Origin of the sequence: Thalassolituus alkanivorans (assembly GCF_020447205.1) — a bacterium.
Taxonomy (GTDB): Bacteria; Pseudomonadota; Gammaproteobacteria; order Pseudomonadales; family Oceanobacteraceae; genus Venatoribacter; species Venatoribacter alkanivorans.
This window is the reverse complement of the sequence record NZ_JAJAEL010000006.1, coordinates 129,865-187,535: the sequence shown is the minus strand read 5'-3', so window position 1 is coordinate 187,535 and position 57,671 is coordinate 129,865. Positions and strand designations below refer to the sequence as shown.

Here is a 57,671-nt window from a genome sequence, read left to right as displayed (position 1 = left end):
CACATTCCTGCAGGAATTGCCGCCTCAGCAGCAACTCCTGCAACCGTCGCAGACGGCTCAGAACGGGGAATAAAAAAAGCGGATAAAAACTTATCCGCGAAACTCACTATTGCTATAGGAGTGGAGGAATAACGGTGATCAGTGATGACGATAACTGCATAGCATTTTCGTCGTCGCTGAAGGTTGGGCTCTGCTCTTCATTCCAGACAAGAACGTCGTAATAACGGCGGATATTCTGTACGTAATCAACCGGCTCCTGACCACGGGCAAAACCGTGGCGGGTGTGACGGTAGTAACGTTTCTGGCTCAGCAGTGGCAGGGCTTCTTTAACGTCCAGCCATAAATTCGGGTTACCGCCCATCTGTTCGGTAATTTTACGCGCATCGGTCAGGTGACCAAAACCGACGTTATAAGCGGCCAGTGCCAGCCAGGTGCGGTCTGGCTCCTGCACATCGCTGCCCAGACGCTCACGCAGTTTGGCCAGATAGCGGCTGCCGCCAAAAATACTCTGCTTAGGATCGAGGCGGTTTTTTACACCCAGTTCGCGGGCGGTGTTACGGGTCAGCATCATCAGGCCACGTACGCCAGTAAAGCTCTTGGCGGTTGGGTTCCAGTGGCTTTCCTGATAACCGACGGCAGCCAGCAGGCGCCAGTCGAAACCGTGATCAGCACCGGCTTTTTCAAAATGCGGCTTGTAGGTATCGAGTTTATTGCTGGTCTGACGCAGGAAGCGCTTGGCGCCAACATAGTCGAGCTTATCCAGATGGCCGTAGTAGCGTTCTTCAAGACCGGCCAGCAGTGCGGCATTTTCTTTATTGCCGAAAAATTCATTCGCGGCCTGATGCAGGCTGTCATCACGGCTGTGGCTGAAAGCCCAGGCAATGTTTTGCTGTTCGCTTAAATCGAAGGCAATGGCCAGATTGGGGAAATAAGCCTGCAGCACATCAAATTCGTTGGAATCGACCACGGTAAAATCGATATTGCCGCTGGCCACCATCTGCAGCATATCGGCGACTTCCAGATCGGGCGTTTCACTCCAGGTGAGTTCCGGAATCTGGCTGTGCTGCAGAGTGCGCAGGCGTTCTGCGTGGCTTGAACCGGAAGCGACCACTAACTGACCACTGGCCAGGTCGTTAATCTGCTGCGGGCGCAGGGCGCCACGGCGGTAGATAACCTGTTCGGTAACCTGCATATAAGGCTGTGAGAAGCGGAACCAGCGTTCACGCTCGGCGGTATGAGTGAGACCGGCGGCCGCGAAGGCCGCCTTTCCTGTCTCTAGGGTGCTGAAAATGTCATTCAGATTATCGGCCACCACAACGTTAAGGGTAACGCCAAGGTGGTCGGCAAAGGCGCGGGCCAGTTCAAATTCGTAGCCGGCCGGGCCACTGCGGTCTTCATAAAAGCTGGTCGGGCTGTTACGCGTTACCATCACAATCTCACCATGCATCCGCACCTGCTCCAGGTTGTTCGGACGCACGCTGCCGGTCAGTGCGGTTAAGCACAGGGCCGCCATCGCGGTAGTTGATAGTAGACGAGTTATGCCAGATCGCATGCAAATTTTCCGTAAATGCGCACCAATATGGTGCATTTTCTGAAATCTGGGGTCATTGTAGCGTGCTGATCGCTTAAAAAACAACCGAAAGGCGGGCTATGTTTGCAAAATGATGACTATTTCGTGTCGTTATAGTGACCTAACCTGTTGAAACGCTTCTGTTTTTTCTGTAGGCCTCAGGAATCCGGGTGGGTCAGCAACGCACTGTTGCTGATTTTGCAACGATAAGCGCTTTTTCGTGGCCGCTGATATGTTTACAGCAACCCGTTTGCCCGGCAGCCGCGTGGTGCCTTTGCCCGGCGTGCCACTCTGGCCTGTCGGCCGCACAAATCTGGTGTGAGCAGGCACTCTCCGGTATCATTCGCGCTCATTTTGACCCACCTCCTTACGTTGGAGTTTTCCCCCGATGCTCGAGCTGCGTGGCGCACCGGCGCTTTCCGAATTCCGTCAGAACAAAGTCCTGAACAAACTGCAGCAAGTGCTGCCACAGGTCAGCGGCGTGTATGCCGAATTTATGCACTTTGCCGAGCTGCACGAAGCTCTGGCCGATAACGAGCTGGCGGTACTGCAGCGTATCCTGCGTTACGGCCCGAAAGCCGAGGTTAAAGAAGGTAAGGGCGAACTCTTTCTGGTGGTGCCGCGTTTCGGCACCATCTCGCCGTGGTCTTCCAAGGCTACCGACATCGCGCATAACTGCGGCCTGAACAAGGTTCAGCGTCTGGAGCGTGGTATTGCTTACTATGTAGAGGGCATCAGTGCGGCTGAGCGTGCAGCGGCTGCGGCTGTGCTGCACGACCGCATGGTCGAAGTGGTGCTGGATAACAGCTCGGCTGCGGCTGACCTGTTCTCCCACGCAGAACCTGCGCCGCTGAGCAGCGTCGATATTCTGGGCGGTGGTCGTGATGCGCTGATCGAAGCCGATAAGAATCTGGGTCTGGCACTGGCCGACGACGAAGTGGATTATCTGGTCGAGAACTACAACATTCTGGGCCGTAACCCGACCGACGTAGAGCTGATGATGTTCGCTCAGGCGAACTCCGAGCATTGCCGCCACAAAATCTTTAACGCCACCTGGACCCTGGATGGTGAGGATCAGGACAAGTCCCTGTTCCAGATGATCAAAAACACCTACGAGTGTTACAACGAAAACATTCTGTCGGCTTATAAAGACAACGCCTCGGTGATTGTTGGCCATAAAGCCGGTCGTTTCTTCCCGAATCCTGACAGCCGTGCCTACACCTACCATCAGGAAGATATGCACATCCTGATGAAGGTCGAAACCCACAACCACCCGACCGCCATTGCTCCACACTCTGGTGCGGCGACCGGTTCCGGTGGTGAGATCCGTGACGAAGGCGCAACCGGCCGTGGTTCCAAGCCAAAAGCCGGCTTAACCGGTTTTACCGTATCCGACCTGAAAATTCCGGGCTTCGAACAGCCATGGGAAAGCCAGTACGGCAAGCCAGACCGCATTGTGTCGGCCCTCGACATCATGATCGACGGCCCGCTGGGCGGCGCTGCCTTTAACAACGAATTCGGCCGTCCGAACCTGTGCGGTTACTTCCGTACTTTCGAACTGCAGCACGACGGTGAAGTCCGCGGTTACCACAAGCCAATCATGATTGCCGGTGGTTACGGCAACATCCGTGGCGAACACGTACAGAAGGGCGAAATCCCGGTGGGCGCCAGCCTGATCGTTCTGGGTGGCCCGGCCATGCAGATTGGTCTGGGTGGTGGTGCGGCATCTTCTATGGCCTCTGGTCAGTCGAATGCCGACCTCGACTTTGCTTCTGTACAGCGTGAAAACCCGGAAATGGAACGCCGCTGTCAGGAAGTGATCGACCGCTGCTGGCAGCTGGGCGATAAAAACCCGATTGCCTTTATTCACGACGTCGGCGCGGGCGGTATTTCCAACGCCTTCCCGGAACTGGTGAACGATGGCGGCCGTGGCGGTAAGTTTGAACTGCGCAACGTACCGAACGACGAGCCGGGCATGAGCCCGCTGGCGATCTGGTCAAACGAATCCCAGGAACGTTATGTACTGGCGGTGGCGCAGGAAGATATGGCGGCCTTTGATGCCATCTGTGCCCGCGAGCGCGCACCTTATGCGGTAGTGGGTTACGCCACCGAAGAGCCGCATTTAACCGTCACCGACAGCCACTTCGATAATAAGCCGGTTGATCTGCCGTTGCAGGTACTGCTCGGCAAGCCACCGCGTATGCACCGTGAAGCCAGCCGCCGCAACGCCGCAGGCGATGCCTTTAATGGTGCCGGTGTCGATCTGGCCGATGCCGCTGCGCGCGTACTCAAGCTGCCAACCGTGGCGAGCAAATCTTTCCTGATCACCATCGGCGACCGTTCTATTACCGGTACCGTGGCGCGTGATCAGTTTGTTGGCCCATGGCAGGTGCCGGTGGCTGACGTTGCCGTAACCACCTCTTCTTATGACACCTACGCCGGCGAAGCCATGGCGATGGGTGAGCGTACGCCGGTCGCCTTGCTGGATGCTCCGGCCTCCGGTCGTCTGGCTGTGGCCGAAGCCATTACCAACCTGGCGGCGGCGCCGATTGCAAAACTGGCTGACATTAAACTGTCGGCTAACTGGATGTGTGCGGCAGGCCACGACGGTGAAGACGAAAAACTCTACGCCACGGTAAAAGCCGTGGGTATGGAACTCTGCCCTGAGCTGCAGGTGACCATTCCGGTAGGTAAAGACTCGATGTCGATGAAAACCCGCTGGAACGATGCCGGTACCGATAAAGCTGTTACCTCACCGATGTCGCTGATTATTACCGGCTTTGCTCCGGTAACCGATGCCCGTGGTGTACTGACGCCGCAGCTGAAACTGGATAGTGGTGAAACAGACCTGATTCTGGTTGACCTTGGCCGTGGCCAGAACCGTATCGGTGCTTCCTGTTTTGCTCAGGTATTCGGCAAAGTGGCTGATGTACCGGCTGACCTCGACGACGCCGAAGACCTGAAAGCCTTCTTCGCCGTGGTGCAGGGCTTAAACAGCGACAATAAACTGCTGGCCTACCACGACCGTGCCGACGGTGGTCTGTTCGCCACCCTGACCGAAATGGCCTTTGCTGCGCATTGCGGTGTGGATATCTCCATGGATCTGCTGGCCGATGACGAAGCCGGTCTGGCCGCTGCACTGTTCGCCGAAGAACTGGGTGCGGTGCTGCAGGTTCGCCGCGACGATCTGGAAGAAGTGCTGACCCAGTTTGAAGCCGCCGGTCTGGGCGATTGCACCGCCGTGATCGGTAAGCCGAACTTCGACGACCAGATTACCTTCAGCTTCCAGGACGAAGAATTCCTCAGCGAAAGCCGTGTGAACTGGCAGCGCCTGTGGAGCCAGACCAGCTACGAAATGCAGGCGCTGCGTGACAACGCCGACTGCGCCAAGCAGGAATTCGACACCCTGCTGGACGCTGAAAACCCTGGCCTGCACGCTGAGCTGACCTTCGATATTAATGATGACATCACAGCCGATTTACCGGCTTCCGGTTCTGAAAACAGCCCGAAAGTCGCGATTCTGCGTGAGCAGGGTGTGAATGGCCAGATCGAAATGGCCGCCGCCTTTGACCGCGCCGGTTTCACCTCGGTTGACGTGCATATGAGCGATATTCTGTCGGGCAGCGTAACCCTGGAAGGCTTCCGCGGTTTAGTCGCCTGTGGTGGTTTCTCCTACGGTGACGTACTGGGCGCCGGTGAAGGCTGGGCCAAGTCCATCCTGTTTAACGACCAGGCGCGCAGCCAGTTTGAAGCCTTCTTTAAACGTGAAGATACCTTCGCCCTCGGTGTGTGTAACGGTTGTCAGATGCTGTCAAACCTGCACGAACTGATTCCGGGTGCCGAACACTGGCCGCACTTTGTGCGTAACATGAGCGAGCAGTTTGAAGCCCGTGTTGCCATGGTCGAAGTGCAGGAATCCGACTCGGTATTCCTCGCCGGTATGGCCGGATCACGTATGCCGATTGCCATCGCCCACGGCGAAGGCCGCGCCGAATTTGCCGACGACAGCGCCATTGACGAACTGGCTGGCCAGATCGCCCTGCGTTACGTCGACAACTACGGCAATGTTACCGAACAATACCCGGCTAACCCGAACGGTTCGCCACAGGGTATTACTGGCCTGACCGCCAATGATGGTCGTGTGACCATTATGATGCCGCACCCTGAGCGGGTATTCCGCGCGATTCAGAATTCCTATGTGCCAGCTGGTCCTGAAGGGGAGAGCTGGGATGAAGATGGCGCGTGGATGCGGATGTTCCGTAATGCGCGGGTGTGGTGTGAAGAGAACAACTGAAAACTAACTGCATTGCCAGAGCTGTGTTGAAAAGCGGGGCGAAGTGCTCATTTAGCGGGCTAAACTCCGCCTTCTTGCCCCGCTTTTAGCCTTGCTCTGCCTGCTTCGTTAACGTTTCAGGTGAGTGCTTTGCATTGTAGGGTGGGCACTGCCCACCTGACTATCGCGGACCAATAGAGAAGCCGCTGCTCAGCAATGAGCAGCGGCTTTTTTTTGGATGTTGTTTGCGGTTAAGCGTAGAGGGGGCTGAATTCATTGCTTTTCATTAATGTTCGCGTCAAGGATAACTGCTGTGTTTTAGTCAATGGGGTTATCCGTTGTGTCTCTCCTCTTGAATCTAAGTGAGAAAGCGTGGATTAATTACGGAACTCGGAAATCTAAGCAGTATGCTTGGCAGAAAATCTAATAGAGTTGGATGGCTATGAATATATATCAGTACACTGATTTGAATGCAGCTAAAAATATTTTGAGTACTGGACGTTTGTGGGCAACCCACTATCGATATCTTAATGATAAATCTGAAGTCGTACATGGAGTCGAAATACTTGTTGATAGTGTCGCTGATGAGAAAAAACTTTCTGAAGTAGGTCGACGATGTATGAAAGAAAACGCACTCAGTCGGTTAGATGAACTGAATATATTCGTATCATCTTTATGTTTGGCTGGTGACGAATTGACCATGTGGCGGACTTACGGGAAATGTGCAATTGTCTTTGATATGAGTCTGATTACATTGGCTATAACCTGTGATGGCTCATTTAGGCAGAACTCTGTAATGTCGTGTATTTATCCTAAAAGCCCTGGCGATGTTGCATTGTCTTCGCCTGGCTTTTTATCGCTACCATTGTTGTATGAAGAATATTTTCTGGGGTTATTTAAAGAACGATTTATAAGCTCTCTAGTGTATTCCTCAATTGCAATAAAACACCCTTCATTTTATACGGAGCAAGAACATAGAGTAGTCGTCTCTCTTGAAAATGCCGACAATACACCTATTTTTTATCGTGATCGGAATGGCATTAAAGTGCCTTATATCGAATTGGTTTTGCCACAATCTTGCATTCGGGCTGTAGTGATTGGTCCTGGCGAGGATCAGGATGATTTAGCTTTGGACATGGATCAATTTTTAGCATCCAATAGATTTGATCATCTAAAGGTTTATAAATCATCTATACCATTTACAGGTTGAGCCAACGAACTACTTAGACACCCACCTCAATAAATCGCTGGATCTGTTGCGGCACAGAAGTCAGCATCTTTCATTTCGTTGAATTTAAGCAATTAGCTGCGACAGGAGTTGAATATGCAGGGATTTAGCAACATCTGACGAATAACAGATATGTCAAACGTCAGGTCAAGCCTGATTAAGTACGGAGATTCAGGTTCATCAGCCGAACGCTGGGCGTCCAAAGACGACGCGCACCATAAACCCTTGGAGCTACCAGACACCCATATCTATAAATCGCTGATTAATTTCAGAATGGAGCATAAAATGGAGCATAACGTGTATTAATTGAATCAATAGCGGGTGTCAGCTCTAGGGGTTAGTGGGTAGATAAATAAATTCGACGCTCCCTTGATTTTATAAATTACCAGAAACTTTAAAGGCCGCTTTAACCTCATTCGTCTCCTTAAGGAATTCAGGGACGCTGTCGTAGTTGTTCGTTTTTAAGTGCGTTGTGGTTTTGTTTGACATTGTATGACTCAATACATTGCCATAAGGATCTAGAGCAACCGTGAAGGTTATGTGGTCGTAGGTCATGGAGACAAAATTCTTCTCGTCTATGGATAATTTCAGATCGAAAGGGTGTATAAAAACAAATAAGATTCGATCCAAAGAATCTTCTTTTGGGGATTTGTCGTAGATCTGACCAGGATAATAAATGTCGGTAATTCGGCTATTTAATACGGTGTTGCCGTAGGTGTGTAACAACTTTTGCCAGGCACGAGCCTGCATCTTTGTCTGATCGAACTGAAATAGAGGCTTGGGCTGAGTTGATGTTTGAGTCGCACACCCTGAGGTTAAGAGAATAATAGCAAGAACAGCTAATCGGATAGCTTGATACATGATCGGTTTGTTTCCTGATTTTTCCTGATGATGGGTATATTTAACTCAGGCTATTAAGAAGTCAATGGTGATGTAAGCCTTGATGTTCAGTTTGTATGGTATTGATATTGGTAGTCTTTTGTCTGACGATCTTCAGAGATATATGGCTTTAATTTTCTGTTGATATTCATGTGTTTAGTTATTATTCTGCTTCCGTATTGTATATTTCAGGTATGCGAAGGAATATATCTGACAGGGACCTTCATGAAACCTAAATCACTTCTGATAAGCACCTTGCTGGTGGCTTCTTCACACACACTTGGTGACTCGTCGGCTTATCGGCACGTAGCGTTGCTTGTCGATCAGGTTAAGCCAGAACTGGCAAATGAAGAGGGCATTGGCCCGGTAGTGCGTACGCTGGCATATACCATAAGCAGGGCAGATGCTATAAGCAACCGGCTTTCAAAGCACTGGCAGTTAGGCATTGGCTATTCTTATGCCGAAGATCGTGACCCGGTCAATGTTATCTATGAAAACGGTATTGGTGAAGAATCCAGTATCGAAGGCGGACGCTTGTGGGGCACTTATGGTGTTGGTAAGTTCTGGTCAAATGGTGCTTATCTGCGAGCCGGAGCAGGAGCTGCCTATTTTCTGCTAAATCGGGATGTCAAAGATTGTGCTGATTGTGAGCGCGAACGGATGAACATCAACCTCGAACCCTATGCTGCATTCAGTGCAGGTGCGTGTGATGATGGTGGTTGTCTGGAGCTGGAATACCGTCGTTTTTTCAGTGACGCATTGACGAGTGGGGTGGCGCTCTCTCTCGGTGTGGTGCGAAGTTTCTGATTTGGTTTCAGAAACAGGTTTTAGTCACATGAAACTGGGCTCGGATAAGATCAAAGTCAGCCAGAAATAAGAATAAAAAAATATAATTTATTTGGAGTCATCTGCGCGAAAATTGTTAAGCTTTTGCTTGTGGTTTCGTCTTCGGTTTTAGCATCCTGTGCCAATATTGAACTTGGCGGATCTGATCCTGAGGATATTGTAAGAAATAAGGCTGCTTTTATCCTCTATTACCCTAAAGAAAACATCAGAACACATTGCATTTATGAAGTAGGTCTTATATTCAAGGACTGTATTGAATACAAATCTTAGGTTGGGTGTCTCAATAGACATCACTCTCCGCATCTTGATGGACTGCCCAATTACTAACAAGACACCCATGATAAGAATTTAGTATCGCAATGGGTGTCTGGTTTTTACTGGCAGCACTTCCACTCTGATTTTCACTGCTTTCTTCTCTCATCCTGCTGCTTTTCAGCGACCGTGACGACTGACTGATAACCAGGCCTTCGTCGGTCGTAATGCTTAACAGCACTTCTACGGCAGCGACACGTTTGCCATCGGCGATGGCTGTGATAAGGTGGATTTCCGAATAGATGCTGTTTGTCTGGTGGCAATAAGATGAACAGCAGTTTTTAGAGTCTACATCGCGAATCAGAAGATGGAATTTCATAAGACGTTGACAGCCGACGAAGCACAGTCCCTTTATAAAACTGACAAAAGATTTCGGAGAAAGGCTTACTTTAAATGGTGGGTTAAGCATATTGCAGCCATAGCTATACTTGTTTCTCTCTTTTTGGCAGGTTTGTTTATTGGCCAAATGCTGAGCGATTACTATGATCACATTATTTGGGTGGCTATAGCTCCGTTATCACTCTGTATTGCTGTGTATGTAAACTACAAAATTGTAAATCCTTTTATCTGTACGGCATGCGGCAGTGATTCGGTTCAAATAGGTAAATGTACAATTTACTGCCGTCATTGCGGCATGTCATATCTTTTCTCATGTCTGGCTAAGAAAATGTATAAAAAGGAAGAGGAAAGAAAGAATGTCTGGAAAAAACTTGAAGAAAGGAAAAAGCCAGCAACTCAATTAGAAATAACTGAATGGGAGTCTTTCTTTAGTGTTGCAATGCCAGAAGAGCTGAAAGACATTCTGCTTCAGGAGAATGGGATTGTAGCACCTAATATCAATAGCTCTGATATCATAATGTTATTCAGTGCAGAGATGGCCTTGGCTATGTATGACGCACATAAATTTCGGGAGTATTGCTCAAACGCAATTCCTGTAGCAATGCACTTAAGTGGAGATTTAATTGTATACAAGGCTCTTGTCGGGAAGGTGGAGAATACTTACCTGATGAAGGCAGCCAACCCTGGCTGGAGCAGCTCGACCCGAATTAATATCGACTTTTCGCTGTTAAATTTACGGGCATAATATGACATGCATAGAGACTCCCCCGGTGTCATAGACTAGCTATGCCTTGATTTCGGGGCGTTTATATGTCCAATAAGTAGGACGCCTACCCTTAGACTCTCTGATTTGAAGGCTGGATTTCAGATATACCTATTTCTCAGGCTTGCCTGATCAGCTGTTGAAATAAGGACGCAGCTCTGGCCTGAGGCTGCTTTGCAGCGATTAAGGCTGGGTAGTCGTTGGCAGTCCATTCTTTTGTATGCTGACCGAGACTTATCTTCTTTACCAGCAACGGTGCTGAAACATTGCTCAATCTGGGGTTTATGGTGAGCGCCAGATCTGCTCAATATGTTAGAATTGGTACTTCGTTCGCCATTAAAAAATAACATATAAGCCACAAGGAACGTTTTGATGCTTGCCAGATTAATCTTGTCGGTGTTCTGTTTTATCAGCGGTTCACTGCATGCCCTTGAGCCGATCGCCGATGACAGCCTGAGTGGGACTACCGGAACTGGGGGAGTTACCATTGAGTCTAAAGTCGAGGTCTGTCAGCGTACGCTGTCTTTGGGTCTTGGTTTCTCCAGTCCGGATATTACGCTGTCCGTGCCACCTGATTTTCAGGGGGGGCGCTATGTCACGTTAGATAAAGAAGGTGAAGGGGCTGTTGAATTCACATTGACAGCAGATGGGCAAGTAACGAATCCGGTGACTTATAAATCGATTGGTGATGACAATACAGATCAGCTTTTGCTTACCCTGGTCAAGGGGATGAATGTGAAGTATATCGGTGCAGAAGCCGACCGGGCTGAGAAGTATACGGTTTTTGTGCATATCTCGTTTAAGGATGATTGTCAGCAATATTGACGGTTTTCAGTGTATAAAGATGAGTATTGTAGAGGCTGGTTACAATATGACTACTCTGTGGTTGAAATTTAAACGCGGTCGCTCATTAGGTTTTAAAAAACAGATATATGATTGCAATGGAATTTCATGAAAAAATTAATAAATCTTATCCTGTTATCTACAGCGCTGATTTCATTCTCAGCAGTATCTGATGAAGAAAAACCTGTTGAAAATCCTGATTTCGACAGGAAGCAGCTGCTTAAGATTCTTCTCCATCACTACCAATCAATGACAGTTGCCTGGTTTATAAATAGTCAGTGTTTCATCTTGTCTTACGAAGAAACAAGAGAATATTAGTTCTATGTGGGAGAGCTGAATAAGGTTGCACAAAAAGAACAAATTGATCCTCTCGCACACCTCTATACCATGCAAAGAAATGGTGAGCAGGTCTCAAAAATGGAAAAGTACAGGAGTTGTGGTAAGGATGCTGAAAGCGTAGTGAAAGGGAACTTTTTAATCACTAAACGATTATATGGCGATATTGTTGGTAGTCGGAAGGGTAAGGGGTGATGGTGCTTAATCTTGGGAGTTCTCAGACCAGTGCTGGACCCGCGAAAATTTCTCATGTGTTCATACTATGATTAATAGATGATTCTGACTGATAGAATGTGGCTTGTTCAATATTGAATAGGTTGGAAATTCTTGTGCAGGAGGTATTGTATGATGGATCTTGCAGTTGTGGTGTTTTTTGTAGAAGTTATTGCTCTTTCTCTGTATATACGGATAGTAAATGATCTTACTTATCGTGAGACATTTCTGGTTGCTACTGGTTTTCTCAGGTGTAAACGTAACTGGAAGATAAATGTTGGTAATTTTCTGGTTTTTGTAATTCCTTCAGCCATTATTTTTTATGAAATAGAAAGTCGGAAATTTTAAATATCCAGAATCATTGTGATTAATTGATTTTTATAAAGAGATACACAGGATTCCCAGTCTAAAAGGACTAATAGAACACCCACTCCCGGAGTATCTGATAATGCTCCTGCCTGATCAGCGGCTTAACATTTTGCGATGTTATGCATCGCTGCCGCTGCTGCGTTTACCTTTGGAATAATTCTGTTACTGCATGCCTGTTCTGCTTAGCGCCGACGGGAAGTGCTGCGCATTCAGCGGCGCTTAAATTGCAGTAACTGGCGTAGCTGGGGGACGGCATAATCTAGGAAATAGCGGACTTTAACCGGTAAGTGGCGGCGCGAGGTGTAAAGGATACTGACCGGCACAGGTTCAGGTTCAGCGCCGGCCAGCAGGATGTTCAGCTGGCCGGCGGCGACAGCATCGGCCACCTGATAATGCAGCAGACGTACGACACCGGTTCCCAGACAGGCCGCCGCCAGTGCCGCCTCGGTTGTGCTGACCCTGAGTCTCGGGGATGGTTGGATTTCGCGGTAACTGCCATCGCCAGCGATAAATACCGGCCAGGAAGGAGACTGAAACGGGGATTCGACCAGTATTGCCGGCAGCTTTTCCAGTGCTTCTGCTGTCTGCGGAACACCGGTCTGTTGCAGTAATGCCGGACTGGCGCAGATGACCGTGCGCATAACCCCGACCTGAGTGGCAATCATGGAGCTGTCCGGCAGTTTGCCGATGCGGATAGCGAGATCGGCATGTTCATCCACCAGATCAATGTTGCGGTCAGACAGCAGCAGACGGACGGTGATGGCCGGATGTTGCTGCAGAAATGCAGACACCAGCGGGGTGATATGGCGGCTGCCAAACATCACCGGTGCAGCAATCACCAGTTCACCACGTGGTTCAGCATTTTCACCGGCTGCCAGGCGCTCGGCACTGTCGACCTGTTCCAGAATCCGGCAGGCGGAATCCAGATACGTCTGCCCGCTGTCGGTCAGCGTCAGCTTACGGGTGGTACGTACCAGCAGACGCGTACCCAGGTGATTCTCAAGATCGGATACCTTACGGCTGACTGTGGCCAGCGGTACCTTAAGTGCACGGCTCGCAGCCGAAAAGCTGCCGCATTCGGCCACTTTGATAAACAGGGCCATGGCTTCCAGGCGATCCATATACTCTTCCAGTTTCTGAGAGGGTGTTAGTCAATATTGTCTGGTTATTGTCTGTATTGGAAGACCTTAGACTGGTTCTGGTCCGTATCCCAACGGGCCCGATGAACTTAACTGAGGAAAATGCTATGTCCCTTATTGATATTCCCACTCTGGAAAATTCCGCTGCCGATTCCCGCCCTGTGCTGGAGGCTGTTAACCGGCAACTGGGTTCGGTGCCTAACCTGTTCCGTCTGATCGGTGTCAGCCCCGCAGCACTGCAGGCTTACAGCGGTTTTAACGCGGCACTGTCCGGCACTCTGGACGTTAAAACCCGTGAACGTATTGCCCTGGCGGTTGCTCAGGTTAACCGCTGTGATTACTGCCTGTCGGCGCACGCTTATCTGGGGCTGAATCTGGCGAAGCTGAGTCAGGAAGAGATATCCCGTAATCGTCTGGGCACGTCAGATGACAGCAAGGCCGCGGCTGCTGTGTCTTTTGCGGCACTGGTGGCCGGGGAGCGCGGGCATGTGAATCCGTCTCATCTGGAGGCTGTCCGGGCGGCTGGTTTCAGCGATGCACAGATCATCGAAATCGTGGCGCTGGTTGCCGAAAATACTTTTACCAATTATCTGAATGAGGTAGCCAGAACCGATATCGATTTTCCGGTAGTACGCGCCGCTGATGCGTTCTGACGGACTCCCGGAACAGGGCTGGCCCTGTTCCGGGGGCTCTAATAGGACATCCACCTCAGTGCCACCTCAGTGATCCTGTAAATGAGTCAAACGGCTGCGTCGCTTGGCTTCGAACCATAAGAGTCAGGCAACTGAACCAGCCTGGATGATTAAATCGAGAGAGTTTTAGCGGCCTTTTCTGCCATAGCTTGCCGCGCGCTTATTTTGGCGCAGCGGCAGCGATTTGCAGAAATTTAATAAAACGTGCTTCGCTGTAACCTTTTTTGGTGTGACCGTTGGCAACAAAAAAGGGAACGTTGGCTTTGCTCGGGTTGTATTTTTCACCCAGTAAAGCCTTTTGCCGTTGCAGTGCTGCCGCATCCTGCTCGACGTTGTACTCAATATACGAGATGCCTTCTTTATCCATAAAGGCCCGCGCTTGATTGCAGTAAGGGCACCAGTCGGTGGCATACAGCTCAACCTGAACATTACGGTAGGCACCGGGCTCGATATACACCCTGCCGGACGCCGCTGATGGCGTTGTTGCGGAAGATGAAGGGTTGAACACGTAGTAAGCAGCGCCAGCGGCGATCAGAAGAAGCAGAATCCTTTGCATAGTAAACTCCTGTAAATGTGCGGGAGTCGAGAATATCGTATTTTTCTTTTTTTGGCTGCAATGTTTGCGGGAGCCTGGCTGATTCTTCAGTCTGAATAACGAACAATAAAAACGGGCCTTAAGGCCCGTTTTTATTGTCTGGGTGTATGCCGTTAATCAGGCATAAGCCTCTTCTTTACTATTGTCATCCATCAGGCTGAGTTCCAGCCCGGATGCTGCAGGAGCAGCGGCTTTTTGGGCTGTTTGTTTTATTGCTGCTGGCTTGGATTCTGGTTTGTTGTCTCCCAGTTTAATACGCAGGCGCAGGTTGTTTTCTGAGTCGGCGTTTTTCAGTGCCTGTTCAAGAGTAATCTTGCCCTGTTTATACAGATGGTAGAGTGCGCCATCAAAGGTTTGCATGCCGAGGTTTTCGGACTTGTTCATAATCTCTTTGATGGATGGGAAATCGCCTTTAATAATCAGATCTTCTACAGTTTTATTACCCAACAGTACTTCCACTGCGGCAGCGCGTTTACCATCAACAGTGGGAATAAGACGCTGGGAAATAATCGCGCGTACATTCTGGCCAAGGCCTAATAAAATCTGATTGCGGCGCTCTTCCGGAAACATATTCACAATACGCTCAAAGGCCTGGTTGGCATTGTTAGCATGCAGAGTGGAAATGGCCAAATGACCGGTTTCGGCAAAGGCGAGGGCATGTTCCATTGTTTCGGCGTCGCGGATTTCACCAATAAGAATGACATCCGGTGCCTGACGCAGGGTATTTTTTAATGCTGCGGCATAGCTCTTGGTGTCGGTGCCCACTTCGCGCTGGTTAATCACGCTCTTTTTGTGCTTGTGCACAAATTCAATCGGATCTTCGATGGTAATAATATGGCCGTAGGTAGTGGCGTTACGGTGATCAATCAGTGCCGCCAGCGAGGTGGATTTACCAGAACCGGTACCGCCAACAAACAGAATTAAGCCACGCTTGGCAGTAATAACGTCTTTCAGAACCGGTGGCAGATTCAGCTGGGCAATATCGGGAATTTCAGTGTTGATATTGCGTGCCACCAGTGACACTTCGTGCTGCTGTTTGAATATGTTAATACGGAAGCGGCCGGATGAATTGGACATAGCCATATTCAGTTCCATTTCTTCTTCAAATTCCTGCCGTTGTGCCTCCGACATAATGGAATAGGCAATTTTTTCAATGTCGCCTGGCCCCAGCACGTCACGGCTGATGGGTTTTAACTGTCCCTGAAATTTCGCGCAAGGTGGAGCACCTTTGCTCAGGTAGAGGTCAGAGCCATCGTGTTTTGCCAGAAGGTGAAGCCAGTTTTCGATGCTCATGAGCACTCCTTATTTGCAACGCTTTGTATCTTTTGTTTACGGATTTTTACCCGGGTACGGATCTTCCGGAATTATCCGCCGATGGGAAAATACTAGCAGCTTGGCTGAACTGTCATTCAGCTATTATTGCGGCCTTGCTCACAGAATTACGTTGTAACAATGACAAAGGCTTCACAGAAAGGACCATTATTCCAGTGCAGGGCGGCAGGGGGATGTACGGCTGTGCTGTTTGGGCGTGTTGCAAGAGAACTCTGACAGTGGATTCTACCTCTGTAGCGCGCTCTGGTGTGTGGCTGCATGCCGCCGCGCAGGTGCTCAGACCTGCTTTTTCAGATGGCCGGGTGTGTTTGCAGTTTGTTTATTTGTTGGCTTCTGGCGATGCGACAGTGCAGATTCATTATTGCAGCCTGAAATGTTTGAACAGCGCCTGCCGCACTTCCATATAGTTAATATTTCCATTCGGCGCGGGCATACCATAAAAGCGGTGATCACTACCGCGGTATGCCACTAGTACATCACATATTTTTATTGGTGGGCCGCTGGGAGCGCCGCTTTTGCTTTTGGCTCTTACCCATTCGCAGTCGATCACCGAGATATGTTCATGGCTTATTTTTTCATATGAAAGCCCGGCGGTACTTTCAAACCAGATAAACAGGGTTAACAGCACCAGCAGCGGCAAACACAGGTAAGCATGGTGCAATACGGCTTTGCTATAACGAAAAGCCAGCCAGGGAACGGCGACCATATTGCCAACAAGCAGCACAAATAACACCGTATCGCCCAGCATCAAAAATAAGCGTGTGTCGCTGACTGCCATCAACAGCATGGGAGCAATAAGCAGAACTTCCAGAATGACGGCGCAGCTGACACGGGTACCGGGGTTGCGTGCAAAAAGAGCGAGCAGAACAAGGCTGATGCAGAGATACGCCAGTGATAAAAACACCGGTATCGCCAGCGGTGAGATAATGACCAGGAAAATATTTTCGCGGGCAATATCCAGTGCCGGAATATTGGCAATAATCAGCGCACAGAGATAAAGGCTGAGCAGAGTGATCAGGCTGGCCCACGGAGCATTAAGCATGGCCATAAAAATCCTGCCCAGCACCCGGTTGCAAAATCCGGTGATATAACTGACCGGTGGGAGCATGCGCAAATCGGTGCCGTTCTGGTCTTGCGGATGATTCTGTGGCTCAGGGGCTTTACTGTTCATTGTTGTGTTCTTGGCTGGATGTTAGTCGTATTATCCGAACGCCGTTTAAACCGGATCTGGATATACAGGAAACTACGGAAAATCCGGTTTGCTGTCAGGTTGGCTTAATGGGTATTAACAGGCCTGCGTGATTATGCCAGCAGGTGCCGATAGTAAGTGCGACGGCCATCGCAAACTGCATGGTGATTGCAGCGTTTACCTGATCTTACCTTTACCTTTATCAGTTGCAACCTTTAAACTCCGGGCGAACTTATCAATACGGGATAGCAAATGTTCAGGCTTGCTGAGATTGCATTAATTGCTCTGGTTATCCTTTTAACCGGCTGTGACAGCGATTTTGCTGAACTTAAATTCGGCAGCCCGGTGGTGGCCGATAAGGTCGATTACAGTAACGGCAGCTGGATCAAACCGGTATACCGCCAGGAGATTGAGAGTATTCTCACCGCAGCCGGCGCCGATCCGGATCTGGTAAAAATACACCACGATAAAGATGATTACCGTGGTCAGACCATATTGCTCAGCACACCGATGTTTGGTGGTATTACAACAGAGCAGAAAACAGCCATTAAAACCGCGCTGGATAGCGTAGTCGCGGGCAGAAGCAACAGCCTTAATGCACGCTTTATCCTGCATCCGCAAGCGCCGGACAGTGAGATAGCGGACACAGAAAACGAGAGCTACCGTGAGGCTGTCGCCACGCTGGAGGCAGAATATAATACTGAGCTGACACTGGATGATGTGATCATTGGTATCGCATATAGCCTGAGTGATACCTATATGGCCGCGCTGCAGGGCAACAGAGAAAGCAGCGGTGAGGCATTGTGTACCGTCAGTATGACGCTGTCGCCATTACTGCCTTTTCGCGATATTAAGGTTGTGTCGCAGGATGATCAGGTTACCGGATTTGCTTTGGTTAAGCCGATGAATCGTGGCTTTGCCAGCTACGATATTCCGGCGGATATCCATGTGGATTATCCGCTGTTACAGACAAAACTCGATGATAAAGAAGCCCTTATTTCCACTGAACTGACCAATAGTGATCAGTCGCCGTTAAACCGTGGTGAAATTAAAACGCTGGAAATTCAGGTAGGGCCGATAAAAGAAGTGAAACATCAGCTTGGCAAAATGAATAATATGTCGATTTTTGCTCTTAAAGACACATGCCGGAAAATGGCTGCAGAGAAGCTGGGGCGGCCCTTTACCTACAGTATGGGAGAGTCGTTTGACCGCCTTGAGTCAGTCCGCTTTTTGTAACGGACGATAAGCTTTCAGGAAACAAGGTGCCCTGATTTTTCGCGGTTAAAAACACCTTAACGAAGCCAACAATCTGCCTGTCAATCTGTGGTAGAGTTTTGTCAGTGATTCTCTAACGGTGGAAATAAACATGGTCAGACTAGGTGTAATGATGCTGGCTCTGCTGCTGCCTTTAAGTGGTTATGCGGCAGATAAAATCAGAGTTCTGGCAGAGGGGGAGGAAGCATCCTGTAAGCTGGTATCCCAGCAGGTGTGTTCAACCACCAGTATGAATCCGGCCGAAGAATGTCTGGCCTGGCATACAAAGCAGGCAGCCGATGCCGGTGCTGATGCTCTGCTGATTCGTGGGTCAGAAGACTCGCGCCGTAATAAGCCTTCACTGACTGGTATGAAAACCGTGGTTACCACCAAAGTGTCGGCAGATTATTACCGTTGTACTGCAGCGGTCAGTGTTGCGGAAACTGTAGTAAAAGACTCTGAGGGCTGGAGCACTGTAGAGAAGCGTTTACTGGTGCTGGAATCGCTGAAATCCAAAGGCCTGATTTCGGATACGGAATACCAGTTAAAGCGTCAGGATATTCTGAAAGATTTATAATTTCTAACGCCAGTTCGCCGTGTTAACAGGGGGTGACACGGCGGATTAATTATGGCTCATTTTATTTTCGGCAATACGCTGCCCATTCCTCCAATGCTGTCAGCACCAGCGGAAAGGGCAGGGTCGCCGGGGTCAGATTGTCGCCCGGATATAAACACTCCAGCAAAAAGCCTTCCGGGCAGCATTCAAACTCATAGCCGTTACCACAGCCGGAAAATTCTTCAATTTTTCCTGTGGTATAGCGCCGGATACCAGTAATCAGTTCTTCTGCCTGTGTGGCTGAATACTGTACGTCCAGAACCAGAAACCCCTGTAATGCCTGATGCGCGGGGCTGGCGTCATAGCTGCTCCAGCGAAAATTTTCTGTACTCACGGATAAGTATTTGTCGTGTAGATCGGGAAGCCCGTGTTGATTTTGCTGCTGTCGTCCGGCAGAACCGCTGTGGCAATTTCAAAGTGCTTAGCCGGAAATCCTTTGCAGTATTTATTTTCGCTATCGTTATCCGGTGCGTTCGGGCCGCATTTTGCCCAGCTCGGATTGGCGCAGTTGCCGCGGGCGTTTTGCTGTGCAAATACGATAGAAGCATTGACCTGAGCCTGGGTGCAGTGATCCGGGAACATGGAGCTGAAAGATTTAATGTGAGTACTTTTATTAAAACTCAGGGCAATTTTTTTAAGGGTGTAGATGCCGGAGGCATTCGGGGAGTCCCCTTTTTGTGAGCTGAGGTAGTCACTGGGCGGCTGGTTTTGCGGCATGGAATGAAAGCCTTTGGCATTACCGCTTTTTGCTGGTTCACCACAAAAAATATGATGCTGGTTAACCTGCATGCCTTCTATTGGAGTACTCCACTCGCTGAGATTACTGCAGTTTATGCCGTCAGCAAGGGACAAGGCCGGGAGTATCAGGGCTGATATAAATAAGAGTGTTTTCATGGATCCTTCCTTTGTACTCGGGATTATTTCATTGCTCACAGAGCGGGAGTCGGGCGTCCGTCAGACTCCAGAGGGGCGCTTTATAGCAGAATATTGGCGAGATACAAGAAAAATGGCCGATATTAACCTGCTTAACTGGCTGCGCCGCCAGTTAAAGGAGGGGGAGTATCCTGTTGGTTGTGGGCTTATTTGCCGGAATATTGCGCGGAATTGTCTTATTTCATCCGCTGAGGTGTCTAATTCGCCAGAATTGGTCGGAATATTGAAACAGTTTGGCTACAAAACCTCTGTTTACACTGAACACATTACCGTTAGACTGCTACGATTTTCGTAGTATTTTCTGGGTCTGACATGTCTAAACAACAAAAACTAAGCGTGTTACTGGTCATTCTGCTGCTGGCCGGTGGTTATTGGTGGTGGTGGCATCAGGGCCGTGAAGATACCGATAACGCCTATGTAAAAGCCGATATCGTGCCGGTCATGAGCCGTATTCAGGGGACGGTAACGGCGACTCCTGCACCGGCCAACCGCCTGGTAGCCGAAGGTGATGTGCTGCTGCAGCTCGACCCGGCGCTGTATCAGGCGAAGCTGGCTGAGGCAGAGGCTGTGCAGGCCGAGGCGGAAGCGCGTCTGGTGCATCTGGCCGACCGTGAGAACGCCCAGCAATCGCAGATTGTCGCCGCCCGTGCCAGCGTGGCTGCCGCCGATGCCGAATGGCGCCGTACGGTGCAGCAGGCTGATCGCCTGTTGCAGTTAATGGGCAAACAATATGTGTCGCAGGATGATCTGGATGCGGCCGAACTGAATAAGGCAGCGGCGCAGGCGCGCCTCAATCAGGCCAAGGCTCAGCTGGCTGCACAGCAGGCCAACCTGGTGACGCTGAGTGGTGAAAAGCCACAGTTGGCTGCCGAGGTGGCCAAGGCTGCGGCGGCGGTACAGCGGGCGCAGCTGGAGCTGGATTACACCACCATCCGTGCGCCGCGTGCGGGGATTGTGACCAGTCGTCAGGTGCAGGTGGGGCAGAGTGTTGAGCCGGGTATCCGTCTGCTCAGTCTGGTGACTGAACCGATCTGGGTGTACGCCAATTTTAAAGAAACCCAGGTTGCCGCTATGGTGGTCGGTCAGGCCGTCGATATTCATGTGGATGCGTTGGGCGGCAAAGTACTGAAGGGCCATATCGACAGTTTCTTTGCTGCCACCGGCTCTGAATTTGCGTTGCTGCCACCACAGAATGCGACCGGCAATTTCACCAAGGTGATTCAGCGTTTACCGGTAAAAATTCTGTTTGATGACGATCAGGATCTGAGCGCGGTGCGTCCGGGCATGTCGCTGGAAGTGACGGTTTTTACTGAATGAGCGAGCGCTTTCCCAAGCACTGGCTGGCCATCAGTGGCGCTCTGTTGGGCGCTTTTATGGCCATTCTCGATATCCAGATTACCAATTCATCGCTGAAGGATATTCAGGCAGCGCTGGGTGCGACGCTGGAAGAATCTTCCTGGATTGCGACCTCGTATCTGGTCGCCGAGATGATTGCTATTCCGCTCTGTGGTTTCTTTGCTGCCTGGCTATCGCCGCGGCGTTATCTGCTGTGGAACGGTACGATATTTATTCTCGCCTCGCTGGCCTGTTCATTTGCCTGGAATCTGGAGTCGATGATTGTCTTCCGTGCCGTGCAGGGGTTCAGTGGCGGTGCGCTGATTCCGATGGCCTTTACCCTGATTATTACCCTGCTGCCGCTGGATAAGCGTCCTCTGGGAATGGCGTTGTTTGGTGTTACAGCGACCTTCGCGCCAACCATTGGCCCGACGCTGGGCGGCTGGCTGACCGAAGCCTTCAGCTGGCATTACATCTTCTATCTGAATGTTATTCCCGGTATCGCCGTATTAATGTTACTGGCGGCGGGTCTGGATAAAGAAGAAGGTGATCCGGAACAGCTTAAAAAAATCGATCTTTTCGGTATGCTGACCATGGCTCTCGGCCTGGGCTGTCTGGAGATCATGCTGGAAGAAGGCGCGCGCGACGATTGGTTCGACGCCGAATATATCCGCTGGCTGGGGCTGGTTTCGGCCATGAGCCTGTTTCTGTTTGTGCGCAAGCAGCTGACTACGGAACATCCGCTGGTGGATCTGCGCCTGTTCCGCAGCCTCGATTTCTCTCTCGCCTGTGTGGCGTACTTTGTTCTTGGTGCAGGTTTATTCGGCTCGGTGTATCTGGTGCCGTTATATCTGGCATCGGTACATGACTATACGGCGCTGGATATTGGCCTGGTATTAATGTGGGTCGGCTTTCCACAGTTGCCTTTCTTTCCGCTGATTCCCCGTCTGCTGAAATTTATTGACGCCAAATATCTGGTGGCTTTTGGTTTCTTTGTGGTCGGCGGCAGTATGTGGATGAATATGCATATGAGCATCGATTACAACGGCTCTTATCTTATTCCGGCACTGCTGGTTCGTGCTCTGGGGCAGCCATTTATTATGGTGCCGCTGTCGATTATGTCGTCGCAGAATCTCGACCCCAAAGACGCTCCCTCGGCTTCTACGCTGTTTAATGTGATGCGTAATCTGGGCGGCGCTGTGGGGATTGCTCTGCTGGCAACCCTGCTGTCGGAACGCACCGATTACCATCTGGCCGAGCTTAAACAGACGCTGGTCAGTGGCAGTCAGAATCTGGCGGAATACCTGCGCCTGCTCGGAGGCGCTCTGGAGAGCGGCGGGGGCAGTGCCGATCAGAGCTATGGTGTCTTGATGAAGGAAGTAACTCAGCAGGCCATGGTGATGTCTTATAACGAGGCTTTCTTTGTGCTCGGGCTGACCCTGATGGTTGCTGCCCTGGCATCGCTGGCGATCCGTTCGGCTGATAAGCAGGCAGCAGGGGCTGAAGCCGCTGTTCATTAATATTGCCGGTTGTTATTAAAGCCGCAGGCGGAGTTTTCCGGCTGCGGCTTTTTTGTTGCCGATTCTGCAACTGGCCGGTAAACCTGCCCGCTTCCGAAAGTTTCCTGCGGCCCGTTTTGCGTCAATTATCCATCCCGAATTTGTTTATATAATTCTTTATTATTAGATTTATAAATTTGTTAACAACGTCTGAGATATTGCGCAGCTGTCCTGATTGGTGAGTAATATTGTCCGGATGCGTGATTGCATTCCGGATGCTATTTGTCCTCAGTAAAAAATTGTCGGATAAGTTGCATTAATTCTTATTTTTTCTGTTCCTGTCTCTGGCCTTAAGGGAATGCTCTGGGTAATATCCGCGGCCGTTCCGGGCATTGTTACAACGATTATTCTAAAGCCGCTGATGGCAAACGATGTGCCAGTTTTTTTTAGCAAGGCTAAAAGGATTTTATCGTGTCATTCTCACTGCGTTATCCGTGGCTGGTTATTGTTGCCGCCATGATACTAATAATAAGTCTGACAACAGGGGCGACAAAGCTGTCATTTGTGTCAGACTTCCGGGTTTATTTCAGTGCTGATAATCCGCAGCTGCTGAGCTTTGAGCAGCTTGAAAAGGATTTTAATAAACAGGATACGCTGACGTTTCTGTTGCAGCCGGCATCGTCAGCCACTGTGCTTGATCCCCGTGCGCTGAATGAAATTGCGCAACTCACCCAGGCCGCCTGGGAAATTCCCTACGCCCGTCGGGTAGATTCTCTTACCAATTATCAGCGTATTCAGTCTGCTGATGACAATATTAATATCGATGATTTCTATCGGCCCGAGCAAGCGTCTGCTTGGGATATTGCGGGTGAGTTGGAATATATCCGGACTCAGCCCGATCTGCTGAATCGTCTGGTCAATAAAGACGGCGATCTGGCATTAATTATTGTCAGCCTTTCATTACCGGACGGTGACGAAAAAGCAACCGCCGAACTGGTCGCCTATACCCGTGAATTACTCGCCGCCACAGAATTGCAGTATCTGGATGTGCAGCTGTTTGGTACGGCGATTATTAATCTGGCGCTGGCTGAAGCCGTAGAGCGCGATATGGAAGCCTTGATTCCGGCCAGTTATCTGCTGATTTTCGCCGGTATCTTTTTTCTGACCCGCTCTCTGGCCGGTACTTTTCTGGCATTAACCCTGACGCTGCTGAGTGTAATGGCGACCTTTGGTGCTCTGGGGTGGGCCGGTGCGCTGGGACTGACAACGGCACGCCTGACTCCGGTGGTGGGTGTTGTGCCATCGATGATTATGATTATCGTAATTGCTGACTGTCTGCATATTCTGGCGACCTATCAGCATGGGCTGCGTGCCGGTATGAGCAAAGTACCTGCACTGGCGGAAGCGGTTAAATCCAATATCCGTCCGGTGTGGATTACTTCGATTACTACTGCGCTTGGTTTGTTGTGCCTGAATTTCAGTGAGTCTCCGCCATATCGCGACCTGGGCAATTTAGTCGCTTTTGCCGCGCTGTTAGCTGCGGTGCTGAGTCTGACTCTGTTTATTGCTGCATTGCGTGTTTTACCACAGCCAAAAATACAGCCGGGCCGGACGCTGGCGCATCCCGGACAATGGCTCAGTGGTTTATTGCTGACATTCTGGCAGCGGGTATTGCAGCCGCATCCGCGGGCGTTACTGCTGGGGGCGGTCATTGTGTCAGCGATGCTGGCAGCAGGTGTCAGTCAGCTGAAATTCAATGAGCAGTGGCATCAGTATTACGACGAATCCTTTGCGGTTCGCCAGGCACTGGATCTGCAGAACGATAAACTTAACGGCGTTAATTTTATTCAGTACCGCATCGCGGCACAGGATGGTGGCTCGCTGTACCGTACCGAACCTATGCAACAGTTGCAGCAACTGGCTGAGCATCTGGAAACCTTTGCCGAAGTCGGTTTTGTTGACAGTCTGCATCAGCCATTACTGACACTGAATCAGGCACTGCATGATGGCGATAAAGATTACTACCGCATTCCCGCTTCCGATGAGCAGGTCGCTCAGGCAATGCTGTTGTACGAAATGTCTCTGCCTTTTGGCATGGGCCTGAATGAGCGCCTTACTATTGATCAGACCGCCAGCCGTTTTACCGTGCATTTATTCAAGCGTACATCGCGTGAATTAGTGGCCTTTGATCAGGCTCTGCTCGACTGGGCGGCAGAACATACTCCGGCGCTGAGTATCGCTCCGGGCAGTGGTCTGGATATGGTGTTTGCCCAGATTTCTGACCGTAACAGCATCAGCCTGTTTCAGGGCACATTACTGGCGCTGGTATTAATTTCGGCGGTCATGATGCTGGTACTGCGTTCGGTTCGCCTCGGGTTGATCAGTCTGGTGCCGAATTTACTGCCGGCACTGCTGGCCTACGGTATCTGGGGTTATATCAGTGGTCATGTTGATCTGGGGCTGAGCATTGTTGCCTGCATGAGTCTTGGTCTGGTGGTTGATGACACCGTGCACTTTCTTGCCAAGTACCGCAACGCCAGGGCCAGAGGTGAAAGCACCGAAGCGGCCATCGAATACGCATTTTCTACCGTTGGCGTGGCCATGATTATTACCAGCCTGGTACTGGCCGCCGGTTTTGCACTGTTGCTGTTGTCACCTTTTTCGCCCACCTGGGGCATGGGTGGGCTGATGGCTCTGACGGTTATCGTTGCCTTACTGGCCGATCTTATTCTTTTACCTTTGTTGCTGATGCTGTTGGATCGCGACTGAATTTTTCTGATTTATTCAATTAATGAGACCTCTCTATGACTAACTCTGCTGTTATTGCCGGCGAGCCGTTGCTGCGCCGTATCCGCGCCTGGATGGACGAACGTTTTCCGTTCGCCAATGCCTTGCTGTTTTTTATTCTTTATCTGGTCACCGCCAGTGTTGTTCGTGCCAGTCAGGGCGAATGGTTTTTTAACTGGAGCGATATCGTTTCCTGCCTGATTACCTGGTCGTTGTTTTTAACCATCCGTATTTTCGATGAACATAAAGATTACGAGCTGGATGTTAAAAACCACCCGCAACGTGTATTGCAGAGTGGCCGCATTACTCTGACGCACCTGAAAGGTCTGGGTATTATTGCGGTCATTGCCCAGCTGCTGTGGAGCCTGTTTCTGGGTACCGATACCCTGATCGTCTGGGCCGTGATGTTTGTTTACCTGTGTTTAATGGGTGCTGAGTTTTTTTGTGGCGCCTGGCTGGAAAAACGTCTGCTGCTGTATGCCCTGAGCCATATGGCGATTATGCCGCTGATCGTGCTCTGGCTGGCGGCGATGGCACAACCACAACTGCCGGTAATGCAGTTACTGAATTCTGCGCCTTTAATGGCGATGATGAGCCTGGCGTTTATCAGTGGCTTCTGTTTTGAAATTACCCGTAAGACCCGTGGCCCGGAAGAAGAGCGCGAAACGGTCGATTCTTACTCGCGCATCCTTGGCGTGCAGGGTGCCGCTAATCTGGTCATTGCGCTGGTCTGCGCCATGGTGGTGAACCAGCTGGTATTACTGTGGCTGCTGGATGTCGCAGTATTAGTGGTTTATGCCGTATTGCTGGTACTGGTTCTGGTACTGGCTCTTAAAGCTGTTTTCAAATTCAAACAATCCCCCCATGAAAGCGGCCGTGAAAATAACGAGAAAGCCGTCGCCCTGACGATGTTGCTGGGCTATCTGGTGGTGATTATCGCCGCTGCATTAAACATTCACCTGCTGGGAGCTGCCGTATGAAAAAGGCCCGCGTTTATACTACTCAAGCCCGTTATGAATTCAGCCCTGAACAGAACGCCAGCGTACGTCTGCAGTGCGGTGATAACTGGCGCAATGCCGAAGCCGTGGATGTTTCCAAAAGCCATTTATGCGTGCTGGCCGAGCCCTGCGAACAATGGCAGCTGGATGCTGCCTTTACCACGGTGACTCTGGTTCTGGCCGATAAAGAATATGTGCTGCGCGATTTAATCATCAGCAAACTGGAAGTCGCGCAGAATTCTAAATTATGGCGTCTGGTATTGCGTAACGATACCGATGGTGAAAACACCGCCGAAAACAGCCGTCAGCTGTGGCAGATCAGTTATGCCCTGCGTCAGCGTGCGGCAGAAGATGATGGTCGTTTATACGACGAACTGACGTTGCCGAAAGTACCGGCGCGTGGTTTATACACCGAAGAGGCCCGTCAGGAGCGTCTGGGTTTTGTCCGCGCAGAAACCGGTGCGGCGATGGAGCGGGTAGCGGACATTACTCTCGATCCGAAAGCGCTGGTCAGTAATATCGAAGCGTTAATCGGTACTGTCGAAATTCCGGTGGGTGTGGCCGGGCCATTGCATATCCGTGGCGAACACGCGAACGGTTTATTTTATGCACCTATGGCAACTTCTGAAGGTGCACTGGTGGCATCGGCTACCCGTGGTGCCACAGCGATTTCCCGTGCCGGTGGTGTGAATGTGCGGGTACTGGGTCAGCGTATGCTGCGTGTACCGGTGTTCGTATTAAGCGATTTATCTTCGGCGTTATTTTTTGCCGAATGGGTAAAAGACCATCAGAACGAAATTGCCGCCCAAACCCGTAAGTATTCGAACTATGCCAATCTGGTGGAGGTGCATACCGAATTAATGGGCCGCACGGTGCACGTACAGTTTGTGTATGAAACCGGTGATGCTGCGGGTCAGAATATGACCACCACCTGCACCTGGCAGGCGTGTCAGTGGATTCTGGCCGAAATGCGTGCTTTCGAAGGCATAGAGTTTGAAAACTTTATGGTTGAGGCCAACCTTTCCAACGATAAAAAAGTTACCTATAACTCTTTCCTGCGTGGTCGTGGTGTGCGCGTACTGGCAGAAGCCGTACTCAGCGATGATGTCTGCCGTAAAGTATTAAAAGTCAGCGCGCGCGAACTGTTCACCGCCTATAACCATTTTGTTGGCGGCAGTATTGCGGCTGGTATGGTCGGTCTGAATATTAATATCGCCAACGTGATCGGTGCGATGTTTACTGCCACCGGTCAGGACATTGCCTGTGTACACGAGTCGGCCATCGGCCAGCTGCATATGGAAATGACCGATGATAATGCGATTTACGCCACGCTGCGCCTGCCAAGTCTGGTGGTCGGTACGGTCGGCGGCGGCACCAGTCTGCCGCAGCAGAAGGAATGCCTGCAGATGATTGGCTGTGCGGGCCCCGGCTGTGCGCATAAACTGGCCGAAGTGATTGCCGGTTACTGTCTGGCGCTTGATTTATCCACGCTGTCGGCCATTGCCAGCGATCAGTTTGCCCGCGCTCACGAAAAACTTGGCCGTAACCGCCCGGTAGAATGGTTAAAACTCGGTGATTTAAATCCGGAGTTTTTCAGCCGTGCATTATCACAGGGTTTAAACCGCAACGTGCAGGTCAGTGCGCAGCAGAGTCTGAGCCTGTCGGGTAAAGGCAGCAGTATTATTACCGAACTGACAGCGCATAAAATTAATAAGCTGGTTGGCCATTATCCGTTCCGCCTGACACTTGACGATGCCGATCAGACGCTGGATGTGATGGTCAAAGTAAAGCCGCTGGATGACGAAGTTATCCTGATGCTTAACTCTATGGCGTCTATGTGTGATGCCCGTCTGGCGCATGCCTATAACGAATTCCGCAAGCATGTTGGTTTCCGTGGCTGTCATGTGCGTGAGCTGGAAGTGATGGCGCAGCAGGATGAACGTTTCCGCCGCGTTGCTCCGACCACCTATATGGCCTGGGCGGATGCCTCACGTGAAGCCTATGTTCTGGTGCAGGAATATCTCGATGGTCTGGAATTAATGGATTCCGCTGACGACACTTCCGGCTGGACGACCGAACACTTTAATGCCGCCGTTGATGGCATTGCTCAGGTGCACAGTATCTGGCTGAACCGCGAAGACGAACTGCTGACTCAGGACTGGATCTGCGACGCACCGAATACCGCCAATATGCTGGAAAAAACCCGCCTGTGGGAAATGCTTGGTGCCCACGCCCAGCAGGAATTCCCGGAATGGTTCAGTGCTGGTGATATGGAGCGCTTCCGCGATCGCGTGTACAGCATGGAGCAGTGGTATCCGCAGCTGGATGCCTTACCGAAAACCCTGATCCATAACGATTTTAATCCGCGCAATATTGCCTTCCGTCGTCAGGGCAGTGAACTGACACTCTGCGCTTACGACTGGGAACTGGCGACCGTTCAGGCACCACAACACGATCTGGCTGAATTGCTGGTATTTACCCTGAATCCGGATTTTGATCCGCAGCTGGTGGAAGCTTTAATTGAGCGTCACCGCGTGCAACTGGAACAGGCCGCTGGCGTTACGCTGGATGCTGAACAATGGCGTTATGGCTTTACCCTGACACTGTGGGATCTGGTTGTTAACCGTGTACCTATGTATGTAATGGCACATACCTTCCGTCATTATCCGTTTATGGAGCGGGTGGTGCGTACCTTCCGTCGTCTGCTGGATCTGGAAATTCAGCGTCTGGAAAACGGAGATCAAAGCTTGTGAAAAAAGACACTGTAAACAGCCCGGCTAATTATTGTCTGGATGCGCTGCAGGCCGCAGCGCTGAGTGCTGATCAGGTGGGTGGCAAAGCCTTTAATCTGGCATTTTTAAGCCGCCAGACTCTGGCCATTAATAGTCTTCAGGTGCCGCAATGGTGGGTGGTACCCGTTGCGGCTTTCCGTGCACAGTTACGCTCGCTAAATCTTGAACAGTGGATCGAAACCGAACTGGCGTCACTGGGCGATAAGCCCGACAGCAGCGCGCTGGAACAGGTCGCCCAGGGGATTCAGCAGAAAATCCGCGATGGCGGTTTATTAATTGCCATTGCCGACGACGTGCGCACAGCCATTGGCAGCGATGCATTGGCACATGGCTGGTGGGCGGTGCGCTCATCGGTGGTGGGTGAAGATGCTGAAGGTGCGTCTTTTGCCGGACAGATGGACAGCTGTTTATATCAGCGTGGTGAAGAGCAGATTGCCGCGGCCATTATTACCGTGATGCAGAGTGCCTTTAATGCCCGCGCTCTGGCTTATCGCATCCAGAAAGGTCTGGGCCTGACCGATATTAATGCTGCAGTGATTATTCAGCGCATGATTGATGCCGATGTTGCCGGTGTGATGTTCACCGCCAACCCGGTTAATGGTGATCGTGGCGAAGCCTTTATTTCGGCTACCTGGGGTTGTGGCGAAGGTCTGGTTTCCGGCCACTGCAATGCCGATGAAATCAGTGTGCGTTTAAACAGCAATGAACTCAGCGTGCAGGTCAACGATAAAGACCTGTGTCTGGTGCAGGATGCTGAGCAGGGTGGTACCCGTGAACAGGAAGTGGCCGCCGATAAACGTGCGGTTGCCTGTTTAACCGACACGCAGATTTTTGCCCTGCGTGATCTGGGACGCAGCATTGCGGAAGCCTATTGCGCACCGCAGGATATTGAATGGTGCCTGAAAGACGGTGCGTTTTATATTCTGCAGGCGCGTCCGGTGACGCGTTTACCGGAACAGAACCCCGATACCGACCGTTTGCAGGTCTGGGATAATTCCAATATTCAGGAATCCTATTGTGGTGTAACCACACCGCTGACCTTCAGCTTTGCCAACCGCGCTTATAAAACTGTATACGAGCAGACCCTGCGTTTATTGGGTGTGCGTGAAAATGTCGTACAGCAGCATCAGGATATGCTGGAAAATATGCTCGGCCTGATTCGTGGCCGGGTGTATTACAACATTAATAACTGGTATCGCGGTTTATTATTCCTGCCATCTTTCCGTACCAATAAAGCCGATATGGAACGAATGATGGGCCTGACCGATCCGGTAGATCTGATTCAGGATCGCGAACTGAGTGGCCGCGAAAAGCTGGCACGCCTGCCGCAGATGTTGCGCGCATTGTTTGCCATGCTCAGCCGTTTCCGCCGTATGGATGATCTGGTGGCTGAATTCCGCGCGCACTTTGCCGCTGAATATGCCCGGGTCGAGCGCAATAAACTGCACAGCCTGAGCATGGATGCATTAATCAGCCTCAGCCGTACGCTGGATAAAACCCTGCTGAATAACTGGACCACGCCCATCGTTAACGATTTTTACGTGATGATGATGAACGGCAAGGTGCACCGCTGGCTGGAAAAACTCGGCGTAGAAAATCCGGCGCTGGTACAGAACAACCTGCTGTCCGGTGAAGAAGGCATCGAAAGTACTGAACCTACCAAATTCCTGCTGCGTTTATGTGATGAAGCGCGTACGCAGCCGGAATTGCTGGCGTGCTTAAAAGATCAGCCAAACGATCAGCTTCTGGTTTTGCTGCAATTAAAATTCCCGGATTTCCACAGCCGCTGTCTGCAGTACATTGAACTGTACGGCGACCGCACCATGGGCGAGCTGAAACTGGAGTCGGTAACGCTGCGTCAGGACGCTTCTTTTATGTTTGCGGTGCTGAAAAACTTTTTAAGCCGTGACGATCTGACCCTGGCGACGCTGGCCGAAAACGAAGCCCGTTTCCGTGCCGAAGCAGAGCAGGCCGTATTACCAGCATTGCAGAAGCAATTTGGTCGCCGTGGCTTAAAAAAATTCCAGCGTGATTTAAGCCGCCTGCGCGATGCCATCCGCAACCGCGAGAATATGCGTCTGGCGCGTACCCGGATGTTTGGTCTGTACCGCGATATTTTCCGTCAGCTCGGTGAGCAGCTGGCGTTTTATTCGCAACTTGAGCAGGCCGAAGATATTTTTTATCTGACTCTGGAAGAAATCTACGCCTATGCCGACGGCCGCTCGGTGACTGCTGATTTAAAACCGCTGGTGGCAATCCGTCGTGCGGAGTTCGCGTCTTACGAAGCGGATGAACCGCCGCATCATTTCCACACCCGTGGGCCACTGTACTGCAATAACCGCTTTGAATATCCGCATGCTCAGGAAGAAACCGCAGCCGCCGATGGCAGTCTGCAGGGCACCGGTTGTTATCCGGGTATTGTTGAGCAAAAAGTACGGCTGATTTTCTCGCCGGACGATGAGCTGAATTTAAATGGTCAGATTCTCTGCACCGTACGTACCGATCCGGGCTGGGCACCGTTATTTCCGACTGCCGGCGGTATTCTGGTGGAGCGTGGCTCAACCCTCAGTCACTCGGCGGTGGTGGCCCGTGAGCTGGGAATTCCTGCGGTGGTGGGTATTCCGGGGTTAACCAAATTACTGGCCGACCAGGAGCTGGTGCGCATGGATGGTTCCAGTGGCCGTGTAGAACGGCTGGAATTTAATGCCGCTGATACGATGGCTGCGGCCGAGGAGTCGGTGGCATGAACAGCATCCCGGAACTGAGTGATGATTTTTTTCGTATTGCCCGTGAGCGTTACAGCGACGATGCCTTCTGGCTGGGTGAAGATGAAGCCACAGTGCGCCGTCAGTTCAGTACGGCAAATGATTATTTCCGCACTGGCCGTGCCTGGGCAGAAACCGCAGAAGGTTGTCGTTTAGCCGGTTTTTTTAATCCCGAGCAGCGTATTAATGATGAAGCCGTTGCCTATTTCGGTTTCTGGGAAAACAGCGGCGACAACGACAGGGTACTGAATGCGCAGCGGGATTTATTCGCCCGCTTTGAGCGCTGGGCCGCCGAGCAGGGAGCGGAGCGTATTTACGGGCCGATTAATTTTAATACCTACGGCCCGTACCGTTTGCGCTTAGCCGATGAGCAGGGCGGTATGCCGGGGCCGGTATTTGCCGGCGAACCCTATAATCCGCTCAGTTATGGCGAGCAATTACAGGCGCTGGGTTACGATATTCATTACCGCTATTACACCCGCATTAATAATAATTTACCGGCACTGGCGCTACAGATGGAAAAACCACTGGCGCAGGCGTTACAGCAATTGCAGGGTGAATTTATTGTCAGCCGTCTGGATGGCGACACCTGGATGAATAATCTGCCGGAGCTGTATCCGTTAATCGACCGTATGTTCCGCCAGAACTTTGCCTACAGCCCGATCAGCGAAGCACAGTTTGTCGCCGCCTGTGGTGAGCCTTTTGCGCGCAAGCTCTGCCCGCAGTCGTCGGTACTGGTACGGCATAAGAGCGGCGCCATTGCCGGATTTTTCCTGTGTTATCCGGATTACAGTCCGCTGCAAGTTGCTGGCCCATTGATGAAGGCTGCGGATATCAGCTACGCCCAGCATGCGGCACTGTTGCCTGAGCCGCGTCTGGCGCTGGCGAAAACAGGGGCTATTCATCCCGATTATCGTCAGGCCGGTCTGTTCACCCTGATGTCGATGCAGCTGACCTGCTGGGCGGCACCTCACTATCAGCGCGTGGCTGCGGCTCTGGTGCGTGAAGATAATCCGTCACTGCGTTATGCCCACAACGGCGAAGAAGTGCGGGTGTATGGTCTGTTTACCAAACAGCTGGCCAGCGCGGCTGCTCAGGAAGGCTGATATGAGCGGGCTGAATTTCTGCCGTCATGTGCTTGAGGAGGCACGGCGTAATCCGCAGCGGTTGGCGCTGGATATTCCATTAATGCAGGGGCGTCGTTGTCTGGGCGCTGAGCAATGTACCTATGGTGAGCTGATGCAGCGTGTGAGTGCGTTGCAGTTACTGTGGCAGCAGCAGGGATTGCAGCCCGGCGAGCGGGTGGTGGTGATCGCCCGGCCGTCGGTTGACCTGTATGCGGTGGTGCTGAGTTTGCTGGCCTCCGGTCTGGTGGCGGTGTTTATCGATACCGGCATGGGCCGCAAGAAAATCCGTATGGCACTGGCCGATGCCCGCCCGGTGGCGATTGTCAGTATGCAGGCGCTGTTGCGCTGGTTCTGGCTGATTCCTGAGCTCTGGTCTTTAAAGCGCTTCAGTATTGACCGGACAACGTTAGGAAGTCGTTCGCTGAGTAAAGCGCTGGCGGCGTTTAAGGGCAAGCTGGCGTCTGTTGATAGCGGCACATGGCCGCAGCTGGCGGTGCCTCCCACAGGCGATCACGGTCTTATTTCTTTTACCTCCGGCAGTACCGGCCGGCCGAAAGGCGCCGACCGGACTCATGCCAGTCTGGATGCCCAGCATGCCGCGATTCGCCATCACTGGCCGGATGCCGATGGCGAGCGTGACAGCCCGTGTTTCCCGGTGATGGTGCTGCATAACCTCAGTTGCGGCATGAGCAGCTGTTTGCCAGAGGTGGATCTGGCCGCTCCGGCACAGGTGGATGCGGCAGCGGTTCTGACACGCTGGCAGCAGCAGGGTGTTACCCGCATCAGTGGTGCGCCGGCCTATTTCCGCGCCCTTTGTGATGAGCTGTTACTGCGTAAGACGACCTTACCGCAGATCACCAGTCTGGTAATTGGCGGTGCGCCGGTCAGTCAGCTGCTGGCGCGCGATCTGTTGCAGGTCTTCCCCAATGCCTATGCGCGTATTGCCTATGGTTCCACCGAAGCTGAGCCCATCGCCTCATTGCTGCTACAGGATTATCTGCACAGTGACGGGCAGCCCGGTGTGGCCGCTTTGCTGGTGGGCGATATTGCCGAAGACACCGATGTGCTGATCTGCAATCTGCCTGCAAACAGCGATGCCCTTCTCAATGAAAGTCTGGTTAACGAAAGCCCTGTTAATGAACATCATGTGCGGGATGGCCGTTGTGATGTGGGCGAAGAGGGCGAAATTCTGGTCGCCGGCCGTCATGTGCTGCGTGGTTATTACCACAACCCTCAGGCCGATGCAGAAAACAAAATCCCGCGCGCCGATAGCCTGGTCTGGCACCGTACCGGCGATACCGGCTGGCTCGATGAACAGGGCAGGTTGTGGCTCAGTGGCCGGGTAAAAGATGCGGTGCAGCTTGGCAGCCAGCGCCGTTTGCAGCCGCTCTGGCTGGAGCAACAGCTGGATGCGCTGGCCGGTGTACAGCGCAGCGCGCTGATTGGCTATGAACAGCAGAGCTGGCTGTTCCTGTGTTGTGACGAGCCTCTGGAAAACCTGAAAAGTGCGTTGCTGGCTTTGCTGCCGGCCGGTGAATGGCAGGTTGCCAGACTGAAGTACATGCCGGTGGATGGTCGCCACAACAGCAAGATTGACCGTCCGCTGCTGCGTCAGATGGCGGCTGCAGGCCGTACCGACATGGTGGTTACCTGGAACAAAACGGAGAGTACATCAATATGAGCAGTTTACCGGCCGGTGGCTGGATTATCCGCCTGAACCGGGTTGATCTGATCACCCTGAGCAGTGTTCCGCTGACCTTGCTGGCCTTGTTTTTTACCTTGCAACAGGAGCTGCTGACGGCGCTGGCGTTGCTGTTTCTGGCGATGACCGCCGATGCGCTGGATGGCTTGCTGGCCCGGCGCTGGGGGCTGACCCGTGAGTTTGGTCGTTACCTCGATGGTTTTATGGACGTGCTGATTTATCTGGTCAGTCCGGCGCTGATTTTACTGCAGTGGGGTTTTGATGGTGCTTATGCCGTGGCGCTGGTGACTATGGTCGCCGCGGGTTGTATCCGTCTGTCGGTATTCAATCAGACCGGCAATATTGAGGATGCGAGTAAGGGCAGCGCCCGTCCGGCCTATCTGGGCATGCCGGTATTCTGGAGTCTGCTGATTATTGCGCCATTGGTATTGCTGGAGCATTGGCTGGGTTGGACTGCCTTTATTAAAGGCCTGCTGGCGCTGGTGCTGCTGTGGTTTTCGGTACAGATGCTGCGCGCCCGGCCGTTCTTTAAGTTCACCTCACTGGCACAGATGCTGTGGATTACGCTGGGTGGTTTCTCGCTGCTGTGCGCCACCACGCTGGCGGCTAAGGGCACACAGGCGCCGTTGCATCCGCTGCTGATGGCGCTGTACCTGCAGGTGCCGGTGGTGATTGGCGGTGTGGCGCATATGTGGTGTGTCAGCAATGACGTGCTGCCTTCTCTTGCCCGGCCGGTGTGGAAATCGGCCTTTGGTGCCAACAAAACCTGGCGCGGCGTTTTATTGGTGCCGCTGCTGACGGCGCTGGGCGCGCTCTGTCTGTGGCCACTGGAACTGATATTTCAGGCGCTGGGCTGGCCGACCGTGTGGAGTGGTTACTCACTGCTGCTGGCCGGTGCGGTTGCCGGCGCTGGCTATATTCTCGGCGAATTGCCCAATTCCTGGTTTAAGCGCCGGCTGGGCATTGCGCCGGGGCAGGTGCCGGAAGAACAGCGTTACTGGTTTATCGCCCTTGATCAGATCGACTCGGCTGTTGGCGTTGCTCTGATACTTGGCTGGTGGCTGGATCTGAGCTGGACGGTGGTGGCCCTGTACATTCTGACCTTCCCGCTGACCGCGCTGCTGGTTAAACAATGGCTGTACCGTAACAAACTCAAAGACAGTGCTGTCTGAGGCGTGAATGAATGCTTGTGGCAGCAGGGCAGATTTTATACACTACGCGCCCTTTTATTAGGTCTCGTCTGGCTGGATGCCATGTTTGCGTGCATAACATGCCGCTGTAATGGTGTTGGGGCAGATGAGTTGATGAACGGCAGGCGATCCCAAAACCTGTCCCTTGATAAACGATCGGAGTGATCTGAAACTATGGTAGTAATCCGTTTGGCCCGTGGTGGCTCTAAAAAACGTCCTTTTTATCACATTAACGTAGCTGACGCGCGTAGCCCTCGCGACGGTCGCTTTATCGAGCGCGTTGGGTTCTTTAACCCTGTTGCTCGCGGCCAGGAAGTTGCTTTCCGCATCGATGCGGAACGCGTTGAATACTGGTTGGCCAAAGGTGCTCAGCCAACTGATCGCGTAGCTAGCTTACTGAAGCAAGCCAAAAAAGCTCAGGCTTAATTGGCGACGACCGGAGTTCTGATGTTGAACGACCAGATTGCGGGTGAGGAAATCACCGTCCTCGGTAAAGTAACCACCGCATTTGGTATTAAAGGCTGGGTGAAGGTGTATTCGTACACAGATCCCATGACCAACATCCTGGATTACCCGACCTGGCTGTTACGTATTAACGGACAGTGGCGCGAATTCAAGGTGACCGACAGCAAACTCCAGCCAAAAGGGTTGGCTGTAGCTCTGGCAGGAATTACCGACCGGGATGCCGCTCTGGCGTTATCCCAGATTGAAATCGGTGTACCTACTTCGGAGTTACCGGAACTCGAAGAAGACGAACATTATTGGTTCCAGCTCGAAGGCTTGAAGGTGGTTAACACCGACGGCGTGTGGCTGGGCCAGGTGAAAGAACTGTTTGATTCCGGCGGCGGTAATCAGGTGATGAGCGTAAAAGGTTGCGAAGGCAGCATTGATAAGCGCGAACGTCTGATTCCATACGCAGAAACAATCGTTCTTGAAGTTGATCTGGATAACGGTGAAATCCAGGTTGACTGGGACCCGGATTTTTAAGCCCGGTGTTGTAATTATGTGGTTTGGGGTTATTTCCCTCTTTCCTGACATGTTCCGCGCACTCACCGACCATGGTGTCAGCGGGCGGGCAGTCAAACAGGAAAAAGTGAGTATCGAATGCTGGAATCCGCGTGATTTCGCCTACGATAACTACCAGACCGTGGACGATCGTCCATACGGCGGCGGCCCCGGCATGCTGATGAAAATTCAGCCTCTGCAGGATGCCATCCACGCAGCCAGAACGGCCGCGGGGGAAGGCGCTAAGGTGATTTATTTATCACCTCAGGGACGCAAGCTGGATCAGGCCGGCGTGTTAGAGCTTGCTCAGCGCGACAAACTGATTCTGGTGGCCGGACGGTACGAAGGTATTGATGAGCGTTTGATTGAGCGCGAAGTCGACGAAGAGTGGTCTCTTGGCGATTTTGTTCTCAGTGGTGGCGAACTGGCTGCCATGACGCTGATGGATGCCGTGATCCGATTGGTACCCGGCGTGCTGGGGCATGACCAGTCGGCACAGCAGGACTCCTTTATGGAAGGCTTGCTGGATTGTCCACATTACACCCGCCCGGAAGTTTACGAAGGGCAGGCCGTACCGGACGTGTTGCTGAGTGGCAACCACGAAAAGATCCGCCAGTGGCGCCTTAAGCAGTCACTGGGCAGAACCTGGCAGCGCAGACCGGATTTACTGGAAGCGCTGGAACTGACAAACGAGCAACAAAGGTTATTGACAGAGTATCTGCAAGAGCTAGAACAGAACTCAGCAGACTGTTAAGGAGCGAACAATGAGCAACAAGAACCCAATCATTCAGCAGATTGAAAATGCGCAGCTGAAAGACAACATCCCTGCATTCAGCACCGGTGATACCGTTGTTGTGCAGGTTAAAGTAAAAGAAGGTAACCGTGAGCGTCTGCAGGCGTTCGAAGGCGTAGTTATCGGTAAGCGTAACCGTGGCCTGAACTCTGCATTCACTGTACGTAAAATCTCCCACGGTGTGGGCGTTGAGCGTACTTTCCAGACTCACAGCCCGATGATTGACAGCCTGGCTGTTAAACGTCGCGGTGACGTGCGTCAGGCGAAACTGTACTACCTGCGTGAGCGTAGCGGTAAGTCTGCACGTATCAAAGAAAAGGTTTAATCCTTCTCTTGCAGAAAAAACGGGCCTCTGGCCCGTTTTTTTATGCCCGTTTTTATGTTTGTTGTTATATCTGTGCAGTGTTTGTCATCAGAAAAGCACGTACGGCTGATATACTGCTGTCTGGTTTGACACTTACTTTCTTGACACTGGCAGGCGCATTTGAAAGGGTAGGGCCCGGAACAAACAAGGGCTCTGGGCCTCCAAGCCTGAATGATGACGTAAAGGTTGCAGTAATGAAGAAAACACTTTTAGCCGCCGCGCTGGGCCTGAGCCTGACGTTACCGGCAATGGGCGCCGCCGCTGACAAAGCGCTGCCGCTCGACAAGCAGGTCGAAGCCAAACTGGTGCAGGCTTTCGGTCCGCGTCTGCAGGTACGTGAAGTTGCGCCTTTGGCTGGCAACCAGATTTTGGAAGTGGTCCTGATTGACGGTTCTGTTATGCACATGACACCGGATCTGAGTCACTTTATTTACCGTGATGAGCTGTATGAGCTGAGTGCCGAAGGTCCGCAGAACATCACCCAGAACCGTAACAATCCGAAGCGTGCTGAGCGCCTGGCGGCCGTCACTGACAGTCAGACGGTTGTATTCAAAGCCAAGGGTGAACAGAAAGCCCTGATCAACGTCTTTACCGATATTGACTGTGGCTATTGCCAGAAGCTGCATCAGGAAATCCCACGCCTGAACGAGCTGGGTATTACTGTGCGTTATCTGGCTTATCCACGTGCCGGTATCAAAGATCCGCGCAATGGCGAGCTGACCGATTCCTATCGCAAGATTAACTATGTCTGGTGTCAGGCTGATCGCAAGTCCGCAATGACCAGCATGAAGAACACTCAGCGTGACATGAATATGCTGGGTCAGCGTCTGCGCCAGTCTGGTGGTTCAGCAGAACTGGAAGACCAGTACCGTGCCCTGCAGGGACAGGTTGTGGCGATGATGGACAAGAGCAAAGACTGTGGTGCTCCTATTGCTGCCCAGTACGATCTTGGCCAGGAAGTGGGTGTAACCGGTACTCCGGCGATCGTGGTTGATGATGGCCGTCTGTTCCCCGGTTATATGCCGGCAGATGATCTCGCCCGTCGCCTCGGCGTGATGTAATTTCAGTATCGTTTACTGGAATACCTGAAAACCTCCTGCGGGAGGTTTTTTTATACCTTTTTGCAAGGTTATGCACAGCGCACCGATTTACTTCACATTCACCCCATTAAATTAGTACCTTTGTATTAAAACTATAACAGTCTGTTTTCTATGGATATTTTCTGACCGATTGCAGCCTATGAGCTGGCTCTTCATTCCATCGCTCAGATGGCAGCGGCTTTTTTCAGAATTTACCCCCTGAATTATCCACAGATTTTTAAGGGAAGTGATTACTTACCGTCTAGGCCTTTTATTCTCAGGCTGAGTGACGGGGGCGGGTCTGGTGCAACCGGAGGCTCTATTTTGGCGCAGGATGAACTCAGATGATGCATCTTATGCACACTGGGCCATAGGCTTGTTCATTCCGGAGAAATTTGGCCTGAAAATAGGCAAAATGACTATTGATTTTTATAAGTCGTTGAAAAATAAGGATTTTTAATGTTGGTTAAAAAGTGATCAATCTAAGGTGGGGCCTCTGTTTATGCGAAACAGGGATACTTTCCAAGAGCTTACTCACAAAGTTATGCACAGAAATTGTGGACATTTTGGCAGCCCTTCCTGCTGGGCACTGAGGACATTTTCAGCGCAACTGGCATTGTTTTTCCCTTGACTTAAAAAATATACCTCCGAGTGGTTATGCACATCGCTGGGTCTCTCTTTTTGAACGGACATTCAAAAGTCAAAAAACTGAAACAAATCGGGAGGGAGTATATAAGCCATTGAATTATATAAGATTTGGCTGTTGTTGTTATTTCAGCCAATCTGACCTGAAGCCGCATGAATACTGGATTTGTGGCACTTATCAGAAACTTACCCAGAGAATTACCCACAGTTTTTGTTGATAACCCAAAGAAAACCAGAAACGGCGCGACCCGGCGCCGTTGTGGATGGTTTTTCCGGCCCTTCAGACGCTCTCTTCGTCGTCCTCATCCGTGACATTCAGGAAACAATCCAGCGATGGATGCGGCGTATCCTGCTCATTGAAACGCAATGCTTCTGGCAGGGCGTCGTACCAGTCCAAGTGCTGAACCAGACGCCGCCAGATGCCATCCAATGGGGCATTGAATACCAGCGTTTCACCGCTGACAGGGTGGCTCATGGTCAGCTGTGAGGCGTGCAGCAGCAAGCGTGGCGCCTGCAACTGATCGCGGAAATAGCGGCTGTGGCGGCCTTTGCCATAACGGGCGTCACCGATGATCGGATGGCTGAGGTGTTTCAGGTGACGGCGCAGCTGGTGCTTACGTCCGGTGTGTGGAATGCACTCGACCAGCGAATAACGCGACTGCGGGTATTTATCGATAAAGACCGGAATTTCGGCATGGGCCAGCGAGCGGAAATCAGTGATGGCTTCCTGCTCGGGTTTGATTCTTTCATGTTTGGCGTATTTATCGACCGGTGGTGCCATGGGTTTATCGAGATGGATAAACTCGGGCATCCAGCCACGGACGATGGCGAGATAACGTTTATCTACGGCGCGCTGGCGCCACTGGTCGGTAATCAGGCTGGCCATTTCCTGGCTCAGGGCAAAAGCCAGAACACCGGATGTGGGTTTATCCAGACGATGTACCGGGTATACCCGTTGCCCCAGTTGATTACGCAGCAGCTGCAGGGCGAAACGGGTTTCATGGCGGTCAATTTCGCTGCGGTGTACCAGCAGGCCGCTGGGTTTGTTGATAACGACCAGTTCGTTATCGAGGTAAAGAATATCGAGATCCACTGCATGCCCGGTGTGATCACCGGCCCCCGGATAAAACGCGGCACTTTACCCTATGTGCTGCAGTGCGGGTAGCACAGCTGGATTACCGGGAGTGGTCTTGCGCGGTTATATGGCGCAGGTTTTCCATTGGGCGGCAAACTTTGCTACTTTGTGCTCCGCGAATGACTGTCCGTCCAGATTAAAAATAACAAAGGAGTCGTCATGATCAGTCGCTGGATTATTGCTGTATTGCTGTTGTTGGTCCTGCTGTTTGGCACGCTGCGCCAGGTGTATGTAGAAAGTGCTTCATTCCCGGATCGCAGTGGCGCACCGCGTCTGCCATCGACCGAGCTGGAGCTGGTCGCCAGCCTGCCTGAACCTCCCGGAAATCTGGCGGTGGCCGCTGATCAGCGGATCTTCTTCACCTTTCACCCGGAAGCCTCACCAAAAACCAACGTCGCTTTATGGGCGGATGGCGAAGTCAGTGCTTTCCCGTCGTTACAATGGCAACCCGGCGGCAGCGAAGAAGGTGCGCTGAATGAAGTGCTGTCGCTGCGCCTGCATAACAATGAATTGTGGTTGCTGGATAATGGCCGTCATGCGCTGAACAGCGTACGTCTGCTGGCCTTTGATATTAACAGCCGCGAGTTGCTGCACAGCTATCGCTTTCCACGCGATGTGTTTCCGCTGGGCGCCCACGCCAATGATTTCCGCATCAGCGCCGATGGCCGCTATTTCTTTATCACTGATGCCAGCCTGCTGGCACGCACCCCTGCTCTGGTGGTGTACGACCGGATCAGCAACAGCAGCCGCCGCCTGCTGCAGAGCGATGTCAGCGTTCGCGCCGGAGAGTTTGAACCCGTGGTGCAGGGCCAGGCGATGACCCTGTACGGACTTTTTACGGTTAATCCGGGGGTGGATGGTATCGCACTGGATGACGCCAATGAGTGGCTGTACTTTGCTGCCGTTGCGGCTGACCAGCTGTACCGTATCCGGGTGGCGGATCTTGTTGATACAGAACTGCCCCATGCAACGCTGAGCTCCCGCGTGGAAAGCCTGGGTGCGAAAACCATGACCGATGGTATGGCAATGGATGCCGCCGGTAATGTCTATCTGTCTGATCTGGAACATTCAGCGATTGTGCGCCGCACGCCGGATGGTGAATTACAGACGCTGTTGCGCAGTGTGGATCTGCGCTGGCCGGATGGCTTCAGCCGTCAGGGCGACTATCTTTATGTTACCTGTTCCGCTTTGCATCAGGTGATCGGCCACAGTCGTGAAGAGATTCTCGCTGCCGGACCTTATCCGATTTACCGTTTTTCGCTGAGCAGGGCAGAATCCTATCTGAATCCCTGACGTATGAGGCCGATGAATGAAGTGTGTTTACCAGGCTGCGGATACACTGGAAGCCCATCTGGTGCTCGGGCTGCTTGAGCAGCATCGTATTCAGGGATTTATCGAAGGGGCTCACCTGACGGGTGGTCTGGGTGAGCTGCCGGTGCAGAATTATGTACGGGTTCTGGTGAACGACGTTGATTACGAGGCGGGGCGGCGGTTGATGCTGGAGTACGATCAGGCCAATGCCATCACTGATCCGTTGCCGCAGCCGGTGTTCCGTCACTGGGGCTGGTTTGTATTGGCGTTGCTGGCCATTATTGCCGCTGAAAGTCTGCGTTTTCTCTGATGTTCCTGCTGCTTACTGTTACTGACCGTTGAGCAGGTTCTGAAAGACCGCCTGACTGCCGGCATCATTATCACGATGAAAGTCCGTTAATAGCATGGCCAGATGTTCAGCATCTTCCAGATGCGGAAAGTGACCGGTTTTTACCCGCAGCGCGCCGTAGCTTTTGCTGTGTCTGCTCAGTGGATCATATTCTCCGTCGATGTACTGCTGCGTATTGCTGCTGGCCATACTGGTTTCGCTGCTGAGTGGCAGTTCATAACGATAGTGCAGCAGCTGCGGCAAAACCTGCAGCCCCTGATGGGCACATAATAATTGCCACAGGTCCTGCCGGGTCTGACTGCTTATCGGAGTGAAAGGACCACTCAGGGTTTCCAGATAACGACCATACAGACCTTCACTGATGCAGTGACTGAGCAGTGGGCCCAGCGGTCCGGCGAGCCAGAGTTCACGCCAGAGAAAGTAGCGCGCTTCGCCGCCGCGGCGAGCGGCAATCCAGCTGCAGCGGCCAAATTCGATATCGCCGGGGGACTTAAGCAGCTGGCGGCCAAGGCTGGCGCCGTAGTCATGGCCGATAATCTGGCACTGGCGGATATTAAGGTGCCCGAGTAAATCACTCACCAGCTGAGCCTGATCCTGTAAGCGGTAACTGTATTCGGAGGGTTTATCGGAGTCACCACAGCCGGGCAGATCGGGGCAGATCAGGCGGAACTGTCCGGCCAGCATCGGCCACAGACGGTGCCAGTCCCAGCTGCTGCCTGGCAGACCATGCAATAACAATAGTGCCGGACCTTGCCCTTCATCGTGAAAGCCGACACGCAGTCCCTGCCAATGAAAATCACGTTGCTGACTGCGCCAGATATTAGGGTTAAGCACGGCTGCTCCTTAGCAACTTTTTATTATTGTTATTATTTTCACCGGTCCGCTCCGCCGGTACTCAGTCATTAAGATCCGCAGTCAGCAGCAGGTCGGTAATACCGAAGTCGACTCCCAGGCGGCTCAGTTCAGCCGTGATCTGACCGCGGTGGTGAGTCTGATGATTGAATATATGCTGCAGCACCAGATCCAGTGGTTTGGCCATCTCTTCGCCGCGGCTGTTGGTGTACTGCAATACATCGCGGGCGTCATCGGCACGCAGCAGATCGCACCAGCGGATATAGGTATCGTCGAGGCGTTCGCGCAGTGGACGCAGGCTGTTCAGATCGGGGGCGAAGATCACGTTTAATGCGCCCGGAGTGGGCAGATCATGCAGCTCTTCAAGGATGGGAAAAATAAGAGATAAACGTTTGAGCCAGAGAATGTCGGTTACCAGCAGGTGATTCCAGGTACCAAGCAGTGAGTCAAAATAAAGACCGCAGGATTTTTCCAGTTGCTCACGGCTTAAGGGCATACAGGCCTCAAGCAGTTGCTGATTCATTGTCCGGTTATAGCGGGCGTAGCGACGATAAATGTCTGACCATGACATGATATTTCTCCCGGCTGTGAACAGGTTTTTTATCGCAATCGGTGACCGGTTTTTCCCTGCTGTCAGGCGCATTGGTAAGTGCCTGCAGATCTCTACTCTATGTCAGCCTAATCCGTGCGGCAAGCAGCGTGGGACGGTTGTTGTTGTGCTTGTTGTTGCAGTTGTTGTTGTCATACGAATCCGCTATTTTCGGGCAACCATTTTTCAGGGAAGCCGGGCCATGAACGGAGCTGTTATCTGTCGTGCAATACTGTTGTTGTTATTCACTCTGCTGAGTCGTCAGGGACTGGCTATTCCGGCCGCCTGGGATCGCACGGATACCAACTGGCAGACCCGCACGTCAGCGCATTTCGAGCTGCATTATCCGGCCCGCTACGATCAGATGGCGCAACACGCGCTGACCATTGCCGAGCGCGTACACGATGAACTGGTGCCGTTTTTCACACAGGAACCGGACGAGCGCACGCAGATGGTGCTGGTGGATGATTACGACTATTCCAACGGTTGGGCCACGCCGTTTCCTTTTGTGCAGATTCGCCTGTTTGCCAGTCCGGCTGAGGATGTTGCCGGGCTCGAACATATGGATGAATGGCTGCACGGTCTGATCCGTCACGAGTATGTGCATATTCTGCATATGAATATGAGCCGTGGCGTGACCCGCAGCGGCCGTAAAGTGTTTGGCCGTCTGTTCTGGCTGTTCCCACATGTGTTTACCCCGTCGATGTTTACCGAAGGGCTGGCGGTCTATCTGGAAACCAACCGCAAGCTGGGATATGGCCGTCTCGACGGCAGTGTCTATGCCATGCAGATGCGCATGGAGCTGGACAGTCATCAGGGCGACGACCTGAATCAGGTGGTGGTGCCACTGCGCGACTGGCCACGCGGCAAACATTATTTATACGGCGCCTATTTCTGGCAGTACCTGGCGGAAACATACGGCGAAGAGACGATGAGCCGTTATCTCAACCAGTTCAGCGGTCAGCTGATTCCTTATGTGATGCAGAACTACGTCGCCAAAAAGGTGTTTGGCAAATCCTTTCCGTCGCTGTGGAATGACTACCGGCAGTGGCTGCTGGCCAGCTTCACTCCAGCCACAGAAACGCTGCGGGCGCGGGAAATCTCCGGCGATGCTTTGCCGGTACTGAGCAATACGCAGCAGGTGACCGCCGCAGCACAGGGTTCGCTGCTGCAGGTGATTGATAACGGTGAAGACCGGGTGGAGATCAGCCGCTGGCAGCCGGACGGCCCGGCCGGTAATGGCTGGTCTGTACAGCCGCTGACAGCAACAAAAGGCGTAACCGATGCCGATATCGCCGCCGATGGCACATTGGCTGTCTCACGCCTGATCAGCCATGCCAGTGGCCGTGACCTGAATGATGTCTTTCTTTGGTCGGAGGACAGCGGCTGGAAGCGGATCAGCAAAGATCTGCGCCTGCGTAAAATCCGCTGGCTGGCAGACGGACAGCAGCTGATCGGCAGCCGCAAGGTGCATGGCCTGAGTGAATTATGGCGATTGCAGCGTGATGGTGATGCCCGCATGTTATGGCAGGGCGGGGATCAGACGGTGCTGGGCAGCTTCGATGTGGCGCCGGACGGACAATCACTGGTGGCGTCGGTCAAGCGGCCACAGCAGGGCTGGAATCTGGAGCGTCTCGACCTGGGCACATTGCGCTGGCAGGCGTTAACGGACACCCGGGCGACTGAGCATCAGCCGGAGTTTCTGCCCGATGGCCGTATTCTCTACAGCGCCGACTACGACGGCGTGTTTAACCTCTATGTGCTGCAGCCGGCAACCGGCATGGTAGATCAATGGACACAGGTGGTCGGCGGTGCGTTTCAGCCGCGCTGGCTGAATGGACAGGTGGCGTATCAGGATTACACCAGTGAAGGTTATCAGCTGAAAATCCTGACACCGCGGGCGCTGGCCAGTTTCAGTATTGCCAGCCGTCAGGGGCGCTATGATTATCCGCCGGCGGTCAGCGGCGTGGTGCCTTCTGAGCGCAGTGACTATTCACCCTGGCCGACGCTGGCGCCTAAGTACTGGCTGCCGTTATTCAGCTTTGACGATTACTCTTCCGCTTTGGGTCTGGCCACCAGTGGCAATGATGCGGTGGGCCGTCATACCTACAGCATTGCCGCCTTATGGGATTTCAAACAGGACTGGGCGGATGTATCTGCCAGCTACTTGTATGACAACCGTTGGTCGCTGCTTTGGAACCGTACTCACAGCTACACCGACCTGAATACCGGGCTGGACGATGATTATTATGCCAAGCGCGAAGATTTGCTGATCGTCCGCCGTGACCATGTATTGGATGCCTTTGAAGATCAGTTGCAGCTGCATCTGGGGCTGGTTGCCGATCATGAAAAAATCGAACGGGCGCCCGCGGGAATTGATCGTGGTGAAGGCTATGAAGAAACCCTCGCCGGTGTTGCGCTGAGTTTCGATAACCGCGAACTGTACCGCAATGTACCGGGCATCGGCTGGGGAACCTATGCCGATCTGGTGTACGAAACCAATGATGTGCTGAACAGCGATTACGACGGTTATCAGTGGCAGGCGAGTGTGAAGCACACCTTCGACCTGCCCGGGCGTAATACGCTGAGTCTGGGTCTGGCCGGTGGTGTGGCAGAACGCACGGCGGAGCCTTTTACCCTGGGCGGTAATAATGGCGAGGAAGCCCTGCTGTTTGGCCGCGATCAGTTTGCCTTGCCGGGCTATGAGGACAATGTGCAGATTGGCCACAAGTATTACAACGGCGTGCTGCGTGTTAACCGCTTCCTGACCCGGGTTGAACGCAACTGGGGCATGATTCCGCTGGGATTGGGTGACATCTCCCTCGGCGCCTGGGCGCAGACAGCCAGTGCCTGGTTCCGCGGTCAGCAGCGGCCAGAGCTGAGTGCCGTTGGCGCTGAGCTTGGCATTGATGTGGTGCTGGGCTACAACCTGGTGTTACCCGTCTCTCTCGGGGTAGCCCGCGGTCTGGATGAGGATCTGGGGGAGACCAAAGGTTATCTGCGTACCGCCGTCTTCTTCTGACACAGTGCTGCCTCCGGAAACAGTTGGCACTGTGCACACAGGGCCTGACACCGGTCAGGCTGCTGGTTTTCCGCCCGCGCTATACTGGGCGCGAGACTTAATCAGTAACAGGATTTTGCATGGATTATTTGTGGGTATTAGTGGCGTTCCTTTGTGGCTTCGTCGTCAAGCAACTGGGAATGCCGCCCCTGGTCGGCTACCTGCTGGCCGGTTTTGGTTTGCATGCGATGGGCGTGCAACCGGTTGGCAGCCTGCAGGCGCTGGCCGATCTGGGGATTACCCTGATGTTGTTTACCATCGGCCTGAAGCTGAATATCCGTGCGCTGATGCAAAAGGAAGTGTGGCTGACCAGTGTGCTGCATACCGGTGTCTGGGTGGTGTTACTGGCGGGTGTCTTGTTGCTGGCAGCCTGGCTGGGACTGAGCCATTACTTTGATATTCCGCTGACAGCGGCGCTGCTGGTGGCCTTTGCCCTGAGCTTTTCGTCCACGGTCTGTGTGGTGAAAATGCTGGAGGAAGCCTCCGAGCTGAAAACCCGTCATGGCAAGATCGCGGTCGGTATTCTGGTGATTCAGGATATTCTGGCGGTGGTGTTTCTGGTGGCTTCAACCGGTAAAACGCCATCGGTCTGGGCTTTCGGCCTGTTCGGTCTGTTTCTGATCAAACCGCTGTTACATCGTCTGGTCAGTCAGGCCGGACACGGCGAGTTACTGCCGTTGCTGGGGTTTTTCCTGGCGTTGGGCGGCTCTGAACTGTTTACCCTGGTGAATATGAAGGGCGACCTGGGCGCCTTGCTGGTCGGCATGTTACTGGCGTCCCATGCCAAATCAGCCGAGCTGTATAAAGTGCTGATGAACTTCAAAGACCTGTTCCTGATCGGCTTCTTTTTGTCCATTGGCTTTACCGCCTTGCCGAGCCTTGATATGGCGATGACGGCGTTACTTCTGACCGCTCTGCTGGCGGTGAAATTTGTGCTGTTTTTTGCCTTGCTGGCGCGCTTCAGTGTGTCTGGCCGTTCGTCTTATCTGAGCGCACTGGCGCTGACCAACTACAGCGAATTCGGACTGATTGTGGCCAGTCTCAGCGTCAACCGTGGCTGGCTGAGTGAAGACTGGCTGGTAATTATCGCGCTGGTAATGTCGCTGTCGTTTATTCTCAGCAGCTTTATTTACCGTCGTGCGCACCATATTTATGCGTTGCGTAAAGACAGCATTAACCGTTTCGAACGGCCGGGAACCCATCAGGGATTTGAGCAACCGAAAGAAGCCAAAGTACTGATTCTTGGTATGGGCCGTGTCGGTAAAGGTGCCTATTGTGCACTGGAGCGTGAATACGGCAGCCGGGTCTGGGGTGTGGAGTCGGATGCTGAGCGTGTCGCTGCGCTGAAAACCGAAGGTTTCAATGTGGTGGTCGGCGACTCCGATGATATGGAATTCTGGCAGAAAGTCAGTACTCAGGGCGTGCGTCTGGTGATGCTGGCACTGCCTTCCCAGACCGAAATGCGCAGCACGCTGGAAATGCTGAAGCTTGCCGGTTATCAGGGCAAAGTCGCTGCGGTTGCGCGTTATGAAGATGAGCGTGCCGAGCTGTTACAACTCGGCGTGGATGTGGCTTTTAACTACTACTCCGAGGTCGGCGCGGGCTTTGCGGCAGAGAGCCGTCACCTGCTGAATGAAGGCGAGCCACTGGACGTCGCGCAGCAGGTTTAAGCCCGGATCGTTTTCAGAGTCAGTGGCCGGCCTGCAGGCTGGCCAGCAGTTGCTCCGGAGTGCTGGCGCGCAGCAGTTGCCGTTCGCCGTGGGCAAAGCCTTCCTGCTGAACATGGCTGAGCAGATCAAACAGTGGCTGCCAGTAGTTATCCACCTCATAGCAGGCGCAGGGTTTGCTGTGTGCACCCATGCCGGCCCAGCACCAGATTTCAATCAGCTCATCCAGTGTGCCGATACCGCCGGGTAAGGCAACAAAAGCATCGGCCAGATCAGCCATCAGCGCCTTACGTTCATGCATACCGGCGACGTGATGCAGGGTAGTGAGGCCGCGGTGGGCCACTTCCCGCTTGTGCAGTGAGTCGGGAATCACACCGATGACTTCGCCACCTTCGGCCAGTGCGGTATCGGCAATAATGCCCATCAGACCACTGTTACTGCCACCATAGACAATACCGATACCCTGTTTTGCCAGATAGCGCGCTAGGTGCCCGGCAGCCTTAGCGTATTTGGGGTCGTTACCGCTGCGCGCACCGCAGTAAATGGCAATTCGTTGCATAACCTCTCCTCATCATTGTCCTGCAAAGTGTAACAGCGCTGTTTTATAGCTTCCTGCTCTTTTGCCCGGGTTGATTAGGTTGTATGTGTCTATGTGCTGGCTTTCACGCGGCTTTTTCCTGTCTCTGGGTTAGGCTCAGAAAACAGCCTGAAGAGGAGGGCCGCGCCATGGCTAAGATGTCATTCCGTTTTACCACTGAAGTCGAAGTTGAGCTGCGTGGTGACAGTTACGAAGAAATTTATCTGATGCTGAAAGATATGATGCACGGAGCGCGTCCGATCAGTACTCAGGGCAATGTGAAAATCTTTCCGCCGGAGCAGAGTGCGATGTACTTCAGCATGGAGGGGGAGCAGGAGTTGCATGAGATCCCGATGTTTAAAGGGGATTTCCGGCGCGATATTTTGGAACACTGACTGCAGGGCACGGGCATAAAAAAGCCCCGCAGCTTGGCAGAAACGTCTGGCGTTTCAGGTGGCGGGGCGATTTTCCGGATGGCTGTTATCAGAACAGCTGCAGTACCAGTGCAGCCTGCTCGCAGTGATCTTTTTCTTTCAGATCGTTTTTCTGCTTTGACTGGCCGGATTTGATCCAGGTATAGCTGCTGGGTGAACCTTTACAGATGGTCAGGCCGAGCACGTTATTCTTGGATTTTACAAACAGATTCATGTTTACCAGACCACGGGTGCGCGAGCGCAGGTGGATTTTTTTCGGCGAAATCGTAAACGAGCGCAAACCATCTTTGGCGGTCACATTCATGCTTTCGCCGGCGGGCGCATTAACGAAGGCCGCATCGTCGCGGATTTCAATACTGGTCCAGTTGGAATCGGTTTCAAATTCCAGTTCGTAGATTGTTTCTTCTGCCGGCGCAGCAACAACGCTGGCGGACAGGGCAGTAAGGGCGGCGAATACAAGTGCTTTCATAATATGAACCTTCCGTGGATCTCTCCGGGATGGTGAATTTAGGGGCGATAAAAAAGGCTTTGAATCATGCTGGCATGTTCAAAGCCCTGTTAGTTATATAGTTCAGACTTCTTATATCGTCAAAGATCTGATACTCGGTAACTCCTTAATAACCGTTATAAATGGGTCTCTGCATATTCCGCCAGAATGGACCTTGGTGAGCCTTCCAGGTGAATGGTGCCGCCGCTGCTGAATTCTTTAAAACGCTCAATCAGATAGGTCAGACCTGAGCTGATCGGATTCAGATAAGGCGTATCGATTTGCGCCAGATTCCCCAGACAAACCACTTTTGAACCGGCGCCGGCACGGGTGATGATGGTCTTCATCTGATGCGGGGTCAGGTTCTGGCATTCATCAATCAGAATCAGGCTGTGCTGAAAACTGCGTCCGCGGATGTAGTTCAGCGATTTAAACTGCAGCGGTACTTTTTGCAGAATGTAGTCGACGCTGCTGGTGGCGTGCTCATCGTCATTGTGGAGTGCCTCAAGGTTATCGGTGATGGCGCCCAGCCAGGGCTCCATTTTCTCCGCTTCGGTGCCGGGCAGGTAGCCGATATCTTCATCCAGTCCGCGGGTTGAGCGGGTGGCAATAATGCGGCGGAACTGTTTGGTGGCGACGGTCATTTCGATGGCTGCAGCGAGTGCCAGAATGGTCTTACCGGAACCGGCCTGGCCGGTCAGGGTGACCAGATGTACCTCCGGGTCCATCAGCAGATGCAGGGCCAGTGCCTGCGGAATATCGCGCGGTGTCAGCCCCCAGGCACTTTGCGATAACAGCTGCTCGGCCGGCAGATCCTGCAGCAGGGCGGTTCCTTCCTCAATCAGCACCACGCGGCCGATAAAGCCCTTCTCGTCGACGATAAAGCGGTTCACATAGAGTTCGTCGGGCAGGTTTTCCAGTGGTACGCGGTGGTAGGTGCCGGTTTCATCGTGGAAGGTTTCAACCTGTGACTGGGTTTCCCAGAACGAATCGGCAAAGGCGTGATAGCCGGTTTCCAGCAGGGATACGTCGGTCAGCAGCTGGTCGTTCTGGTAGTCCTGTGCACCGACGCCACAGCCGCGGGCTTTCAGGCGCATGTTGATGTCTTTGGTAATCAGAACAACTTCCCGGCGCGGGTATTTTTCCTGCAGCCCTACGAGGCTGTTAATGATCTTGTTGTCGTTCAGGTCGGGTGGCAGTGAGCGGTTAGGCGCTTCAAAGTTATCCAGCAGAATAGACAGATGGCCCTGTACCGAGCCATCCGGGCGGGCAATGGGCACGCCTTTGGCGATTTCGGTAGGGGTGGCATCACCGATGATATGGTCGATCTTGCGGATTGCCTCACGGCAGTCGGTGGCAATGGACGCTTTGCCCATTTTCAGTTTATCCAGCTCCTCCAGAACGGTCATAGGGATCACCACCTGATGCTCTTCAAAATTCAGGATCGCGGCCGGATCATGAATCAGAACATTGGTGTCCAGAACGTACAGCTTGGTTGCGGATTTACTTGCGGCCATATAAGCACTCTCCTGGTTGCAGGTTGGGCTGATCAGATACAGAAATGGCGGAATGCCACGGTGCGCACAGCGCGCGCAATGGGTCGGGCTTGCGGTCGTCAATGGCTTGGCTGGTGGGTTGAGGTCTGGTTGGGTGTGGCCGAGCGGATTGCAGTACGATGGTTTTTGCGACGAAAGGGTTAACGGGTTGAGTGACAAGGGGGTGAACAACGATGGAAGGGGAGTGGACGTTGCAACTGAGGTTCAGCGTCGGTGGTTGCATACTCTGTGTGCACAGGTTTGTGTGGCCTGCCCGCACTCTGTATCTGCCATATCCTGGCAGGTTGATACTGCTCTCGGGTAGCAACTTACCCTCCCTCCGTGGGTGATCGGTACGCTTTGCCGCCGCTATGCATGTGTCGCTTATGCGACAGCAAAAACACGCCTTCAGTTACTATGGCGTCACGCAGACTCCTTGCCAAGTGTTTGTTTTATGACAACGCTTTGTCGGCAATGGTCAGCGGATCTGGCCTGAGTCAGCTTTTCAGCCGCGTCAGAAACTGCGCCAGATCCGGCAATAACTGCAGATAAACGCCGAGCCGGCTGGCCAGCAGCACACCGTCTTTACTGGTCAGTTTTTCCTGTGCCTGCTGCACCGTCTGCTGCAGCACCCGTCGGGCGCGCAGGCGGTTCATGCCCCATTCAACCCCCGGTGCCAGTAATGGCGATAACAGCAGGGCGGAGAGAACACCACTGCCGATTCCGACCCAGCTGACCCAGGCCGGTACACCGAACCAGCCGGCCCAGAACGCTCCCCACCAACTCTGCTGGCCCAGATACACGCTGCCGGCGACGGTGCCGCCCAGGCTTGCGGCGCTGCTGAGCATGGCTTTATCGCCCAGTAGGCGGCCGGTGAGCATGATGGTCAGTGCCAGCATGCCTTCGCGCAGCCCTTCGCTGGGCAGATGCAGGCGTACCAGCTGATGTTCAACATAGCGCTCGAATTCCTGCCGTTGTGCCGGCGTCAGTGCCTGCTGGTCTTCAAGGTCATGACGGTAATGCTCGATGATACGCTCACAGTATTGCTGCAGGCTGGCTTCAAGAGCGGGCAGATCAAGCAGCTCCTGCTCCAGAATACGGCGCATTTCCTGTTGCTTGCCACTGGGGCTGGCAATGCCTCCCGGACGGCGGTGCAGCAGACCGAGCAGCGTGCGTGGCAGGGCGAGAAGATCGCCGGGAATATCGCGGCGGTGGCGCCAGTGGCGGGCAAAAACCGCTCTGGCCGGAGCAAAGTGGCGGCGATAGACCGTATCCACACGCTGACTGGCCAGCGCGAAATGCTGGTCGAGCAGTTGCTGCAGCGCCCGGCTGTGTTCTGAAGCCGGTAACGTGTCGTTTTGTGCACGCTTTTGACGGTGCGGAGATGCTGGCTGTTGGCGCATTTTAACCTTTCTAAGACCCTTGATTGACTCTATTGTCGCGGGCCCGATGACTACTGGGCCAAGCTTTTTGGCGGCTTAAGCGTTAGACTGGGGCCGGGCTTAACCACAGTGCCAGACACTCAGGTAAGACCCATCAGGATGACCGTTATCCTGAACAGAATAAAAAAAATTACTCATCAGAAAATGGGGGCGTCATGTCTTTCCTCGCGCGTATTTCGCTGGCAGTGCTGGCGATCAGCAGCATGTCCGGCTGCAGCATGATCTACAAAACAACCGGCTGGTTTGCATACGATTACACCGAAGAGTATGCGATTCCCTATACCATGAAAAGCAGCGACCCGGAGATGGCCTGCGGCATGACCACGGCTATGGCACCGACGCTGATATCGTTCTCTGAAGTCACTTTTGCTCCGGACCGCGCGGCGGTGACTATGTACATGATGTCCGGCTCCTGTGCAGAAGAAAAAGCCCATGAAGAAGCACTGACCTACGTACGGGCCTTTAAGAGCCAGAACATTGCCGAAGCCAAAGATGCCCGTATCCGCGAAAAACGCGCCTTTGCTGTGGCAGCCAGCCGCCAGTACATGGCGTATCAGCACATGGTGGCCGAGTTTGGCGAGCCGGGCGATAAGTGTCCTGATCTGAGTGAAGATGAAGAAATTTACTGGGTACTGGGCTCTATTGCCGGTATGCAGTCGGTAATGAGTGACCTGCGTTCACAGAGCAGCGTTAACGTACCGAAAGACATCGCCATGAAAGCCGTTCGTGGTCTGCAGTGTGTGGATAACGTGCGCTGGTGGGGCCTGCCACAGGCGTTGCAGGCCGGTATCTGGGTAATGATGCCGGACACCGCTCCGAAGGGCACCGACCCATGGCAGGAAATGGCTAACGCCAGCCGTATTGCCACCGCCTCCGGTGTGCGTATGGCCCATGCCATCGAAGTGGTGATTGCCGACGGTTCAGGCAACACCGAGCAGCTGCGTGATGCTATCCGCCGCCATGCAGCTTCGCTGAAGACCACTTCCAGCAATCCGGATTACCGCATGATGGATATTATGGCCAGCCGTCAGATTATGGCTGTATCCGACCGTCTGTGGACGGAAGCAACCGGCGCCCGCACACCGACCGGTGGTCTGGGTACTTTCTGGGATGATGTTCAGCCAAAAGCGAACACCCTGGATATCGACGATCTGCTGGAGGACTGAATATGTTACGGGCATTACTGCTGATGGCTCTGGGTACCAGTCAACTGGCCTTCGGAGCACTGGAAAAACGTACATTCTGTGTGTATGACCCACTGGGCGCCAATGGTTCAATCTATGGCATGACCAAAGACTACAGCACCATTGCACTGGAATGGGGTGTGGATTTCCACCTGCGCGCCTATACCGATGAAAAAATCGCGGTCGATGACTTTAAAGCCGAGCAATGTGACGCGGTGCTGATGACCGGCGCGCGTGCGCGTCCGTTCAACAAGTTTACCGCTACGGTTGAAGCCATTGGTGGTGTGCCGAGTGATGACGTGATGCGCAATCTGGTGAATACCATTGCCTCACCGAAAGCGGCGAAGTTTATGACTGAAGGCCGCTATGAAGTAGCGGGTATTCTGCCGGCGGGGCCTATTTATCTGTTCCTGCGCGACCGCACCGTTGATTCGGTCGAAGAGCTGTCGGGTAAGCGCATTGCCACCATTGAATACGATGAACCATCGATGAAGCTGGTCAATCATGTTGGTGCTTCGGTGGTGCCGTCCAACTCGGCTAACTTCTCCGGTAAGTTCAATAACGGCAGTGTGGATGCGGCTTACGCGCCGGCGGTGGCTTACAAGCCGCTGGAAATGTACAAGGGCCTGGGTAATAAGGGCGGTATTCTGCGCTTTAATCTGGCCTATCTGGACTTCCAGCTGATTCTGCATAAAGACCGTTTCCCGGCAGAATTCGGCCAGAAATCACGGTTGAAAATCGCCAGCGTATTCGATCGCATGCGCGAATATATCGATAAGGACACTGCCGAAATTGATCAGAAATACTGGGTCGATCTGACACAGGATGATCATGATAAATACAACCAGATGCTGCGCAATGTACGCATCTCTCTGCGTGATGAAGGCGTTTACGACGGCAATATGCTGCGCCTGATGCGTAAACTGCGCTGTGCCGAAACACCGGCCGCCGCAGAGTGTGTCGAAAAACTCGAATAACAATAAACAGCCGGCAACACCGCGGTTCCGTCCGGAGCTGTGGTTGCGGATACCCTGCGCGCCGGCAGCAGTAATTTTCAGAGGTATTCTTCCATGGAGCAGACAGTACGTGTAGGCAACCGCACGGCGTACGAATGGCTCGCCGCTCTACCCGCATTTCTGGTGCTGGTATTTGTTGTCATCCTCAACAGCAGTCACGCATTGCATGCTCAGTTGCTGCAATTGGGTGAGGGTGTCTGGGATGGTTATTTCCAGCTGCGTACCGACCCGGTACAGCCTTCCTGTAACCCGACCATGGATATTGATGCGCAGTTAGCGCGTCTGGTGGCAGAAGCCAATGCTCAGCAGGATGATGAGTGGGATTTATTTGAAGAAGAGCCGGCCGATCCTGCGGTTATGCGTCAGTCGTTACTGGCCGCGCAGGAACAGTGCCAGCAAAAACATGCCCTTTATGAAAGCACCGTTGACCGGGTAACACCGGCCGTCCGTGTATTCCGTGCTATTGAGTTAAGCGTGGCCGAATTCGGCGAATTCGGCTTAAGTGCCCAGCGTATTATGCTGGCGGTACTGGTGCTTATCTGCGGCCTGACCGCGTTATTCCGCCGCCATCATATTGCGCTGCGTCCGATGGAAACGGTGATGGATTACCGCGTTGCTTCCGGTGCTCAGCTGCTGGCCAGTGCGATTCTGTTTTATTCGGTCTACAGCTTCCGTGAAGTCGCGTTCTCTGCCGGTGTGGAAGTCACCACCCAGCACAGTATTCTGCATCATCTGTGGATTATCGGTTTTGCCTTTATTCTGCTGCTGAGTCTCTATCAGTTCCTGTTTATTCCTAAAGATGCCAAGCCCGGCGGCAGCTTCCTGAAAGCACAGCTGGCTGTACCACTGTATGCCACCATGTGCATTATTTCCGGGGTGTACTTTATTTCCGCGGGGCACAGTGCCGGTATTGGTATCTACCTGAATCAGATGATGGAACTGTCACAGCTGTTCCTGAATGTGGGGCTGTATGTGTGGATCGGTATGCTGCTGAAGCGTACTGAACTTGCTCAGGTGGTGTTTAATCTGTTCCGTCCGTTCAAACTGCCACCGGAAATGCTGGCGGTTGCGGTGGTTGCGGTGGCGGCTATTCCGACCGCTTATACCGGCGCCTCGGGTATTTTTGTAATCGCCGTTGGCGGTCTGATTTATAACGAGATGCGCCGCGCCGGCGCGCGTCGTCAGCTGTCACTGGCAGCCACGGCGATGTCGGGTTCGCTGGGTGTGGTGCTGCGTCCTTGTCTGCTGGTGGTGATCATCGCCGCACTGAATAACGAAGTAACCACCGATCAGCTGTTTGGCTGGGGCGTTAAAGTCTTCTTCCTGACCACGCTGCTGTTTGCCCTGATGGCGCTGGCAACACGCCAGGGTCCGATGCGTCTGGAAACACCGGACAATGTTTTCCCTGAGTTTTTACGGGCACTGAAGCCGCTGATTCCTTATGTATTTATCATCGGTATTACGCTGGCGATTTATGCCGTGGCTCTGAATGCGTATCTGGATGAGTTTTCTGCGCCTTTTATTCTGCCGGTGCTGCTGCTGGTGATTCTGGTTTATGAACGTCTGGGGCAGGAAAAAGCCGCACTGAAACGTGAAAACCTGAATATTGATTACGTTGAAAACCGTCTGGAGCAATCCTGGAGTGATCTGCGCCGCGGTAACGATTCCATCGAAAAAACCATCCGTGAAGCCACCACGGAAACCACCGGTCACATTGGTGCGTTACTGATGCTGATGGGGTTGTCGGTGAGCATCGGTGGTGTGGTCGAGCGTGCCGAACTGATGAGCATGGTGCCCACAACCTTCGATTCGATCTGGCTGGCAATGGCCTTGCTGGTCGCGATTCTGGTGGTGATTGGTATGGTCATGGACCCATACGGTGCGGTGATTCTGGTCAGCGCAACCATTGCCACTATCGCTTATGACAGCGGCATTGATCCGGTGCATTTCTGGATGGTAACGCTGGTGGCCTTTGAGCTGGGGTATCTCAGTCCGCCGGTGGCGCTTAACCATCTGCTTACCCGGCAGGTGGTTGGCGAAGAAGAGGTTCGCCTGGCGAAAGAAGAAAGCGCCGGTATGAGCTTTTGGTATCGTCATGAGCGTATTCTTCTGCCGCTGACCACCATGGCTATTGCGCTGGCGATCGTTGCCTTTGTACCGCTGGCTATTGGTTACGACTGAGGGTGAGTTGTAAATAATCAAGAACAGAAAAACGGGAGCAGCAGCTCCC

The 57,671-nt window shown here is 52.8% G+C and carries 48 protein-coding genes (1 of these 48 running past the window's edge); 33 read left to right on the top strand and 15 right to left on the bottom strand.

The genetic code is table 11. The features are described from left to right. Positions 1–73 carry the final stretch of an alpha/beta fold hydrolase gene (locus LGT44_RS02780; RefSeq protein ID WP_230330478.1) on the top strand. It extends 923 nt beyond the left edge of the window, so 73 of the gene's 996 nt are visible here — the last part of the coding sequence; its start codon lies beyond the left edge, outside the window; it ends in the stop codon at positions 71–73. 39 nt (positions 74–112) lie between these two features. Here LGT44_RS02780 and mltF read toward each other — a convergent pair whose 3' ends face one another. Then, positions 113–1,552, bottom strand: coding sequence for a membrane-bound lytic murein transglycosylase MltF (mltF, locus tag LGT44_RS02775; RefSeq protein WP_230330479.1), 1,440 nt, complete (start codon positions 1,550–1,552; stop codon positions 113–115). Between the two features lie 406 nt (positions 1,553–1,958). Between mltF and purL the strand changes: the two genes are divergently transcribed. Next, positions 1,959–5,864, top strand: a complete 3,906-nt coding sequence (purL, locus tag LGT44_RS02770) for a phosphoribosylformylglycinamidine synthase (RefSeq protein ID WP_230330480.1) — start codon at positions 1,959–1,961, stop codon at positions 5,862–5,864. Between the two features lie 421 nt (positions 5,865–6,285). Beyond that, positions 6,286–7,053: a DUF2971 domain-containing protein gene (locus LGT44_RS02765; RefSeq protein WP_230330481.1), complete on the top strand. Its 768-nt coding sequence runs from the start codon at positions 6,286–6,288 to the stop codon at positions 7,051–7,053. Positions 7,054–7,446: 393 nt separating this feature from the next. Here the strand turns inward: LGT44_RS02765 and LGT44_RS02760 are convergent, their stop codons facing one another. Next, positions 7,447–7,932 carry a hypothetical protein gene (locus LGT44_RS02760; RefSeq protein WP_230330482.1) on the bottom strand — a complete coding sequence of 162 codons (486 nt, stop codon included), beginning with the start codon at positions 7,930–7,932 and terminating at the stop codon, positions 7,447–7,449. A gap of 243 nt (positions 7,933–8,175) precedes the next feature. Between LGT44_RS02760 and LGT44_RS02755 the strand changes: the two genes are divergently transcribed. The 5 genes from LGT44_RS02755 to LGT44_RS02735 all read left to right on the top strand — a co-directional run bounded on the left by LGT44_RS02755 (position 8,176) and on the right by LGT44_RS02735 (position 11,950). Then, the gene (locus LGT44_RS02755; RefSeq protein WP_230330483.1) at positions 8,176–8,757 is read left to right on the top strand and encodes a hypothetical protein; all 582 of its coding nucleotides are present in this window, start codon (positions 8,176–8,178) and stop codon (positions 8,755–8,757) included. 658 nt (positions 8,758–9,415) lie between these two features. Then, a complete protein-coding gene (locus LGT44_RS02750) occupies positions 9,416–10,192 on the top strand; it encodes an SMI1/KNR4 family protein (protein ID WP_230330484.1) in 777 nt (258 codons plus the stop codon). 390 nt (positions 10,193–10,582) lie between these two features. Beyond that, a complete protein-coding gene (locus LGT44_RS02745) occupies positions 10,583–11,035 on the top strand; it encodes a hypothetical protein (RefSeq protein ID WP_230330485.1) in 453 nt (150 codons plus the stop codon). Between the two features lie 126 nt (positions 11,036–11,161). Then, positions 11,162–11,371, top strand: coding sequence for a hypothetical protein (locus tag LGT44_RS02740; RefSeq protein WP_230330486.1), 210 nt, complete (start codon positions 11,162–11,164; stop codon positions 11,369–11,371). Positions 11,372–11,734: 363 nt separating this feature from the next. Next, positions 11,735–11,950: a hypothetical protein gene (locus tag LGT44_RS02735; RefSeq protein ID WP_230330487.1), complete on the top strand. Its 216-nt coding sequence runs from the start codon at positions 11,735–11,737 to the stop codon at positions 11,948–11,950. A 230-nt stretch (positions 11,951–12,180) separates the two neighbouring features. Here the strand turns inward: LGT44_RS02735 and LGT44_RS02730 are convergent, their stop codons facing one another. Then, the gene (locus LGT44_RS02730) at positions 12,181–13,092 is read right to left on the bottom strand and encodes a LysR family transcriptional regulator (RefSeq protein ID WP_145465936.1); all 912 of its coding nucleotides are present in this window, start codon (positions 13,090–13,092) and stop codon (positions 12,181–12,183) included. A gap of 125 nt (positions 13,093–13,217) precedes the next feature. Between LGT44_RS02730 and LGT44_RS02725 the strand changes: the two genes are divergently transcribed. Next, positions 13,218–13,763, top strand: coding sequence for a carboxymuconolactone decarboxylase family protein (locus LGT44_RS02725; protein WP_230330488.1), 546 nt, complete (start codon positions 13,218–13,220; stop codon positions 13,761–13,763). Positions 13,764–13,962: 199 nt separating this feature from the next. Here the strand turns inward: LGT44_RS02725 and LGT44_RS02720 are convergent, their stop codons facing one another. From LGT44_RS02720 to LGT44_RS02710, 3 genes are all read right to left on the bottom strand, one after another. Next, positions 13,963–14,358 carry a glutaredoxin family protein gene (locus tag LGT44_RS02720; protein WP_230330489.1) on the bottom strand — a complete coding sequence of 132 codons (396 nt, stop codon included), beginning with the start codon at positions 14,356–14,358 and terminating at the stop codon, positions 13,963–13,965. Between the two features lie 156 nt (positions 14,359–14,514). Continuing rightward, the gene (locus LGT44_RS02715; protein ID WP_230330490.1) at positions 14,515–15,690 is read right to left on the bottom strand and encodes a PilT/PilU family type 4a pilus ATPase; all 1,176 of its coding nucleotides are present in this window, start codon (positions 15,688–15,690) and stop codon (positions 14,515–14,517) included. A gap of 397 nt (positions 15,691–16,087) precedes the next feature. Beyond that, on the bottom strand, positions 16,088–16,900 hold the full coding sequence (locus LGT44_RS02710; RefSeq protein ID WP_230330491.1) for a hypothetical protein: 813 nt from the start codon (positions 16,898–16,900) through the stop codon (positions 16,088–16,090). 270 nt (positions 16,901–17,170) lie between these two features. On the opposite strand from LGT44_RS02710, the gene LGT44_RS02705 reads away from it, so the two are divergent. Both LGT44_RS02705 and LGT44_RS02700 read left to right on the top strand, forming a co-directional pair. Continuing rightward, on the top strand, positions 17,171–18,154 hold the full coding sequence (locus LGT44_RS02705; protein WP_230330492.1) for a hypothetical protein: 984 nt from the start codon (positions 17,171–17,173) through the stop codon (positions 18,152–18,154). A gap of 130 nt (positions 18,155–18,284) precedes the next feature. Next, positions 18,285–18,749, top strand: a complete 465-nt coding sequence (locus tag LGT44_RS02700; protein WP_230330493.1) for a hypothetical protein — start codon at positions 18,285–18,287, stop codon at positions 18,747–18,749. 61 nt (positions 18,750–18,810) lie between these two features. On the opposite strand, the gene LGT44_RS02695 is transcribed toward LGT44_RS02700, so the two are convergent. Then, a complete protein-coding gene (locus LGT44_RS02695) occupies positions 18,811–19,122 on the bottom strand; it encodes a hypothetical protein (RefSeq protein ID WP_230330494.1) in 312 nt (103 codons plus the stop codon). After that, on the bottom strand, positions 19,119–19,682 hold the full coding sequence (locus LGT44_RS02690; RefSeq protein ID WP_230330495.1) for an EndoU domain-containing protein: 564 nt from the start codon (positions 19,680–19,682) through the stop codon (positions 19,119–19,121). The genes LGT44_RS02695 and LGT44_RS02690 overlap by 4 nt, the downstream gene beginning before the upstream one ends. 351 nt (positions 19,683–20,033) lie before the next feature. Here LGT44_RS02690 and LGT44_RS02685 point away from each other — a divergent pair, with 351 nt between their 5' ends. From LGT44_RS02685 to LGT44_RS02620, 14 genes are all read left to right on the top strand, one after another. Next, on the top strand, positions 20,034–21,038 hold the full coding sequence (locus tag LGT44_RS02685; protein ID WP_145465925.1) for an HlyD family secretion protein: 1,005 nt from the start codon (positions 20,034–20,036) through the stop codon (positions 21,036–21,038). Further along, positions 21,035–22,576 (top strand): DHA2 family efflux MFS transporter permease subunit, encoded by a 1,542-nt coding sequence (locus LGT44_RS02680; RefSeq protein WP_225693426.1) that lies wholly within the window; start codon positions 21,035–21,037, stop codon positions 22,574–22,576. The genes LGT44_RS02685 and LGT44_RS02680 overlap by 4 nt, the downstream gene beginning before the upstream one ends. A gap of 450 nt (positions 22,577–23,026) precedes the next feature. Further along, the gene (locus LGT44_RS02675; protein WP_230330496.1) at positions 23,027–25,324 is read left to right on the top strand and encodes an efflux RND transporter permease subunit; all 2,298 of its coding nucleotides are present in this window, start codon (positions 23,027–23,029) and stop codon (positions 25,322–25,324) included. 35 nt (positions 25,325–25,359) lie between these two features. Next, positions 25,360–26,322 (top strand): UbiA family prenyltransferase, encoded by a 963-nt coding sequence (locus tag LGT44_RS02670; RefSeq protein WP_230330497.1) that lies wholly within the window; start codon positions 25,360–25,362, stop codon positions 26,320–26,322. After that, entirely contained in the window at positions 26,319–29,093 is a 2,775-nt protein-coding gene (locus LGT44_RS02665; protein WP_230330498.1) for a phosphotransferase, read from the top strand. Before LGT44_RS02670 ends, LGT44_RS02665 begins: the two co-directional genes overlap by 4 nt. Beyond that, the gene (locus tag LGT44_RS02660; protein WP_230330499.1) at positions 29,090–31,879 is read left to right on the top strand and encodes a phosphoenolpyruvate synthase; all 2,790 of its coding nucleotides are present in this window, start codon (positions 29,090–29,092) and stop codon (positions 31,877–31,879) included. Before LGT44_RS02665 ends, LGT44_RS02660 begins: the two co-directional genes overlap by 4 nt. Beyond that, complete coding sequence (locus LGT44_RS02655; protein ID WP_230330500.1) at positions 31,876–33,003, top strand: hypothetical protein; 1,128 nt, start codon at positions 31,876–31,878, stop codon at positions 33,001–33,003. Before LGT44_RS02660 ends, LGT44_RS02655 begins: the two co-directional genes overlap by 4 nt. A 1-nt stretch (position 33,004) precedes the next feature. After that, positions 33,005–34,705 carry an AMP-binding protein gene (locus LGT44_RS02650; RefSeq protein WP_230330501.1) on the top strand — a complete coding sequence of 567 codons (1,701 nt, stop codon included), beginning with the start codon at positions 33,005–33,007 and terminating at the stop codon, positions 34,703–34,705. Further along, positions 34,702–35,898: a CDP-alcohol phosphatidyltransferase family protein gene (locus LGT44_RS02645; protein ID WP_230330502.1), complete on the top strand. Its 1,197-nt coding sequence runs from the start codon at positions 34,702–34,704 to the stop codon at positions 35,896–35,898. Before LGT44_RS02650 ends, LGT44_RS02645 begins: the two co-directional genes overlap by 4 nt. 192 nt (positions 35,899–36,090) lie before the next feature. Further along, positions 36,091–36,342 carry a 30S ribosomal protein S16 gene (gene rpsP, locus LGT44_RS02640; protein WP_145465908.1) on the top strand — a complete coding sequence of 84 codons (252 nt, stop codon included), beginning with the start codon at positions 36,091–36,093 and terminating at the stop codon, positions 36,340–36,342. Positions 36,343–36,363: 21 nt separating this feature from the next. Then, positions 36,364–36,903 (top strand): ribosome maturation factor RimM, encoded by a 540-nt coding sequence (gene rimM / locus LGT44_RS02635; RefSeq protein WP_145465906.1) that lies wholly within the window; start codon positions 36,364–36,366, stop codon positions 36,901–36,903. 16 nt (positions 36,904–36,919) lie between these two features. After that, complete coding sequence (gene trmD, locus LGT44_RS02630) at positions 36,920–37,675, top strand: tRNA (guanosine(37)-N1)-methyltransferase TrmD (RefSeq protein WP_145465904.1); 756 nt, start codon at positions 36,920–36,922, stop codon at positions 37,673–37,675. Positions 37,676–37,685: 10 nt separating this feature from the next. Beyond that, a complete protein-coding gene (gene rplS, locus LGT44_RS02625) occupies positions 37,686–38,039 on the top strand; it encodes a 50S ribosomal protein L19 (RefSeq protein WP_145465902.1) in 354 nt (117 codons plus the stop codon). A gap of 233 nt (positions 38,040–38,272) precedes the next feature. Next, on the top strand, positions 38,273–39,139 hold the full coding sequence (locus LGT44_RS02620; RefSeq protein ID WP_145465900.1) for a thioredoxin fold domain-containing protein: 867 nt from the start codon (positions 38,273–38,275) through the stop codon (positions 39,137–39,139). Positions 39,140–40,082: 943 nt separating this feature from the next. Here the strand turns inward: LGT44_RS02620 and LGT44_RS02615 are convergent. After that, positions 40,083–40,895: a pseudouridine synthase gene (locus LGT44_RS02615; protein ID WP_230330503.1), complete on the bottom strand. Its 813-nt coding sequence runs from the start codon at positions 40,893–40,895 to the stop codon at positions 40,083–40,085. A 201-nt stretch (positions 40,896–41,096) separates the two neighbouring features. Between LGT44_RS02615 and LGT44_RS02610 the strand changes: the two genes are divergently transcribed. Together LGT44_RS02610 and LGT44_RS02605 are read left to right on the top strand one after the other, a co-directional pair. Further along, positions 41,097–42,230: an SMP-30/gluconolactonase/LRE family protein gene (locus LGT44_RS02610; protein ID WP_145465896.1), complete on the top strand. Its 1,134-nt coding sequence runs from the start codon at positions 41,097–41,099 to the stop codon at positions 42,228–42,230. Positions 42,231–42,246: 16 nt separating this feature from the next. Further along, positions 42,247–42,558: a putative signal transducing protein gene (locus tag LGT44_RS02605; RefSeq protein ID WP_145465894.1), complete on the top strand. Its 312-nt coding sequence runs from the start codon at positions 42,247–42,249 to the stop codon at positions 42,556–42,558. An 18-nt stretch (positions 42,559–42,576) separates the two neighbouring features. On the opposite strand, the gene LGT44_RS02600 is transcribed toward LGT44_RS02605, so the two are convergent. Continuing rightward, positions 42,577–43,431 carry an alpha/beta hydrolase gene (locus LGT44_RS02600; protein WP_230330504.1) on the bottom strand — a complete coding sequence of 285 codons (855 nt, stop codon included), beginning with the start codon at positions 43,429–43,431 and terminating at the stop codon, positions 42,577–42,579. Between the two features lie 61 nt (positions 43,432–43,492). Continuing rightward, complete coding sequence (locus LGT44_RS02595) at positions 43,493–44,020, bottom strand: DinB family protein (protein ID WP_230330505.1); 528 nt, start codon at positions 44,018–44,020, stop codon at positions 43,493–43,495. Positions 44,021–44,240: 220 nt separating this feature from the next. Here LGT44_RS02595 and LGT44_RS02590 point away from each other — a divergent pair, with 220 nt between their 5' ends. Beyond that, positions 44,241–47,060 carry a TolB-like translocation protein gene (locus LGT44_RS02590; protein ID WP_230330506.1) on the top strand — a complete coding sequence of 940 codons (2,820 nt, stop codon included), beginning with the start codon at positions 44,241–44,243 and terminating at the stop codon, positions 47,058–47,060. A gap of 119 nt (positions 47,061–47,179) precedes the next feature. Then, positions 47,180–48,769: a cation:proton antiporter family protein gene (locus LGT44_RS02585; protein WP_145465886.1), complete on the top strand. Its 1,590-nt coding sequence runs from the start codon at positions 47,180–47,182 to the stop codon at positions 48,767–48,769. 19 nt (positions 48,770–48,788) lie between these two features. Here LGT44_RS02585 and LGT44_RS02580 read toward each other — a convergent pair whose 3' ends face one another. Next, positions 48,789–49,325, bottom strand: a complete 537-nt coding sequence (locus LGT44_RS02580) for an LOG family protein (protein WP_225693451.1) — start codon at positions 49,323–49,325, stop codon at positions 48,789–48,791. 167 nt (positions 49,326–49,492) lie between these two features. Here LGT44_RS02580 and LGT44_RS02575 point away from each other — a divergent pair, with 167 nt between their 5' ends. Next, complete coding sequence (locus LGT44_RS02575) at positions 49,493–49,738, top strand: hypothetical protein (protein ID WP_145465882.1); 246 nt, start codon at positions 49,493–49,495, stop codon at positions 49,736–49,738. A gap of 88 nt (positions 49,739–49,826) precedes the next feature. Here the strand turns inward: LGT44_RS02575 and LGT44_RS02570 are convergent, their stop codons facing one another. From LGT44_RS02570 to LGT44_RS02560, 3 genes are all read right to left on the bottom strand, one after another. Continuing rightward, the gene (locus tag LGT44_RS02570) at positions 49,827–50,246 is read right to left on the bottom strand and encodes a hypothetical protein (protein WP_145465880.1); all 420 of its coding nucleotides are present in this window, start codon (positions 50,244–50,246) and stop codon (positions 49,827–49,829) included. A gap of 155 nt (positions 50,247–50,401) precedes the next feature. Beyond that, positions 50,402–51,781 (bottom strand): PhoH family protein, encoded by a 1,380-nt coding sequence (locus LGT44_RS02565; RefSeq protein ID WP_145465878.1) that lies wholly within the window; start codon positions 51,779–51,781, stop codon positions 50,402–50,404. A 515-nt stretch (positions 51,782–52,296) separates the two neighbouring features. Continuing rightward, a complete protein-coding gene (locus tag LGT44_RS02560; protein WP_230330507.1) occupies positions 52,297–53,202 on the bottom strand; it encodes a hypothetical protein in 906 nt (301 codons plus the stop codon). Between the two features lie 194 nt (positions 53,203–53,396). Here LGT44_RS02560 and LGT44_RS02555 point away from each other — a divergent pair, with 194 nt between their 5' ends. The 3 genes from LGT44_RS02555 to LGT44_RS02545 all read left to right on the top strand — a co-directional run bounded on the left by LGT44_RS02555 (position 53,397) and on the right by LGT44_RS02545 (position 57,622). Continuing rightward, entirely contained in the window at positions 53,397–54,407 is a 1,011-nt protein-coding gene (locus LGT44_RS02555) for a hypothetical protein (RefSeq protein ID WP_230330508.1), read from the top strand. A gap of 2 nt (positions 54,408–54,409) precedes the next feature. After that, positions 54,410–55,402: a putative solute-binding protein gene (locus LGT44_RS02550; protein WP_145465873.1), complete on the top strand. Its 993-nt coding sequence runs from the start codon at positions 54,410–54,412 to the stop codon at positions 55,400–55,402. A gap of 93 nt (positions 55,403–55,495) precedes the next feature. Beyond that, the gene (locus LGT44_RS02545) at positions 55,496–57,622 is read left to right on the top strand and encodes a TRAP transporter large permease subunit (protein ID WP_145465871.1); all 2,127 of its coding nucleotides are present in this window, start codon (positions 55,496–55,498) and stop codon (positions 57,620–57,622) included. Positions 57,623–57,671: the final 49 nt, after the last annotated feature.

Excerpts from the sequence above, each read along its gene's own strand:
- LGT44_RS02745 (WP_230330485.1), top strand. The coding sequence starts at position 10,583 with ATGCTTGCCAGATTAATCTTGTCGGTGTTCTGTTTTATCAGCGGTTCA.
- LGT44_RS02580 (WP_225693451.1), bottom strand. The coding sequence starts at position 49,325 with ATGCAACGAATTGCCATTTACTGCGGTGCGCGCAGCGGTAACGACCCC.
- LGT44_RS02560 (WP_230330507.1), bottom strand. The coding sequence starts at position 53,202 with ATGCGCCAACAGCCAGCATCTCCGCACCGTCAAAAGCGTGCACAAAAC.
- LGT44_RS02670 (WP_230330497.1), top strand. The coding sequence starts at position 25,360 with ATGACTAACTCTGCTGTTATTGCCGGCGAGCCGTTGCTGCGCCGTATC.
- LGT44_RS02705 (WP_230330492.1), top strand. The coding sequence starts at position 17,171 with ATGTTCAGGCTTGCTGAGATTGCATTAATTGCTCTGGTTATCCTTTTA.
- LGT44_RS02750 (WP_230330484.1), top strand. The coding sequence starts at position 9,416 with ATGGAATTTCATAAGACGTTGACAGCCGACGAAGCACAGTCCCTTTAT.
- LGT44_RS02665 (WP_230330498.1), top strand. The coding sequence starts at position 26,319 with ATGAAAAAGGCCCGCGTTTATACTACTCAAGCCCGTTATGAATTCAGC.
- LGT44_RS02680 (WP_225693426.1), top strand. The coding sequence starts at position 21,035 with ATGAGCGAGCGCTTTCCCAAGCACTGGCTGGCCATCAGTGGCGCTCTG.
- LGT44_RS02590 (WP_230330506.1), top strand. The coding sequence starts at position 44,241 with ATGAACGGAGCTGTTATCTGTCGTGCAATACTGTTGTTGTTATTCACT.
- LGT44_RS02575 (WP_145465882.1), top strand. The coding sequence starts at position 49,493 with ATGGCTAAGATGTCATTCCGTTTTACCACTGAAGTCGAAGTTGAGCTG.
- rplS (WP_145465902.1), top strand. The coding sequence starts at position 37,686 with ATGAGCAACAAGAACCCAATCATTCAGCAGATTGAAAATGCGCAGCTG.
- purL (WP_230330480.1), top strand. The coding sequence starts at position 1,959 with ATGCTCGAGCTGCGTGGCGCACCGGCGCTTTCCGAATTCCGTCAGAAC.
- LGT44_RS02715 (WP_230330490.1), bottom strand. The coding sequence starts at position 15,690 with ATGAGCATCGAAAACTGGCTTCACCTTCTGGCAAAACACGATGGCTCT.
- LGT44_RS02620 (WP_145465900.1), top strand. The coding sequence starts at position 38,273 with ATGAAGAAAACACTTTTAGCCGCCGCGCTGGGCCTGAGCCTGACGTTA.
- LGT44_RS02690 (WP_230330495.1), bottom strand. The coding sequence starts at position 19,682 with ATGAAAACACTCTTATTTATATCAGCCCTGATACTCCCGGCCTTGTCC.
- LGT44_RS02735 (WP_230330487.1), top strand. The coding sequence starts at position 11,735 with ATGATGGATCTTGCAGTTGTGGTGTTTTTTGTAGAAGTTATTGCTCTT.
- LGT44_RS02555 (WP_230330508.1), top strand. The coding sequence starts at position 53,397 with ATGTCTTTCCTCGCGCGTATTTCGCTGGCAGTGCTGGCGATCAGCAGC.
- LGT44_RS02720 (WP_230330489.1), bottom strand. The coding sequence starts at position 14,358 with ATGCAAAGGATTCTGCTTCTTCTGATCGCCGCTGGCGCTGCTTACTAC.
- rimM (WP_145465906.1), top strand. The coding sequence starts at position 36,364 with ATGTTGAACGACCAGATTGCGGGTGAGGAAATCACCGTCCTCGGTAAA.
- LGT44_RS02655 (WP_230330500.1), top strand. The coding sequence starts at position 31,876 with ATGAACAGCATCCCGGAACTGAGTGATGATTTTTTTCGTATTGCCCGT.
- LGT44_RS02730 (WP_145465936.1), bottom strand. The coding sequence starts at position 13,092 with ATGGATCGCCTGGAAGCCATGGCCCTGTTTATCAAAGTGGCCGAATGC.
- LGT44_RS02565 (WP_145465878.1), bottom strand. The coding sequence starts at position 51,781 with ATGGCCGCAAGTAAATCCGCAACCAAGCTGTACGTTCTGGACACCAAT.
- trmD (WP_145465904.1), top strand. The coding sequence starts at position 36,920 with ATGTGGTTTGGGGTTATTTCCCTCTTTCCTGACATGTTCCGCGCACTC.
- LGT44_RS02765 (WP_230330481.1), top strand. The coding sequence starts at position 6,286 with ATGAATATATATCAGTACACTGATTTGAATGCAGCTAAAAATATTTTG.
- LGT44_RS02595 (WP_230330505.1), bottom strand. The coding sequence starts at position 44,020 with ATGTCATGGTCAGACATTTATCGTCGCTACGCCCGCTATAACCGGACA.
- LGT44_RS02585 (WP_145465886.1), top strand. The coding sequence starts at position 47,180 with ATGGATTATTTGTGGGTATTAGTGGCGTTCCTTTGTGGCTTCGTCGTC.
- mltF (WP_230330479.1), bottom strand. The coding sequence starts at position 1,552 with ATGCGATCTGGCATAACTCGTCTACTATCAACTACCGCGATGGCGGCC.
- rpsP (WP_145465908.1), top strand. The coding sequence starts at position 36,091 with ATGGTAGTAATCCGTTTGGCCCGTGGTGGCTCTAAAAAACGTCCTTTT.
- LGT44_RS02725 (WP_230330488.1), top strand. The coding sequence starts at position 13,218 with ATGTCCCTTATTGATATTCCCACTCTGGAAAATTCCGCTGCCGATTCC.
- LGT44_RS02550 (WP_145465873.1), top strand. The coding sequence starts at position 54,410 with ATGTTACGGGCATTACTGCTGATGGCTCTGGGTACCAGTCAACTGGCC.
- LGT44_RS02545 (WP_145465871.1), top strand. The coding sequence starts at position 55,496 with ATGGAGCAGACAGTACGTGTAGGCAACCGCACGGCGTACGAATGGCTC.
- LGT44_RS02610 (WP_145465896.1), top strand. The coding sequence starts at position 41,097 with ATGATCAGTCGCTGGATTATTGCTGTATTGCTGTTGTTGGTCCTGCTG.
- LGT44_RS02760 (WP_230330482.1), bottom strand. The coding sequence starts at position 7,932 with ATGTATCAAGCTATCCGATTAGCTGTTCTTGCTATTATTCTCTTAACC.
- LGT44_RS02645 (WP_230330502.1), top strand. The coding sequence starts at position 34,702 with ATGAGCAGTTTACCGGCCGGTGGCTGGATTATCCGCCTGAACCGGGTT.
- LGT44_RS02710 (WP_230330491.1), bottom strand. The coding sequence starts at position 16,900 with ATGAACAGTAAAGCCCCTGAGCCACAGAATCATCCGCAAGACCAGAAC.
- LGT44_RS02685 (WP_145465925.1), top strand. The coding sequence starts at position 20,034 with ATGTCTAAACAACAAAAACTAAGCGTGTTACTGGTCATTCTGCTGCTG.
- LGT44_RS02605 (WP_145465894.1), top strand. The coding sequence starts at position 42,247 with ATGAAGTGTGTTTACCAGGCTGCGGATACACTGGAAGCCCATCTGGTG.
- LGT44_RS02755 (WP_230330483.1), top strand. The coding sequence starts at position 8,176 with ATGAAACCTAAATCACTTCTGATAAGCACCTTGCTGGTGGCTTCTTCA.
- LGT44_RS02650 (WP_230330501.1), top strand. The coding sequence starts at position 33,005 with ATGAGCGGGCTGAATTTCTGCCGTCATGTGCTTGAGGAGGCACGGCGT.
- LGT44_RS02740 (WP_230330486.1), top strand. The coding sequence starts at position 11,162 with ATGAAAAAATTAATAAATCTTATCCTGTTATCTACAGCGCTGATTTCA.
- LGT44_RS02570 (WP_145465880.1), bottom strand. The coding sequence starts at position 50,246 with ATGAAAGCACTTGTATTCGCCGCCCTTACTGCCCTGTCCGCCAGCGTT.
- LGT44_RS02700 (WP_230330493.1), top strand. The coding sequence starts at position 18,285 with ATGGTCAGACTAGGTGTAATGATGCTGGCTCTGCTGCTGCCTTTAAGT.